The sequence below is a fragment of the Methylophaga thiooxydans DMS010 genome (assembly GCF_000156355.1).
Taxonomy (GTDB): Bacteria; Pseudomonadota; Gammaproteobacteria; order Nitrosococcales; family Methylophagaceae; genus Methylophaga; species Methylophaga thiooxydans.
This window is the reverse complement of the sequence record NZ_GG657899.1, coordinates 517,405-575,075: the sequence shown is the minus strand read 5'-3', so window position 1 is coordinate 575,075 and position 57,671 is coordinate 517,405. Positions and strand designations below refer to the sequence as shown.

The window sequence follows — 57,671 nt, the reverse complement described above, 5'->3', positions numbered from 1 at the left end:
ACAAAAAGTGACTGCGCCTGTTCACGTGTCACATAGCCAAATTCTAAGGCAACTTCACCAAACCGCCGACTGCGTTCGCCTTTATTAGCTTCCTGTTTCAGCTGTTTCTGCGCCTGATTAATCTCCAGTACCTGTTCTGGTGACAGCATGCCATGAGACTCCATCAACTGTCCCAGCGTCCACTGCAACTGATGTTGCATTAAAAGCGGTTCAACTTCCCAGCGAATCAACTCATGCATTTGATTGATAGGCTTGGGCTTTTTGGGAGATACAGGCAGTTCAACCAAGGCAGACATCACTGAAGGTGTCAGTACGATGACATGCTTTCCCTGCCAGCCTTGGGTTCTTAGAGAGCTCAGAATCTGGCTGAAAGCGACAGCCGGATCGATACTGTCTGAACTTGCTGTCGCCTGAACCTGGAGCTTTTTGCCCGCCTTGTTGAATACCGCAGCCTGCATCGACAGGCCTGACCATTCACAGATCATGACGTTATTCGGCCGTATTGCACTTAATTTATCGGTCAATTGCTTAAACTTCATCATGGTTCAATATTCCAGCGGATTGGTCCGAATTGCTGCCTGGGCAGGACCATTACCGTGTAAGGTGAGCTTGTCATTTCAGGGCAGCTTGCAGGCGATGTTGCCGTGCTGTCGTCACAGCGAGTACTGACGATGTAATAACCTGCAGGTAATTTATCTGAAAACGCAGTTGAGGATGAGACAGCGACAGTATATTCATATATACCCCGTGCAGGAATACTTGAACCCGGGGGGCTAAAAGTAAAATCACTCGTATAGGCATTGGGATCACCACTGCTTTTTGCCAACGTAACTGTCCAGTCAAGACTGTTATCAAGATTTGATATGGCACTTGCCGCTGAGGTATTAACAAATCGAATGTTGAAGCTACTGGGAGCGAGCCAATCATCTGCCACAATCAAATCATCATTTCCTAGGGACGGATAATCGTCGGCGGTGGTGCTGAGATCATAGCCTTCGCTGTAGAGATAAAATATTTCTGCAGGTGGGTTAATCGGAGCAGTAATGGGCGCCGAATATTCGGTACCTGATTCAGCTAGAGTGACGACCCAGCCATAATTGGGATCAGTCGGGTTGTTGCCATTCTGATAACCATCTCTGAAACGTCGAACACCATCTTGCTCTGGATTAATCTGAATATATGGACCATACCAGCCTGTGCGGACACCGCTTGCTGTGACAGTGGGCTTCAGTAATTCCAGCGATGCATCACAGGGCGACGTGTAAAAGCCGGGAGAGCTGGCACTCTGAGTGAGATCAAAGGGCGATGCTACAAGCTCTGCCAGACAATAGGGCAACCTGCCGTTATCGACAGCAAATCCGGCCAATTCGGGCTGTCCGTTAACGACCCGTTCAGTGCTTCGAATAATGGCATCACGGATTATTGTCTGCCGGCGTTGAGTCTCATTAAAGTAGGCTTCATCCTGCTGACCTTCGGTAAATAACAACCCCGCAGAGGCCAATAGGCCAATCAAAAACAGAACCAGAACCAGTTCAAGCAGGGTAAAACCATTTTGATGAACGTGATTGAAATGTCGCATGCGATTCCTTTCAATCAGCGCATCAGGCAAAGGATAAGGTCATCGCCTTCAGCAATGCAGGGGTCATTACCAGACACCGGGTTGGCATCGTAGTCAGGATCAATTTCACCATCAGGACCGGGGCTGATAATCCGGGCAGTATCGGCTGGCAGGATATGGTCAGCTGCAACAAACCCGACATCTGATGGCGTCAGGCATTCATACAAATCACCGGTAGCGTCATAGTCATCACCACCACTATTAATTAGACAACGATAACGGGCACCATAGATCAATTCCGGGTCCAGTAGGATATACGCATTACCCCAGCTGTCAGTCAGCCCTTCTTGGCTGATATATGCGCCATTCCAGCCTTGCTGCGTGCTACCGTTCCAAAGCAGAAAATCAAACTCGGCAATATCGTAGGGAAATTGATTAAGCATCACCAGCGCGTTGGAAGCAATGGTCTCACCAGCACTGTTGTTGTAGTTTTCTTGGCACCAGTCCTGCCACGCGATGGCATCTGCCGGGAGGGGGGTAAGATCAAACCCGACAGTAAAATCGTTGTAATTTTCATGAGCGTTAACGTCGTTAACGGTATTTGGACTGAAATCACCCTGACGATAAACCATGCAGGGCAGCTCACGATTGTCACGACGAAACTGTAATAAGGCCTTTTGCAGCTCTGCCATTTCCAATCGTGTGACATTCTGCCGCGCCTGATCTTCATTGCCACTAAAAGCATTGATGGCCGCAATACTGACGATACCCAGCAAAACGATAACTAGCAGAATTTCGACCAGCGTAAAACCGGCCTGACGATTATTTGAAAAATAAGCTTTGTTTGGTCGGTCAAACAATAAAAACCACATTTACTTGTTCCCGATTGATTTATCTCACGCTCAATTTAGCGGCCCTTTTACACGCTGCATGGCATCCTGTTCATACAAAACGTTCTGGCAATAAAAGTTATTGACGCAACGTTCTGAGATAAAGAAAGGGCGGGCAAAGCCCGCCCCTCTTATTAGCACTTATCTCAAGTGAGATTATTGCTGTGCTTCAGACACCAGTTGGTCGATGTTTTTACCGTCTGTAGATACGATAGCGATTAAACGAAGGGTATCATTCCATTCCATCGCGTCATCATCCAAGTTGTACTCACCCGCTTGGAACAAACCAATATAACGTGAGTAATGGATTTCTGGATTCACTTCAGTATCTTCATCACCAGTGTTACGAACGTAAGTCGGTGATTGAGCAATAGCAACATTACTGAAAGTGGTAGATGCTGCAGCATCGCCACCGAAACCCAAAGCAATCAGAACATGACATTCATCACCTTCTAAAGCATCACCATATTGGTTTTGTAGGTTATTACCTGACACTTGCACAGTCGTATCGAAAGCAGCGTTAGGATATGTGCCTATAGCAGCTGCTGCGTTTGTCCCTTGGCAGTTGTCGTTTGGGACAACCGCAAAAGCTGTTGGCAAATCACCATCCTCTATTTCGACCTCAGCAGCATCACCACTACTTTCATTATGGAAACGGTTTGGTGCTTGATCCCCAGTTGGTTCGCCACCAGCGTTCACAACTTGTAGCTCTTCAATACCTGACTCTTCCATCATATCTATGATTGCAGAACCAGCACTTGTAACAGTTGATGGGTTCCAGGCTGCCAAATAAGTGGTCATTGCTGAAGAATCAAAAGTCAATCGATCGCCATCGGCATCAAGTAGATTATCCCACTGATTTGGGTAAACGTTTTCTACCGCACGGTAAGTACGAATCGCACGGTCGATAGTGGCAGCCGTATTACCGGCAGATGCGGCTTCAGCAGACGCACCGACATCTTCATAGGCAATCAACGCACCGGTTGCCAGAATCGCAATCAGGGTGATAACAACCAGCAGTTCGAGCAGGGTGAAACCTTTTTCTTTACCTTGCAGCTTCTGGCCTTTAGCACGCAATTTTTCATCTTTGATCACAGACAAATCCGCTCTGCGGAATTTGCTGATTGTCGCTTTCATTTCTTGTATGTTCATTATATCTCTCTCAGGTTTGCGCCTCAGCCACCCCTTGCGGCCTGTTGGTCAACAGTTAATAAATCAAATTGAGATGTGACCCGCTCACACTCTTTGCCATCATTCAGGTTAAGTCTTCTCTTTAGGAAGTTGCTCCCTGCTCACCCGGACAGTCAATGACATAGCGGTACTGTTTACCGCAATGCAAAATGACTTCTTTTTGACGGCGTTTAAGAATACGAACCTCAACACGAATATCGCCATAACCATCATGCGCCAGGATGTCGTCAACTAGTTCCAGCAGTTTGGCTTTAGCAGGCTGTTGAGCTGTGTCGACTTTGGCATTCATGAACTGATAATCTCCGATTGAAATTCTTAGGCTTGATATTAGGCCAATCAGGAAAGCTTCCCTATAGGAATAATTCCTGAAGTTGTAAACACCACTTTTCCGGCAGCATATAGAGCTAATTCCCAATTAACATAGGGTGATATCCCTACTCTCCAGTTACAGTGATACCGAGTTAAACGTTGCATTTGTATCTACTTAGCTGGCTTGTGGGGATCCTGAAGAATAATCAGTATCGGCAAGAGCGCGTTCTGCTGCTTTTTTACGACCTGAGCCAAAACATAACGATGATAAGTCTCCCGGTACTCAGGGAACTGCTTGATCGCCATGCGGATCATCTGCTGCGCTTCCACAGGTTTATTATTCATTGCTAACAGATAAGCATGTGTGTAGGTCTCCACTTGACCCGGCCAGTTCTCAATCACTTGCTGACTGATGGTGAGCTTATCTTTAATTAAGCCAGGTTGATTTGGCAGGACCCGGACCAGAAAATTGTCCGCGATCGGAGTAAATACTGAGGTTTCCCTGAGCTGATAGAGCTTTTCAAGGTTTTTATCAATTTCCGACTGCGGCAAACCTTGCTCACGTAATGAGGTGAGCGTTGTTTCCAACTGATGGTAGCTGGTCTGCAAGCTCCCCAACGACCAGGCCGCAAAGATAAAGATCACCAGAAAGAAAGCTGGTGCCAAGTTAAACCTGACCTGAAGCGGTCGCTCGGAACCGAGACCCAACAGCAGACTGGTTATCGCCAGAAAGGTCATGTACCACAACGGGTACTCCAGCATGCTATGAATACCGATTACCGACAGCAGCGCCAGTAGCCACCAGCGTTCGGCATTCATTTGGCTCAGAAACTGCTCTCTGAACCAGTAGAGAATACCGGCAGTGAGAATCAATGCGCCTACAATCCCGGTTTCTGCCAGCAGTTGTAGAATCAGATTATGGGCATGGTGCCAGAGTCCTTTCAAGGAAGGATACGATTCGGTAATGGAAAAGTTATACCAGGAGAACTCTGCCCAGCCGGCGCCGAGCCACGGGTGTTGTTTGAATAAAAGCCAGGCTTGTTCAACTAGGATTAAACGGCTCGACTCGGTGCCCATGGTCTGCACCAACCGTTCTGCCGGCATTTTTGCTGGTTCCAGAAAGCCGAGCAGCGGAACGATGAACTGAGCTGCGATAAAAGCCGGAATCAACCAGAGCAGCATGATCGGTTTTATCGCTGTAGTCTGGTTTTGTGAAAAAGTTCTGGCCAGTAACCAACCGCCTATAGAGAGTAATACGACATAAAGGATAGCCATCCGCTGCCCACCCTGGGCAAAGCCTATCAGAATTAAGGCGCTGATCAGGAGAGTCATCACGGTGTTGATTCGGCCGGTAAGCCTAAGGTAAAGCAGTGAAGCCAGACCCAGAGCGAGGTAGTTGGAAAAATGATTAACCTGTCCGATATTGCCGGATTTTCCGGCCAGTATCCATTTGGCAAAAACACTTTCTTCCGGCAGGATTTTGCCGATCGGCAGCAGGATCATGATGGTCGTTGCACCAATCACAAATGCCCAGGCAATGGCCGGTACGATGCTTTCAAGTGACAGAGAATGCTTCAGGTTGGCGGCAAGAACTATCAGTAATGCTGCAAGCCCGAGATAAAGCATGGCGACAAATTGATTCTGCCAGTAGTCCGGCCCCCCCAGCGTAACTTGTAAACCCAGAACTACAATTAAGGCCAGTGGTACAAATGTCACTAAGGGTATTTGAAGCTTTTCTTGTCTGTAACCAATTAAAAACAGGCTGGCAAACACGGCCAGTAATGCAGCAAGCCACTCGTTGTAGAAACTGGCTATCGGTGGCATGTGATAAGGGGACAAAAACGGGAGAACACACATCAACGTCAGCATAAAGATGCTAAAACTGGCAAGAACTGAACGAGGTTTACCGGTATTGGATTCTGCTGCCGTCATGGACTGATTCCCGCTGGGTAGTTTGAAAATCAGTCAATATTAGTGAGACAGCAACAAACTGACACTAGGAAAAAATCCTATTCTGTCATTACCTACTGACATATAGCTTATTTAGGTAATGAACGATGGTTTACAAAGCGAGGTAATCTTCCAGAACAAAACTTAAGGAATTATTCCTATAGCGCTTAGGATTTTATAACCAAATAATAGCATTGAGATTTTTTAAATCTCGTTATTACTCGACTGTCATTGCGACAGCCCCTTAGAGGTCGAATTCTGGACTCTCACTGTGGGTGGTATTCACCCACAGTTATTTTTTTAGAACATCCCGAGCTGTAACTGCGCCGCTTCAGACATCATGTCTTTGGTCCACTGCGGATCCCAGACTAGCTCTACATGGGCTTTTTTAACGCCTTCAACAGACATCACCCGTGATTCCACATCACCGGGGAATGATTGGGCTACCGGACAACCAGGTGCTGTTAATGTCATATCGATACTGACATTACCTGAGTTGCTGACATCCACTTTATAGATAAGCCCAAGTTCGTAAATGTTGATCGGAATCTCAGGGTCATAGATGGTTTTTAATACCTCGATGACCTCTTCTTTGAGCTGCTCTGGGCTGATTGTGTATTGGTCATTCATATAGTCTTGCCCTGCTTACTCTGTTGTAATTGAAATATCATGATCATTATCGACTGCGGCATGCACTGTGTGCCATGACAAGGTGGCGCATTTTACCCGAGCTGGAAACTCTTTAACGCCACCTAATACTTCCAGTTTACCTGCTAATTCGCCGCCCTCTTCTTCGCCTGTCAAAGCCCGATGCACATTGTCATAAAGCGTTTGTGCTTCTTCTAATGTTTTCCCTTTCAGGGTTTCAGTCATCAATGAAGCTGAGGCAACAGAGATGGCGCAGCCACTACCCTGAAAGCTGACGTCTTCAATAATTTCACCGTTTAACTTGACGTAAACCACCAACGCATCACCACACAATGGGTTATTCCCATGAGCCATATGGTTAGCATCAGTAATTTCTCTAAAGTTACGCGGGTTCTTTTTGTGATCCATGATCACTTGTTGATAGAGATCTCTCAAATCACTCATCAGGCAAACAGCTCCTGGGTTGTTTTGATGGCATTCACTAAGGCATCAATTTCAGCTTCGGTGTTATAGAAAGCAAACGAAGCGCGTGCCGTTGCTGCAATACCAAAGAATTGCATCACAGGTTGCGCACAGTGGTGTCCGGCGCGAATCGCTACACCTTGCTGATCAAAAATAGTACCGACATCATGCGGGTGCACATCTTCAATCATAAATGACAACACACTGGCTTTTTGTTTTGCCGTACCGATAATGCGTACACCCTTTATTTGTTGCAGACGCTGCGTTGCGATGTCTAATAAGGCATGCTCATGGGCAGCAATATTATCGATGCCGAGATCCTGCATATAATCAATTGCTGCACCTAAACCAACAGCACCAGCAATATGAGGTGTGCCTGCCTCGAATTTGTACGGCAAGGCGTTATATTCGGTGTGGTCAAAGCTGACTGACAAAATCATATCGCCACCGCCCTGCCATGGTGGCATCGCTTCTAACAACGCTTGTTTGCCATAAAGAGCACCAATGCCGGTGGGAGCAAACATTTTGTGCCCGGAGAACACATAAAAGTCACAGTCGAGTTCTTGTACATCCACTTTCATATGCGGCACGGCTTGTGCGCCATCCACCAAAACCGGAATCGATTTTGCCCTCGCTTTGGCAATCATCTCTTTTAATGGGTTAATGGTGCCCAGAGCGTTTGAAACCTGACCGATCGCCAAAATTTTAGTGCGTGAATTAAGCAAGTCGTCTAAACCACTCAAGTCCAACTCACCTGTGACCGTCATCGGAATGACTTTCAGTTTGGCACCCGTTTGCTCACACAACATCTGCCAAGGAACGATATTGGCGTGATGTTCAATATGACTGATCAGAATTTCATCACCGGCTTCGATGTTAGGGCGAACAAAGCTCTGTGCGACCAAATTAATGGCTTCTGTTGCGCCACGTACAAAGATAATTTCTTTATCCGATTGTGCATTCAAAAAACCACGCACTTTGTTACGTGCACCTTCATAGGCATCTGTTGCACGTTGACTTAATTGATGCACACCACGGTGAACATTGGCATTATCATGGCGATAAAATTGGTTAACTGCTTCAATCACCTGAACGGGTTTCTGACTACTGGCGGCATTATCTAAATACGCTAAGGTATGGCCGTTCACTTTCTGATCCAAGATCGGAAAGTCACGTCTAACCGCTGCAATATCTAATGCAGATAAGCTATCTGTTGCCACTTTTAGTTCTGTTTGGCTCATAGATTACGCACCTCTTGGTAATCGATGTTCTATAACGTTAGACAGCGCTTGACGAACAGGTTCAGCTTTAATGCGTTGTAATACTTCCACCGCAAAGGCATAGGTCAATAAGCTACGAGCGCTGACTTCATCAAGACCACGCGCACGCAGGAAAAACAATTGCGTTTCATCAAGCTGACCAACTGTGCTGCCATGACCGCATTTCACGTCATCAGCATAGATTTCCATTTCTGGTTTGGTATCAATTTCACAGGTGCGAGATAACAGCAAATTACGGTTGCTTTGGTTGGCATCCGTTTTTTGTGCATCTTTGTGCACAATCACTTTGCCGTTAAAGACAGCGTGGCTTTCGCCATCCATCACACCTTTATAGACTTCTTCACTGGTTGTATGAGGGACAGCGTGATCGATCCGAGTGTGATTATCCACATGCTGATCACCATCCAGCAGGTATAAACCATCCAATGTGACGTGAGACTCTTCACCCAACAATTGGCTATGAATATCATTACGAGCCAGCTTGCCGCCAAGTGAAATATTGTTGGTATTCCACTCACTGTTTGCCGCTTGCTTCGATGCCAACGTCGCGATGTGATAATGCTTGAGCGACTCGTGTTGAAGCTTAAAGTGATGCAGTTTAGCTTTATCAGCCAAAGCCACCTCAGTGACAACATTCGTGAAACCGACATTGTCTTGCAGACTCACGTAGTGCTCGATCAGCGTGATTTCACTATTTTTTTCAAGCTGTACAAGGTGACGTAAATGCGTCGCTAAGTTGTCCGTTTCACCGCTATTAATAACCAATATTTCTACTGGTTTTTCAATTTTGCTATCGGCAGCGACATGCAGATACGCACCTTCTTGCATCAAGAAAGTATTGAGCGCATTCAAGCCAGGTTTTTCTACATCAATATGTGCATTCAGCAGGTTTTCAGCTTTATCCAGAGACGTTGACAGTGGTGACAGCGTCAAACCTGTTTCTAGATTATCTAACTGAGACAGCTCTGCACTGAATTGACCATCTACGATGACTAAGCGATGTGCCTGCTCGATAAGCGCAACATTTGCAGATTGTGCTTTAGTTACCGAACTGGGCTTCGCATCATGGGTAAAGCTTTCCTGACTTAATTGCCACAGCGATGTGTACTTCCAGTCTTCAACTTTTTTTGCTGGCAGACCCTGACGTTCAAACTGACCACGTGCTTGCTGTCGCAAAGATTGCAACCAGTCGAGCTGTGCGCCGGGCAAAGTGCTGTTGGCAGCGACCTCGCTGAATGGCGTTGTGATTTCAGTTAATTGTTTCATGCTGTTTGACCTTCCGGTGCATCGTGGATCCAGCTATAACCTGATTTTTCCAGTTCTTTCGCCAGTTCTTTATCACCAGACTTAACAATTTTGCCTTCTGACAGAACGTGTACAAAATCTGGCACGATATGATCCAGCAAACGCTGATAGTGGGTAATCATTACGATTGAGCGATCTTCAGCACGCAGTGCGTTAACGCCTTCCGCGACTGTTTTCAAAGCATCGATATCTAGACCGGAGTCAGTTTCATCTAAAATCGCCAATGCCGGCTCTAATACCGCCATTTGCAGGATTTCATTACGTTTCTTTTCACCGCCAGAAAAGCCTTCATTCACATTACGGTGTAAGAACTGCTCATCCATTTTGACCAGTTTCATGCGGTCACGTACCAAGGTCAGAAAGTCGATAGCATCCACTTCTTCTAGGCCTTGGTATTTACGCACTGCGTTCAAGGCGGCTTTGAGCAGATAAATGTTGCTCACACCCGGAATCTCGACAGGATATTGGAACGCAAGGAAAACACCGCGCTGAGCACGTTCTTCTGGCTCAAGTTCTAACAGGTTTTGACCTTTATAGATGACTTCGCCTTGTGTCACTTCATAGCCATCACGGCCGGCCAACACATTTGATAAAGTACTTTTGCCTGCACCGTTAGGTCCCATGATGGCATGCACTTCACCAGGATTAACTGTCATATTGATGCCGCGAAGAATTTCTTTGCCATCTACGCTGGCATGGAGGTTTTTAATTTCTAACATCTTCACTCTCTAAATTTCTGAATAATCTTTGGGGTTCTTATCAAATGGGCTTAACCCACAGAACCTTCTAATGACAAACCAAGCAGGTTTTGTGCTTCAACCGCGAATTCCATCGGTAGCTCACGAATAACCTGTTTACAGAAGCCGTTTACAATCATTGATACCGCATCTTCCGTATCCAGACCGCGCTGTTTGCAGTAGAACAATTGGTCTTCACTGATTTTCGATGTGGATGCCTCATGCTCGACTTTGGCTGTCGGATTTTTTACTTCGATGTACGGGAAGGTATGTGCACCGCAAGTATCGCCCATCAACAACGAATCACATTCTGTGTAGTTACGTGCATTGTCCGCATTAGGTCCAACACGTACCAAACCACGGTAGGCATTTTGTGAACGACCAGCAGAGATACCTTTAGAAATAATGGTCGAGCTGGTGTTTTTACCCAGATGAATCATCTTGGTACCGGTATCAGCCTGCTGCATATTATTAGTAACAGCCACTGAGTAGAACTCGCCGATTGAGTTATCACCCTGCAATACTACACTTGGGTATTTCCATGTAATGGCAGAACCCGTTTCAACTTGTGTCCATGACACTTTAGAAGACTCACCTCGGCATGCCGCACGTTTGGTCACGAAGTTATAAATACCGCCTTTACCGTTTTCGTCACCGGGGTACCAGTTCTGAACCGTTGAATATTTAATCTCAGCGCGATCCATAGCAACCAACTCGACTACCGCCGCATGCAATTGGTTTTCATCACGCATAGGGGCTGTACAGCCTTCCAGGTAGCTGACATAAGCATCATCATCAGCGATGATCAATGTCCGTTCGAACTGTCCCGTATTGGCCGCGTTGATACGGAAATAAGTCGACAATTCCATTGGGCAACGTACGCCTTTAGGAATGTAGACAAATGAACCGTCAGTAAACACAGCAGAGTTTAGTGCCGCATAAAAGTTGTCTTTGTGTGGCACCACACTGCCGATGTATTTTTTGACCAACTCAGGATGCTCTTGGATGGCTTCAGAAATCGGCATAAATAAAATGCCTTCTTCAGCCAACTTGTCCTTGAAGGTGTTTGATACTGAAACACTATCGAAGACCGCATCGACCGCAACCCCGGCTAAGCGAGCTCTTTCATCGAGCGGTACGCCGAGTTTTTCATACGTCTTCAGTAGTTCAGGGTCGACCTCATCAAGACTTTTCGGGCCATCTGTTTTTTTCTTTGGCGCTGAGTAGTAACTCACTTCTTGATAATCAATTTCTGGATAGTGAACATGGGCCCATTCAGGCGTATCCATCGTTAACCAGTGACGATACGCTTTGAGACGCCATTCCAGCATCCACTCAGGTTCATTTTTGATCATTGAGATTTGTCTGACTACATCTTCACTCAAACCAGGCGGTAAGCTGTCTACCTCAATATCAGTGACAAATCCGGCCTTGTATTCTTTTTGTGTAATCGACTCAAGTTGTTGACTTTGATCAGTCATGGAACTCACCATCCTGTATTGTTGCTGTACTCATCTTAGTAACCGATGAATAAAATTTTATCGGGCTAGTGCCCGCTTCATTTTGCGGTGCCAGCATATCTGCCAGCTTGACTTCATCCAGCGCATGGAAAACCGCATTGTTGATTCGTGTCCAGTTAGTTTGGACTGCGCAGTGCGTTTCTTGTTCACAGTGACTTTCGTCACTTACACACTCGGTTAAGGCAATTGGGCCTTCAATCGCAGTAATTATCTCAGCGACTGATATCTTGTCTGGCGAATTGTTGAGGCTGTAACCGCCCATCACACCACGTTCAGATTTCAGCAAACCACCATGCGAAAGCGATTTGAGTACCTTTCTTACCGTCGGTAATGGCACTTTGACTGCCTCAGCAATGGTATGTGCGCTGTGCTGTACATCACGATTGGCTGCGAGATAACTCATCAGCACAATCCCATAGTCAGTTAATTTTCCCATGCGCAGCATATCTGCCCTCCTAATTGGTACTATTATAGTATCAATTAAACGAATAACCAAGTGATTCGCTCAGTTATTGTGAAGGGCTCCGTGAAAAATCCTGTGAATTCGGGTATGGTGATGAACTTTAAACCCTATCTATTGTACTAAATTCAGCGAAACAACTTGAATATTAATCAAACTTTGAGAGCCTATTAATGAATTTAAAGACACTTATTTTTTTACCCTTTTTATTTGGAGCAAACGTAATGGCTGATGATCACGCCGCCACTTTAGACACAGAAAAACAAAAACTAAGTTACATCTTTGGCATTCAAGTCGGACAAAACATGATGCAAGAAGGTGTTGAACTTGACCTTGATGCATTCAAAGCCGGCGTGGCAGATATGATGGCGGGTAAACAGCCACAGTTAGATCAAGCATCAGCTGAAAAAGTGATTCAAGAATTCCAAGCCAAAAAAGCACAAGAAATGGCTAAAGACATGAATGAAAAGCAAACAGAAGCCAAAGCATTCATGACAGCTAACGCGGAAAAAGACGGTGTCGTAACCACAGATAGCGGTCTGCAGTACGAAATCATTGAAGCTGGTGATGGCGCAACGCCAACTGAAAGTGACAAAGTTATCGCCCACTACAAAGGTACACTGCTTGACGGTACTGTTTTTGATAGCTCATACGACCGTGGTGAACCAGCAACATTCCCTGTCAACGGTGTTATCCAAGGCTGGCAGGAAACCTTGCAAATGATGAAAGAAGGCGGCAAATGGCGCATTGTGGTTCCAGCTAACTTAGCTTATGGCCCACGTGGTGCTGGTCAGCTTATCGGTCCAAATGAAACATTGATTTTCGATATCGAATTGATTGCAATCACGCAGTAATTGCTGAGTACGCAATAACAAAAAAGCCGCCTAAGGGCGGCTTTTTTTATGCACGATTATCTAATAATTGCTTGAGATAGTCCCATTCAAAGAAGGGGCCGGGATCCGTTTTCCTACCAGGTGCAATATGTTCATGACCTGCAATGCGTTGAAAGTTTAATTCAGGATAAGTTTTACATAAGCTTTCAATGACTGTCGCTAATGTTTGATATTGCACATCTTCAAATGGCTTATCGTCACAGCCTTCAAGCTCAATGCCAACGGTAAAATCATTACAGCGTTCTCGTCCCTGCCACTGTGACTCACCAGCATGCCAGGCACGCCGATGGAAAGGCACAAACTGAACTAACTCGCCGTTACGTCGAATCAACAAGTGAGAAGACACCTTGAGTCCACTGAGCTGTTCAAAATAGGGGTGTAAACCACAATTCAATTGGTTTAGAAATAAATCATCAATGAACGTTGCCCCGAACTCACTAGGCGGCAAGCTGATATTGTGAACAACAATACCACTGATATCCTCAGCATCAGGTCGTTCATCATGATTTGGCGATATCTTGATCTCGGCAGCGTCAATCAAGCCTGTATCTTTGTTTATATTCACTGTTTAGCCCATTCAAATAGCATTAAATGAAAACACACGTTACCCTATAGCGTTTTAGCAATAAGTTTAAGCCGATGGCCATCGAAAATCCCATACCCACTGCCTTTATCGAGTCTCAAGTCAAGCTTGCCTTGCTTGAAGATATTGGTCAACAAGACCTGACCGCTGATTTGATCCCCGTTGATGCGATGGTAACGGCTACGTTAATAACACGGGAGAATGCCACGCTTTGTGGTAAAAATTGGTTTGCCTCAGTCTTTGCACAGCTTGATAAAAATATTGTCATTGAATGGCATGCTGAAGACGGTGACAAACTCGCTGCCAACAGCACCATCTGTACGTTAAAAGGTCCAGCGCGGGCTATATTGACTGGTGAGCGTACTGCAATGAACTTTCTACAGACCCTATCAGCTACCGCGACTCGTGCCAGCCAATACGCCAGTGCTGTCTCAGGCTTGCCCGTGAGAGTACTCGATACACGCAAAACCCTACCCGGTTGGCGCATAGCACAAAAATATGCCGTGCGTTGTGGGGGCTGCTTTAATCATCGCTTTGGCTTATACGACGGTGTTCTTATAAAAGAAAATCATATCAATGCTGCCGGCTCAATTGCTGCTGCCGTTAGTCAGGCAAAAGCATTGCATCCGAACATCAGCGTTGAAGTAGAAGTTGAAAATAACAAGGAATTAGAACAGGCGCTATCTGCCAAAGCAGACATCATCTTATTAGATAATTTTGATATCGAACAACTCCACCAAGCGGTAAGCATCAATAACGGTCAAGCCCTTTTGGAAGCGTCGGGTAACGTCAATCTGAAGACGATTCGAGACATCGCCGAGACAGGTGTAGATCGTATCTCTGTGGGTGCATTAACAAAAGACATTAACGCTATCGATTTATCTCTTCGCTTTAAATAAAAAAAAGACACGGGGGTCAGTCATCCTGACAACCACCGTGTCTGAGAGTAAAACGTTACTCGAGACCGATTTGCCAGATCTCGCTATTGATCTCCACTACCTCACCCGTCGTGGCATCGATTTCAATCTTAATTTCGCCATCATTGTTCGTATCAATATCGAACTCGTATGATACGCGTCCATCAGACTCCAGTTCGTATTCGACCTCTACGATTTCACCAGGAAATTTAGCTAAGGCAATCTCGCGCGCTTCATTTTCGCTCAATTTAACTTTTGCTTTAAACTCAGGATCGTTTGCATAGGCGACTTCCCTTTCAATTTCAACAATATCGCCGGTATTTTTCAGGCATTCAACATCCCAGTTAAAACCATCTCGACCGCGAATATCAAACTCATAAACATGGCGTTTATCTTCAATCTTATATTCGACTTTTACGATCTGACCAGGTCGTTTATCCAAGGCTGCGGTGAGACAGCGATCAAAATCTTGTATTGTTGTTTCTGCTAAAACAGTGCCAGAAGCTGCCAGCAAAGTCGCGAATAAAAATAGGCTTCTCATTCATATTCCTAAAACAAAATGGGCCACATCAAGTGATGCAGCCCATTATGGTTTTTAATCGTTCAACACAAATTACAAGGTCAGTTTGAAACCAACCCACCCTGCACGTGGTGCGCCTGCACCGACAAAGCGAGGATCTTCAAAATCAAACCCAGGCGCTTCATCTGGTTCACCATAAAGTCCAAACGTTTCATACTCACTGTCGAACAAGTTATCGACCTTAGCAAAAAACTGGAAATTGTCAGTGACTTTGTAACGACCATGTAAGTTAACCACTTTGTAGTGACTAATTTTCTTATCAACATTTGCTTCATCGCCGCGGAAGTATTGACTAGAGTGATACGAAGCTGTGAAACCCAGCGCCAGTTTCTGCGTGAACGCATAGTCTGCACCTATCTTGATATTATGTGCCGGTATACCCGGTAGGCGATCGCCTTTATCAACATTGAAAGTGACAACTTCATCATCAACTTCACGTGCATAGCTGAACTCATCTTCAAACGCGGCACGCACGTAGGAGTAGTTTGCAAACCAGTTGAGTTTATCCACTTTACCATCAGCGCCTAATTCAATACCCGCACGTGACGTTTTATCGATGTTATCGAAAATACCCACATTCAAACGTGGATCAGACGGATCTTCTTCTGTTGCTGGAAAGAAAAATAAGTCATCTTCCAACTCAGTGTAGAAAACGCCAGCATTCCAATTCACATTCCCACTCTGTCCACGGAAACCAGCTTCAATCGTTCTAGCAACAATGTCATCTAAAGGCGGATCGGCTAAGAATGAATTTGGTAATGCACAAGGGTTATCTGGATCGGCACAAGTTAACTCAGAAGGCGTCGGCGCACGATTAGATTCACTGTAGTTCGCATACCCAGTCAAATTATCTCTAAAGGCATAGGTAGCACCAACAGATGGGTTAAAGCGACTAAAGACATTATCGCCACCACCTTCTGCTAAATCAGTCTCACCACCTTCACTAGTACCTGAAATATCAATATCGATTCGGTTGTATCGCCCTGCAAGCGTTACAGCAAGGCGGTCTGTTAATGAGTGCGTATTACTGAAGAACAGACTAAAGGTTTCAGTATCAATATCACCATCTACAACCGTTTCATCAATAATAAAACCAGTTCCATCCGTTCCGCGTGAAGAAGTGAAACGTGCAATTTCTGATTGAGAGCTATAGTCGACTTTTGATTTGTCATAACTCGCCCCAACAATCAATTGATTCTGGCGGCCAAACAGATCATCAAGGAAAGTGGTCTGCAAACCAAAACCAAAACTATCTTGTTCTGTCTCACTGGTGTTATTTAAAGCGACATCATCTCCATCAGAAAAACCTAATGCTGCAGCATCGTTAGTAATAATTTCATCATCACCATCAAAGACACCATCAACACCATCTTCGTCTTCACCGAGGTCATTACCAATCACTGATAACTCAGAACCATCGCCATTAAAGGTAGTACGGTCACTGCGTCGATAATAGGTGTTGGCTGACAACATGGTAGTGTCATCCAACCAATGCGAGCCATTCAGCGTGAACATACGCAATTCGTTTTGCGTGTTATCCGGGTGCGTGAATACAGCTTCACGATCCATTGCGACGAGTTCAACTGGCGATGCACCATTACCATTCAGATCACTATCAACTGCAGTGATACCGAAATCAAGCGTAGAGTCTTCGTTGGCATAGCTCAATTTAGAGAAGAACTGCTCAACACGCGAGGGTGAAAAGTCGCGCCAGCCATCTTCTTTAGTGATCGAACCTGTTACATAATAAGCAAGATTACCATCGCTACCACCACTTTCGATGGTGCCGGAATCACGCCCAAACGATCCCGTATACGCTTCCAGACTGTGGCCTGCATGCGTGAAACCATTTTTGGTTTGAATCGATAGCGCGCCACCCAAGGTATTAAGACCAAACATCGGGTTTGAGCCGGGAATCAGGTTCATGCCGGCAATGGCTGATTCAGGAATTAATTCGAAGTTAATCGCATCACCAAACGGTTCATTGATGCGGATTCCATCCATATAAACTGATAAACCTTGTGAGTTACCCACTAAAGGTGAAGCAGTAAAGCCGCGGAATTTCAAATCCGGCTGGAATGGGTTGTTTTGCGCCTGGTTCAAACTCACGCTACCAAGCGTTTTATTCATGAAGTCTGAGATATCCAAACCTTGAACACGTTCGATATCTTCATCATTTGCTGACTGAACGTTAGCCGGAATTTCGTCTTCCGGCAGACCAACACCATGTATGGGTGTGGTGCCGATAACTTCAATATTATCTAGCTCTAAATCGTCAGCAGCGAAAGCTGTGCCAGACAGCAACGCCGAAGCTAGCATCAGGCTCAGCGCCCTTTTTTTGTGAGGTACTTGCATTACTTATTACTCTCCCGAAAGTACTTTTTATAATTATGGTTGAAAACCATTAAAATACTATGCACAGAGAGTGCCAATGAAGGATTTTATTTAAATACAATCAACTATAAGAATATCAAACCAAACACTGCTACAGGATGGTTAATATCAACCATCATGACTGGCTGTTATAAACCAGGCTTAAACCACGCAAGGTTGTTATGTAGCTTCGTCACTTCACCAATAATCACTAAGGTTGGTGCTGCCGGTTGTTCTTTCTCAGCTAAAGCCGGTAACGCTGAAATAGTGCTAACCCAGACTTTTTGATTTTCTGTAGTGCCTTGCTGTACTAGCGCTGCTGGCATATCGGCCGACATCCCATGAGCCAATAATTGTTTACTCAGTTGCGGTAAACCTGCAAGACCCATATAGACAACCACGGTTTGTCTGGGCTGAACAAGACTTGCCCAGTTTAACTCCAACTCACCTTCTTTCAGTTGACCCGTCACGAAAACACAGCTTTGAGCATAATCTCGATGTGTTAACGGTATACCTGCATAGCTTGCACAACCTGATGCAGCAGTTATACCCGGCACAACTTGAAACGGAATTTTTTCATCGGCCAAGGTATCAATTTCTTCACCACCGCGACCGAAGATAAAGGGATCGCCACCTTTGAGCCGCAAAACACGCTTGCCCTGTTGCGCATGCTCTAACAGCAGTTGGTTGATTTCTTCCTGCCGGACCGCATGCCATGCACGTTGCTTACCCACATAGATCAATTCAGCTTCTTTACGAACCAAAGACAAGATTTCTTTGCTTACCAATCGGTCGTAAAACACCACATCTGCCTGCTGCATTAAACGCAGGGCTTTAAACGTTAATAATTCAGGATCGCCCGGGCCGGCGCCGACTAGGTAGACTTCCCCGCGCTCTAAAGACTCATTACTGGGATCGGCAAGCTTGTTTAATAAGGTTTTCTCGGCAAGTTCATCACGCCCAGCCAACATGTGATCAGCTACAGGGCCTTCCAAAACAGATTCCCAAAAGCGGCGACGCTGACTCAACTTGCTGAATTTTTGCTTGACCGCATCACGGTAGCGTCCTACCAGTTGCCCTAAATGGCTATAACTGGGAGGAATCAATGTTTCAAGTCTGGCTCTGAGGTTTCTTGCCAGAATGGGTGAATCACCACCACTTGATACCGCGACAATAATGGGTGAACGATCAAGAATTGAAGCAAGAATAAAATCACATGTATCTGGATTATCTGCGACATTCACCAGAATATTTTTGGCTTGTGCAGCCAAATGAACTTCAGCGTTGACAGCTTCATCATCTGTTGCCGCTAGAATTAAACGCTGCTGAGTCACCTGTGACTTGTCAAAGCGTGCTTCGACCCACGTCAAATCGCCATTATCAACTAGCTTCCGGGTTGTTGCAGAGAGTGCTGGGGCAACAACAGTCACCTTTGCCTGAGCTTTAAGTAATAAACCTGCTTTACGGGCCGCAATATCGCCGCCGCCAACAACAAGACAGTCTTGCTGCTTTAAATCTATAAATATCGGTAGGTATTCCATGCTTTCTTATTTTGTTAGTGGCAATGCCAAGCCTTGTAGGGTATAGCCGTCATTGAGATTTTGAACAAACGCAACAACAGTGAGATCTTGCTGCTTCCAGTCTTCTGCCAACGCAATATCTGTCTCAATGTGTGTACGTCCATTGGCATCAAGATCAAACGGCCCTAACCAGCGTCGCACCAGATTTTGGTGGTTAAACGTAGCGCCTATATTATCACCGCCCTTAATTTCGCTGATGATATTGTTTTCTGTCAGAGCAAGATAGAATTTGGCATATTGGCGATTATCATCACCCGTTACATCAACATTCGCAGTAATTCTGAGTTGTTCGTGTTTTTTCTCAGCGTGTAGTTTTATCTCTGCCTCTGCATCGAAGTCGTTAATAAACTCGATGGCCTCAATACCATGATCACGCCAGTTATAAACGACTTCACCACTGATAAAAAATTCAGGCGTAAACACTGTCTGGTATAAATTGAGTCGTGCCAACTGTTTTTGCCGTTCTGAAAATACAGGTTTGGCAAATTTGTCCACCCAGTTTTTTTTATCATCCAGATAATCAACATGAAACCCCAACACAATCATGTGTTCATCAGTTATGTCTTGCTCGGGTAATTGATGTAGCCAACGCTCTGCTGCAGGACATAAACCACAGCCTTCTGCGGTGAATAATTCAATAACCGCTTTTTGTTTTTCACCACTTTCCGCCTGCCACTGTTGTGCATATGCCGTGATTGGCAGCATTATCAACAGGCACATGAACGCTAGACTTTTTTTCAACATCATTCAGCTCTCTTTTTCAGCTTTCTCTATTGAGAGAGCTGACATTGATCCAGAGTTCCGCTCACTTGCATCAGTGATAATGGCTAACTCACGCAGTACTGCGGTGGCATAGGAACCTGCAGGCAGGAAAAATGAAAGGTGGAGATTAGTGTCTTCAAACGCCCACTCAAGCTGTTCAGGATGAAGGCGCAGGGCGCGACGTTCTTGTTTCAACCCTACCCGCTCCAACCCCTGCTGCCAATCTGTCCAGTCATTAAGCACAGCCGTTTCCAGATCTAGGCTTGCTGAATGCGTCAAAGCTTGTCCCCTGCCCCACAAAGGTCCGGTTGGATGAATATCAAATTGTTCTAAACGTGATTGAATTGAGTCATCATTATCATCCGCCTCAAAATAGCTAGCACGGGTACCAGCCAGTTGCATCACATCGCCCGAAAGTTGCTTTGTCCAGTTATTTTGCATAATCCTCTCGGAAAGCACTAAATTGAATAACCAGGAACGTGCTGCGGACAACACAATACTTCGCTGCTGACGCTGCTTCGGTTTTTTACCTTCAACCATCCAGCGCTGAGCTTTGTCTAAATTACCGTAATGATGACCAAAACGTTGTTCAGCAAAATAGTTAGGCACACCGGCACGTTTGACTGTATCGAGGCTTTGTTCCCAAATTGCTCTATCGCCCTCAATATCACGAAGTGTCAGGTGAAAATAATTACCCGTTAATACACCGCGTTTAAGCTTTTTATTATGGCGTGTCACACGTTTGATACGGCAGTTATCAGCATCAAACAAAGTCCAGTCAGGTTCGTCATAGCCTTCAAGGTTAATACTGAACCATTGCGTTGTGACAGCATGCCGATCTTTCATACCAGCATAACCAATTGCAACATCTGCTACACCTGCAAATCGCGCGAGTTGTTTTGCTAACCAATCAGAATTACTACCCACTTTTTCTATCAGCAACATTACGTGTCCGCCCTGACCTTGCGGCTCGAACGGGATACACTCATCTACTTGAAAATCAGCGGCTTGCTGACGTATTTTTGCACGACATAGCAGCGCATCAGGGTTAGCATGTGCCAGTATTGAAAAATCAAACTGACGCATATTAATCAGCCTGAAAAATTAAGGTGACAGCATGCGCAGCAATACCTTCTTTTCGTCCTGCAAACCCTAACTTTTCGGTTGTGGTTGCCTTGATATTGATAGCCGTGTCAGCGATAGCGAGGTCTTCAGCAAGTACACTTCGCATTGCTGGAATGTAAGGCGCAAGTTTTGGAGCCTGAGCAATCACAGTGGCATCTATATTGCCGACTTTCCAACCAAGATCAGTGAGATCGGATATGACGCGTCTTAATAACACTCGACTATCGATATTTTTGAAGGCTGCATCTGTGTCAGGAAAGTGATGGCCAATATCCCATAAGCCAGCCGCACCCAATAAAGCATCACAGACCGCATGAATCAGCACATCACCGTCAGAGTGTGCCTCAAGACCATGACTATGCGGTATCGTCATGCCACCAATAATTAATGGGCGATTTTCAATAAAGCGATGCACATCATAGCCATGTCCAATACGCATCATTTATCTCCAGCCTGCTGTTGCAAATATAATTGAGCCAACGCTAAATCTTGTGGCATCGTAATTTTAATATTATCGCTATGACCTTCAACTATCATCGGTTCCCATCCTGCCTGCTCCATAGCACTGGCCTCATCCGTCACCGTCAAACCGTCTTTAGCTGCCGTGAATAATGCTGTTTTGAGTTTATTCAACCTGAACATCTGCGGTGTCACCGCGCGCCACAAACCCTTTCTGCAGACGGTTTCTTGAATAAGGTGATTGGCGTCAACGCGTTTCACTGTATCGGTGACAGGTATACCTAAAATACCGCCGACATGATGCGTCAACAAGCTCTGCAACATACGATCAATATCTTCATGACGAAGACAAGGCCTCGCCGCATCATGGACTAATACCCATGGATCACTATCATGCTGCTCGGCCAATAAGGTCAGCGCATTTAAAACGGAATCCGAACGCGCTTTGCCGCCCTCTGCAATGAGCAATTGGCAAGGTAAGTCGATGTTTAGTGTTGTCCACCAAGGATCATCTTTCGCCAACGCCACAACGATTCCTTCAATATCAGGATGATAGGCTAGACGTTCTAAGGTGTGTTGAAGTACTGGTTTGTTAGCTAAGGGAAGGTACTGCTTTGGAATATCAGCCTGCATACGACTGCCGATGCCAGCCGCTGGCACCACAGCCCAGACTTTTTCAGTCTTGCTCATCAGTCTCTTCAATGACGTGGAAAAAGGTTTCACCGGGTTTAACCATACCCAGTTCACTTCGGGCGCGTTCTTCTAGGGCATCTAAACCGCTTTTCAGATCTTGCACTTCTGCGGCTAAAACCTGATTGCGTTCAATGAGTTTTTCATTATCGATTTTTTGCTTCTCTACTTGATGATGTAAACGAAGCAAAGAAGGTAGCCCGTCATGACTCAACCATAGTCGGTATTGCAACAATATCAGCAACACGGTTAACACAATCATGACGGGTTTAATCATAAAGCAGTAATTACTTCAGATTGAATGCCTTCATACCCGGATAGCTAGCCGCATTGCCCAGCTCAGCTTCAATACGCAGCAACTGGTTATATTTTGCAACACGGTCAGAACGAGATAATGAACCGGTTTTAATCTGCCCTGCGTTAGTCGCAACCGCCAAATCAGCAATTGTAGTGTCTTCGGTTTCACCACTACGGTGAGACACAACAGCTGTGTAGCCGTTTGCTTTAGCAAGGTTGATTGCATCCAAGGTTTCAGACAGCGTTCCAATTTGGTTGACTTTGATCAGGATAGAATTACCGACACCCTTATCAATACCTTGTTGTAAGATTTTCGGGTTGGTGACAAACAAGTCATCACCGACCAGCTGTACTTTGTCACCGATCTTATCGGTCAACAATTTCCAGCCATCCCAATCGTTTTCGTCCATACCGTCTTCAATACTGATAATGGGGAAACGTTCAACCCAATCTGCCAATAAATCAGCAAATTCTGCCGAACTTAAAGAACGGTTTTCTGAAGCCAAAACGTACTGACCATCTTTGTAGAATTCAGAACTTGCCGCATCTAAAGCCAGCATAATATCTTTACCAGGCTCATAGCCGGCATTTTTAATCGCTTCAAGAATGACGTCAATCGCCGCTTCATTAGAGGGTAAATCTGGTGCAAAGCCACCTTCATCACCGACAGCGGTATTCAAACCACGACTGTTTAATACTTTTTTCAGTTCATGAAAGACTTCAGCACCATAACGAACGGCTTCACTAATATTTGCTGCACCTACGGGCATAATCATGAATTCTTGCAAGTCGACACTGTTATCGGCGTGTGAACCACCATTAATGATGTTCATCATTGGCACAGGCATGACTGTATCGCCATCTGTTGCTAAAAATTTGTATAGTGGTTTTTTAGCATCGGCGGCGGCCGCACGTGCCGTTGCCATAGAAATAGCCAGTAAAGCATTGGCTCCAAGGCGACTTTTGTTCTCTGTGCCGTCTGTTGCAATTAATTTATTGTCGAGAGCGCGTTGGTCAGTTGCTTCCATCCCTAATACTGCTTCACGCAATTCGCCATTTACTGCCGCGACAGCATTCAATACGCCTTTACCTAAATAACGCTGTTTATCACCATCACGCAATTCAACGGCTTCACGCTCGCCAGTTGACGCACCTGATGGTACGGCTGCACGGCCAATTGCACCACTTTCAAGCACCACATCTGCTTCAACAGTAGGATTACCGCGTGAATCCAAAATTTCTCGTGCTCTTACATCAATGATTTTGCTCAATGCTCTGCTCCCGTATAAATATCTAAACTGTTACTACAGACTCAACGACCGGCTAACAGCTCGTCTTCGATAAAGTCTTGTTGTTTTACTGTTGTGTCGATTGCCTGCAAGGTTTCAAGCAAGGCTGACATTTTGTGTAATGGCCAGGAATTTGGGCCATCACTTAATGCTTTTTCTGGCTCAGGGTGGGTTTCCATAAACACACCTGCAACGCCTGTTGCTACCGCTGCACGAGCAAGTACCGGTACAAACTCACGTTGACCGCCTGATGCACCGCCCTGACCACCGGGTTGTTGGACTGAGTGCGTTGCATCAAATACCACCGGGCAATCCATGTGCCGCATCTGTGGCAGGCCACGCATATCTGAAATCAATGTGTTGTAACCAAATGACGTGCCGCGTTCACACAACATAATTTGTTGATTACCCGTTGATTTCGCTTTATCCGCGACGTGCTGCATGTCCCAAGGTGCCAAAAACTGACCCTTTTTGATGTTGACCGGTAAGCCCTGGCTTGCCACATTGACGATGAAATTTGTTTGACGACACAAAAAAGCCGGGGTTTGCAAAACATCGACCACGCTGGCTACTTCTGCTAAAGGCGTATCTTCGTGTACGTCAGTAAGCACAGGCAAGTTGAACTCTTTTTTCACTTTTTCAAGAATCGCTAAACCGGCTTCAACGCCAGGGCCACGATAACTTTTAGTTGACGTCCGGTTTGCCTTGTCAAAAGATGATTTATAGATCAGAGAAATACCGAGCTTATCGGTAATTTCTTTTAACTGACCAGCCACATCCATCGTCATCTGTTCGCTTTCGATCACACAGGTACCGGCAATCAGAAACAGTGGTTGCTTGCCGCCCACTTCATGTCCACAAAGGTTCATTAGGCTTTGCCTCCTTGATCACGATTGTTTTTGGCTGCAGTAATAAAGCCTTCAAACAAGGGATGACCATGGCGTGGCGTTGAAGTAAATTCAGGATGGAACTGACATGCAACAAACCACTGGTGTTCTGGAATTTCGATCATCTCTGCCAAGCTCTGATCTTGTGACATACCTGAAAAAACCAGCCCGGCCTGTTCCAGTTTTTCCATGTAGTTATTATTGAATTCATAGCGGTGACGATGACGCTCAATAATTTCATCCGCGCCATAGATTTTTTGCGCCAGGCTGCCCGGTTTTAATTGGCAAGGGTAACCGCCCAAACGCATCGTTCCACCTAAGTCAGAGTCATGGTCACGCTGTTCGACGCTGCCATCTTCTTTTTGCCACTCGGTAATCAAGCCAATCACCGGATCTGGTGTATTAAGATCAAACTCGGTGCTGTATGCCTCAGGCATGTTCGCTTTGTGGCGAGCGTACTCGATTACAGCGACCTGCATACCCAAACAGATACCCAGGTAAGGAATATTGTTTTCGCGGGCAAAGCGGGCAGTGGCAATCATGCCTTCAACACCTCGCTCACCAAAACCACCCGGCACCAGAATCGCATCCATATTATTTATGCAGTCAGTGCCCTGCTGTTCTACCTGCTCAGAATCGACATAGTGCACATTCACTTTGGTACGAGTGTGAATACCGGCATGGATCAACGACTCAGAAAGCGACTTATAGGCTTCTGTCAGATCCATATACTTACCCACCATAGCAATATTTACTTCGCCCAGTGGATTACTCAGATTTTCATATACCTGCTGCCATTGACTCAGATCCGCTGGTTTAGCATCAAGTCCCAGTTGTTTAACAACGATGTCGTCCAGACCTTGGCGATGCAATTCCATCGGAATTTTGTAGATACTATCGACATCAACACAAGAGACGACAGATTTTTCAGGCACATTGGTAAACAAGGCGATCTTGCGACGCTCAGACTCAGGTAAAGGTCTATCCATACGACAGACCAACACATCAGGTTGAATACCAATCGTCCGTAGCTCTTTCACTGAGTGCTGCGTCGGTTTGGTTTTGATTTCCCCCGCTGAAGCGATATAAGGAACCAGCGTCAGATGGAGGAATAAAGCACGTTCACGCCCCAGTTCTGTTGCCATTTGACGAATGGTCTCCAGAAACGGCAATGACTCGATATCACCTACGGTGCCACCGATTTCGATCAATGCGACATCGGCGTCATCCGCACCTTCAAAAATACAGCGTTTAATTTCATCGGTGATATGCGGAATTACCTGAACCGTATTACCCAAATATTCACCGCGACGCTCTTTGCGAATGACATTCTCGTAAATCTGGCCGGTAGTGTGATTGTTGCGGCTCGTCATATCCGCATCAATAAAACGCTCGTAGTGACCCAAGTCGAGATCGGTTTCAGCACCGTCTTCAGTCACAAATACCTCACCATGCTGAAGTGGGCTCATGGTGCCCGGATCAACATTGATGTATGGATCTAGCTTGACCAGTGTGACTTTCAGGCCTCGAGCTTCAAGAATAGCAGCCAGTGATGCCGCTGCGATTCCCTTACCAAGAGACGAAACAACACCACCAGTGACAAAAATAAATTTAGTCATATTATGGAGAAATCATTAAAAACGACGCGGCCAGAATAGCTGCGCTCAAAATACGGTATAAATTATCAGAATTGACCTTTTCGCTCAATGAAAATATGGTTTATTCGACCGGTTCGAGATACGGTAACCAGCCTTTCTCACCTATATCAGCGGCGTAGTGCTCAGCATAGCCATAGCCCACCACAGCAACCAACTCCTGCTCCACGAAAAGTAGCGGGATAAATTGTCGTTGCCAAGGAGGTACACCCCACTCCTGAAAAAGTTGTTTTAGCGCTTTATGCTGAGAATGTCCCTGCAACCTGATCTTCTCACCACCCTGGCGAAATTTAAGCTGTAACGGCCCTTTGGCAACATGACTTTTCAACCCCTGCCCTGACACAACTTGCCATTTCAGCCAACGTCCATCCGTCAACTCAAGTTCGCTAGCCCCCTCGATGTGTTGCTCGGTCAACTCAGTGTTGGTCGTTTTCACAGCTTGAATAATCAGTTGATCTCGATAACGCCTGATTTCAGCGCCAGGCCAGTGAACATGGGGTGACTTATCTTCAGCAGCTGAACACACTTCATCGATGACACGTTGCAACACAACAGTTGACGGTAGGTTCAGGTCACATTGCTCAATCGAAAATCGCAGTAAATTACGTTGTCTGGGCTCAGATAGCCCAGTTAAAGCAGATATAGACAGAATGTTAGGCGGTTCAATACAAACGCGTTGTGCGTCCAACTGAGCAAGTTCTTGCAGTAACACGGTTGCTTCCCGACAGTGATCGGCAGTTCGGCTCATTGTTTTAGCGACAGCTGGCCAGCGGCTTTCTAAGTTGGGAAACACCTGATGGCGTAGGTAATTGCGATTTAGCGTTAAATCTGCATTGCTAGGGTCTTCAATCCAGCTCAACTGGTGAAGCTGAGCATAATCTAGAATATCGGCTTTACTAAGCCCTAACAGCGGACGAAGAATCGTCATTCCTTTCATCGTAGATTCACGGCCCATAGCACTCAAACCACTGGGGCCAGAACCGCGGAGCAATTGCAACATCAGGGTTTCAGCCTGATCCTGTTGATGTTGAGCTGTGACTAAGACTTCATTTTCGAATAACGCTGACGAAAAGGCTTGATAACGTGCCTGCCGTGCAGCAGCCTCCAGCCCTAAATTATCGATATTTTCAACTGTGACTGTCAGAGATTCAAATTTGATATCTATGGATTTCGAAACAGAGGCACAGTGATCACGCCATTTGTCTGATTCTGCGTGTAAGCCATGATCAACGTAAATAGCGCGTATCGATGTAAGCTGAGGATGCTGTGTATTCGCCAACAGATGCAATAACACATGTGAATCAACGCCGCCGCTGTAAGCAATGCAAACAGGGCGGCCCGCGACCAGTTTGATCAGATCGACAATGATTTGCTGGGGGTTAAAAGCCACCCCCAGGATTATCCCTCAAATTCGCCGTAGCTCAGCAGGCGTTGCTGACGGCGTTTAATCAGGTTATCGCTGGAAACGGCTTCCAACTCTTTAATTTTTGCTTCAATCGCTTTTTTGACATTTTCTGCCATAACATCAACATCACGATGCGCCCCACCCAGCGGTTCCGGCACAATTTCATCGATAAGTTTGAGTTCTTTCAAACGACCTGAAGTGACCCCTAAGGTCGCCGCAGCATCAGAGGCTTTCTCAGCACTTTTCCACAAAATAGATGCACAGCCTTCCGGTGAAATCACAGAGTAGATACTGTATTCCAGCATCATTAAATGATCTGCAACGCCCACAGCTAAGGCACCACCGGAGCCACCTTCACCGATAACGGTACTGATGATTGGTGTTTTCAGCTGTGCCATTTCAAACAGATTGCGAGCAATCGCTTCACTCTGACCACGCTCTTCAGCACCAATACCCGGATAGGCACCCGGTGTATCGATAAAGGTAATCACTGGCAAACCAAATCGTTCTGCCATTTTCATAATTCGCAATGCTTTGCGATAGCCTTCCGGGCGCGGCATGCCAAAATTACGTGCTACTTTTTCTTTAGTATCACGTCCTTTCTGATGGCCAATAACAGCAACCGGACGTCCATTTAGTCGACCCAAGCCTGTTACCAAAGCGGCATCGTCACCATAAGTACGGTCGCCATGCAGCTCTTCAAAGTCAGTAATAATAAGATTGATGTAATCCAGCGTATAAGGTCGCTGAGGGTGACGAGCCATTTGCGTAACCTGCCACGGTGTTAACGACGAAAAAATGGACTTGGTCAGCGAGGCGCTTTTTTCCTTTAACTTTTGAATTTCCTCAGTGATGTTGAGATCACTATCGTTGCTCATATAACGCAACTCATCAATCTTGGCTTCCAGCTCGGCGATAGGCTGTTCGTAGTCAAGGAAATTTAACTGCATCAGGTTTACCTTAAATTCAAATTTGTCGGATTATACACGTTGCCGCTTGGCAAAACTCAATTGAGGATTAATTCATCGTCAGTATCGTTGTCCATCGCCCCTTCACCAAGACGAATAGCGAGACTCAAATCATTACGTGAATCAGCATTGCGTAATGCTTCTTCTTCACTGATTTTACCGGCTTTTAACAGCGTCAGTAAGGCTTGATCAAACGTAATCGTACCGGGGTCATTGGTTTCTTTCATGGCATCTTTGATGCCGCCAATTTCACCTTTGTTGATGAGTTCTGCGATATAGGGTGAATTCAACATAATCTCCACCGCCGGGACTCGAGCAGTGCCATCTACCGTAGGGAGCAGTCGCTGTGAAACAATGGCTCGTAAATTCAGAGACAAATCCATCAATAATTGGCGGTGTAAGGTTTCAGGGAAAAAGTTAACGATACGGTCTAGAGCTTGGTTAGCATTGTTGGAGTGTAAAGTGGCCAAACACAAGTGACCAGTCTCAGCGTAATTGATGGCATGTTTCATCGTTTCCATATCGCGCACCTCACCGATAAGAATCACATCGGGCGCTTCACGCAAAGCGTTTTTGAGCGCATTCTCGTATGAGAGCGTATCAATGCCAACCTCACGCTGCTGAACAATAGAGCGCTCATGTTGATGGACAAATTCCAATGGGTCTTCAATCGTCAAAATATGTGAACTGGAGTGACGGTTACGATGGCCTATCATGGAAGCCAATGTGGTTGATTTACCAGAACCTGTGGCTCCCACAACCAGAATCAATCCACGTTTTTCTTCAATGACATCACCTAAGACAGGTGGCAGATTCATTTCTTCAAAGCGCGGTATGACAGTTTTGATATAACGAATGACAATCGAGCATTCGCCTCGCTGACGAAAGATATTAACCCGGAAACGGCCAACACCTTTCAAAGGCACGGCAAAGTTCATCTCCATGGTGTGTTCAAACTCAGCGATCTGTTCGTCATTCATCAACGAATATGCCATTTCTTTGACATCGCCCGGTGCTAACTTCTGACTACCAACGGGACGGATCACCCCTTGAATCTTGATATGAGGTTCTGTCCCTGTACAAAAGAACATGTCTGAAGCTTCTTTATCAGCCATCAGCCTGAGATAAGGTGTCATGTCCACGTGGTGATCCTCTCCATGTTGTACTTAAACCATTAAACTAATCGTACACGATACCGGTAAACCAATGAAATAACTTTAGGTATTCGCTCGGATAATCTAAGTTTTCGTGTTATTCCATCTTCATTCTTAATTAAGATTTATAACGTATTGTGACCGAAGCGCTGGCAGGAATTGAAAGCAATTGATTAATTAAGGTATCGCTAGGCGTTACCTGCCACTCATCACCAAGATTGATCCGGGCTTTTGCCGTCTGGTTTTGATAGTTTAACTCCAGCCCCAATGCGCCACCTCGAAACGGACTTAAGGTTGTTTTGAGTTGCTCAACCCACTGCTGTGCCTGCTCGCTGTTTTCAAGATTAATCTGTAACGCTTGTCCAAAGGCTTCGCGAGCCCCAGTGATGTCAAAGACTTTTTCTGCTGTACCCGCCAAGCCACCGGTAAAGTTATCCTGACCAATTTTTCCCTGAATAACGACCAATTTATCAGGCTGAATAAAGCTCTGATACTGGTCATACACATCGGCAAATACACGCACTTCCAACCTGGCACTTTGATCATCAAGCGTAATAAACGCCATACGACCACCATTTTTTGATTTCATTGTGCGAATAGCCACAATTAAACCGGCCGTCAGCATCGGTTTTTCATTTCGCTGATAACCTTTCGACTCTGGGGCGTCCAGCTCATTGATTTTCTTTGGAATAAACTCAGCAAGTTCAGCTTCATAACGATCAATCGGGTGACCACTCAAATATAGACCAAGGGTTTCTTTTTCCGACTGTAATAACTGTTGTTCTGCCCACTCAGCTGCTATCTCCAGCGGCTCATCATCGGCAGAGTCAGAGTCTGGTGTTAGTCCAAACAGATCATTTTGACCGCTATCTTTATCACGTCGATGTTGATCAGCAATTTGCATTGCTTTGCTCAGACTTGCTTCCAGGCTAGCGCGATGTCCACCTAATGAGTCCAATGCACCGGCTTTAACCAAAGACTCCATCACACGACGGTTGATTTTGCGCATATCAACACGACGACAAAAATCATATAACGATTCGAATGCTTCGCCTTGCTCGCGTTCTGACACGATGCCGGCCAAGGCTGATTCACCGACACCTTTTATCGCGCCCAGACCATAGCGAATCGTGGTGCCATCTTCGACAGTAAATTTAATTTTGCTGTGATTCACATCAGGTGGCTGTACGGTCAGCTTCATGTCGCGACATTCATCAATCAAGCCAACGACTTTATCGGTATTATCCATATCAGCTGACAACACCGCTGCCATGAAAGCAGAAGGATAATGCGCTTTAAGCCATGCCGTTTGATAGGCCACTAAAGCATAGGCAGCGGAGTGAGATTTATTAAAGCCGTATTCCGCAAACTTCTCCATCAAGTCGAAAATGGGGCCCGCTTCTTTTTCCCCAATATCTCTACCGGCAGCCCCCTCCAAGAAGATTTGACGTTGTTTAGCCATTTCTTCGGGCTTTTTCTTACCCATCGCACGACGCAACATATCCGCGCCACCCAGACTGTAACCAGCCAGAATCTGGGCAATCTGCATGACCTGTTCCTGATAAACAATAACCCCGTAGGTTGGGCTTAACACAGGCTCTAGGTCTTGGTGTGGGTAATCCACTTTGGCGCGACCATGCTTACGGTTAACAAAGTCATCAACCATGCCTGACTGCAAAGGGCCGGGCCGGAACAAAGCCACCAAGGCGATGATATCTTCAAAATTATCCGGTTGAAGACGTTTCACCAACTCTTTCATGCCGCGTGATTCAAGCTGGAAAACGGCTGTTGTCTCGCAGCGCTTTAACAAGTCAAAGGTCGGCTTATCATCTAAAGGAAGATTAGTGATATCAATCTTGTCCGCCTCTTCGGCGGGTAATAAGGTTCTGACGTTATTCATCGCCCAATCAATGACCGTCAGTGTTTTTAGACCTAAAAAGTCAAATTTAACCAGGCCAACACTTTCAACATCATCTTTATCAAATTGTGACACCAGCCCAGCGCCATTATGTTCACAATATAGCGGCGTATATTCGGTTAATACCTTGGGCGCGATAACCACACCACCGGCGTGTTTACCAACATTTCGGGTCAAGCCTTCCAGTTGCAACGCCAAGTCAATCAGCGTTTTGACCTCTTCTTCCTTGTTATAACGCTCTTTCAATAAGGGCTCTTGTTCCAAGGCCTTAGTCAAAGTCATTTTGAGTTCAAACGGTACGAGCTTAGCTAGTTGATCGACAAAGCCGTATGGATGCCCTAACACCCGCCCCACATCTCGCAGCACGGCCTTTGCCGCCATGGTACCGAAGGTAATGATCTGGGATACATGATCACGGCCATAATGTTGTGATACATAATCGATAACGCGATCACGACCATCCATACAAAAGTCGACGTCGAAGTCAGGCAACGATACCCGTTCTGGATTCAGAAAACGTTCAAACAGCAGATCATATTCAAGCGGATCCAAATCCGTAATTTTGAGGGCATAAGCCACTAATGACCCGGCACCAGAACCCCGCCCTGGGCCAACTGGCACGGCATTATTTTTTGCCCATTGAATAAAGTCAGCAACAATCAAAAAGTAGCCAGGAAAGCCCATCGAATTAATGACATCTAACTCGATTTGTAGGCGCTCTTCATAACGATCTTTATTGGCCTCACGCTGAGTGGAATCAGGAAACAAGACCTCTAAACGCTCTGCCAAACCTTTGAATGATTCTTCGGAAAAAAACTCATCAATGGTCATGCCTTCCGGCACAGGAAAATCAGGCAAATAATGCTCACCCAGTGAGAGTTGCAAATTACAGCGTTTGGCGATTTCGACCGTATTTTCAATCGCTTCAGGAATATCATCGAACAAGGCGATCATATCCTCAGCGCTTCGCAGATACTGATGTTCAGAATAGTGTCTGGGCCTACGCGGATCATCCAACTGACGACCATCATGGATGCAGACTTTTGCTTCATGGGCTTCAAAATGTTGCGGTTGCAAAAAACGTACGTCATTTGATGCCACAACGGGGATTTGTCTATCACCTGCCAAGGCCACCGCTAATCTCAAAAAGCGTTCTTCATCCTCACGCCCTGTTCGAATCAACTCCAGATAGAAGCGGTCTGGAAATAATTGTTGCCAAAAGTTTAATTGCTGATCGATTTCATCCTTTTGATGATTCAACAAGGCCTTGCCTAACACGCCTTCACGACCACCTGATAAGCAAATCAGACCATCACTTTGACCTTCCAACCAGTCAGCTTCAATCATTGGCACGCCGAGCTGCTGGCCTTCCATATAGGCTCTGGACAACAGTCGCGACAGATTATGAAACCCTTCCAGATTCATACATAACAACACAAAACGTGTGCTGCTTTTAGCATCAGACGGATCTTTTAAACGCAGATCAGCACCCAAAATGGGTTTCACCCCGGCTTGCATGGCCGCGTTAAACAACTTCACAGCTGCAAATAAATTATGCTGATCGGTAATCGCAACCGCGGGCATTCCCGCTTCTGCCACAGCTTTGACAAGGGGTTTGACCCTGACTAAGCCATCTATCAGCGAATAGTCAGTGTGAAGATGTAAGTGAACAAACTGCTTGGACATGAATTAGGATTGACCTGTTTAACAACGATAGCTTATCGGGGAAACTCAACGGGACCGGGAATCTCATCGCCCAGTGTCTGACTGACTATTGCCTCAGCCTCTTGCTGTCCGCGTGAAAACGCATCTTGTTGTGACATACCGGGCTTAAACGCCTGTGCTGAAGGTGATGAAACATCACCACGCTTGAGATAGAGGGTTTGTGTTGGGTAAGCAAACTCAATCTCTAATTGGCGTGCTAAACGCAATATATCCAATAAGAACCGATGTCTCTCCCGCAGCTCCGTATTCCAGTCTGGCGTTGCCCAAAAGACATACACCAGAATATCTAACGATGCAGCCCCATATTCATTGAAATACACCTGATACATATCTTTACGCATGTACGGATGCATTTGAATAATCTTACGGATACCCTCACAAAAAGCTTCAATTCGTTCAGGCGGCGTATCGTAGGTGACCGCCAACATGCTTTTCATTCTGCGGTAACGACGTGCACCCATATTATCAATTTTGGTCGTCGTTAGAATCGAGTTTGGCATGGTCACTAATGAATTATAAAACGTCCGAACCCGAGTACTACGAAAACCTACTTCTTCGACCATGCCCTCAATGTCGCCGATAACAACCCAATCACCAATACTAAACGGGCGATCCAACAACACAGTGACGGAACCAAAAAAGTTACCTAACAGATCTTTAGCCGCTAAGGCGAATGCCAGACCACCGAGACCTAGCCCAGCCAATAAGCTTGTCACATCAATATTCAGATTATCTGCTGCAAATACAATCCCGATGACGACCACAAACACTTTCAGGCTCTTACTAATCATGGGAACCAGTAGATCATCAAATTTATTGCTGGTTCGCAGCGCTTTATTGGTCCATAACGCGTCAAAAATATCGACGACGCGAAACGCACTCCATATGCCGGATAGTGATACAAGCAACTTCACCGCCACCAGCAGGATTAATAAGGCGGTATCAGGCAAACCCAGCATGTTCAAGCCAGACCACCAAATCAACGCCATCGCCATCAAACCTAATGGTCTTAATACCGTACTATCAAGCGTTTCGAATGAGGGATGATTTTTTTGCCAGCGGCCCACATTAAACTTTAAAACCCAGGCTAAAACTTTATCCGCAATCGACCCCAGCACAATAATGAAAAACAGGCCCAACCATTGCCAATACTCAAGGATAAAGCCATGTTTCAAAAAAGCAGGCATCTGCGAACGCAACTGCACACTCGCTGGCAGAGATACCGCGGAGTCACCATTGGTATCAATGGTGTGGTTGTCCGTTAACGCCTGAAAAATATCTGGCACGTTATCGACCGTTTTACTGCTAAACAACCAGTTCTTCTGTTCATTCGCCTTGAGGACAATATTGCCTTCATCGCTGCGTAATAAAACATAGCTGGTCTTGAGCGTTTCAGCTGGAATATCGTCGATGTTAGGTATATCGGACAGTTGAAGAATGGTGAACAGTAAACGGGCTGTTTCTTCGCCACGTTCATCACGAATTAATTGACTGACAGCAGACAAATCCAAGGTTTCAACAGCCAATGATAATGAATCACGTTCTCCGGTAGTAACCTTGCTCATGGCATTGATAAATTGTTTTACAGTCGCTTGTGGACTTCGCAATTTCCCACTTTGACTGCTGCTTTCAACCGACTGTGACGGCTCTGCCGTGTTTTTACTATCCGCTGCAACGGTAGAGTAAACTCCCGCATGCGTTACGCTGGTCAGTAATAAGCTAAAGAGCAAAACACCTAGTCTCATCATGCCAAATTTAACTCCATTTCAGGATCTGGCGCATAGGCGGCAATCGTCTCGCTGGCCTGTTTCCATTCAGCTGTTGCCAGTAAGTCATCACGACTCATGCTGTGGCGACCGTGTAAGCGAACTAAGCGTGCATGACGCAGAGGATCAGGCTTGATCTGCAAACCGTCGATGACATTTTCAACGCTACCCGGATTGTTACACACCAGCACCATGTCACAGCCAGCCTCTAATGCGGCTTCGGCGCGTTCCAGTGGTCCGCCGATAAAGGCTGCCCCTTCCATACTCAAATCATCACTGAGTATTGCTCCTTGGAAGCCAAACCGTTCTCGCAAAATATCTTGCAGCCAAAAACGTGAAAAACCGGCTGGCATTGCATCATTTTTTTCGTACACGATGTGCGCTGGCATAATGCCTGCCAATTCTTTCTGACACAGTTGTCTGAATGGCAACATATCAGCCTGTAACATGTCTTCCAGATATCGATTATCTACTGGTAAACCGATGTGTGAGTCGACTTCGACAGCACCATGACCAGGAAAATGTTTACCCACGGCAGACATCCACGCTTTTTTCATACCATGAATATAGGCACGAGCGATGTCTGTTACCGCTTTAGGGTCACGGTGAAACGCCCTATCACCGATGACTTGGCTGACGCCGTAATTGAGGTCCAAAACGGGAGCAAAGCTAAAGTCAATGCCGACAGCACGCAGTTCAGCAGCCATCAGCCAGCCTGTTTGTTCCGCTTTTTGCAGCGCCGCCTGGGGGTGTTGCATATAGTCTTTACCAATCGCTGCAACAGGAGGAAGTCGGGTAAAGTCTTGACGGAAACGCTGGACTCGTCCCCCTTCGTGATCAACAGAAATCAGTAAATGGGGGTCGCGTAATTGATGAATCTCACTACATAAACGCGTGATTTGTTCCGCGGAGTCAAAATTGCGGCTGAACAGAATTACCCCGCCCACCAATGGGTGCTGCAGAATTTCCCGCTCTTCGGGGCTCAGTGTCGTACCGAGTAAGTCGACCATTAACGGGCCTAACGTCATAGCTTTGAAACCTATTCATGGATCCAGACTTTCAGGCCAGGTTTTACCTGTTCAAATAAAGTCAGTAGATCCCTGTTATGCATTCGGATACAACCATGTGACAAGGCTTGCCCCATCGGCAGGGCATCCGGACAGCCATGGATGTATATGTAACGACGCATTGTATCAACATTTCCTAATCGGTTTTTACCGAGTTCGAGACCGCTTAGCCAGAGAATACGCGTTAGAATCCAGTCTCTATCGGGAAATGTCTTACCTAAATCAGGTGTATAGCGCTCTCCAGTAGGTCGTCTGCCAACAAAAACCGTATTTACGGGTTGGCCTTGACCAATACAGGCGCGGATCTGATGCCAACCGCGCGGCGTGCCACCACTGCCCTCTTTTTCGCCAGGCCCGTTCAGTGCGGTAGATACCGCTGCACTGAACACTAGCTTATCGTGATGCCAGAGTTGGCAGTGTTGCGCTGAGATAGAAATATCTAACCACGTGGTCGGCATGGTTTTCGCCATAACGTTTTTTTACCTTTTGTATTGGTTAGCACATTAACAAAGCTGACTCTTCGATGTGACGCTTCCGTTACTTGTGTCTAATTTGATAAGCCAGCCTGACACCCCACCAAGTATAAAGGTAAGACAGTGTCAGTAAAAAAAGGGCGACTAAGGCGAGCCATAAAAACCAGTCAGTTCGATACTGGTGAGGTAGTGTCTCCTCTACAAGCAAGGTTTGATATTGCTGCTCGTCGATTTCATTAATGGCGGCAGAAAACTCTTCTAATGAGCCGGCCTCAAAGGCTTGGTAAGGCACGTTCAAGGTTTTAAAAAAAGCATGAATCTTACGCTCGGGCATATCCAGCCACAACAAACTATCGTTGTCTGAGCTATCTAAAGTCATTCCTCGCATGGACCGTAAATATATCCAATACAAACTGAGCTTCATGTCTGGATAAGTTCGCGCTAAATAACGCTTCTGCTCATCCGTAAAAACCTGTCCACCATCCGAAATCAGCAATATATTGCGCGAGCCGCGGTAGTCTTCCCGCTGATACATATCAGCCGCTAATTTTAATGCAGAAAAAATATTCGTTTTAGATAAGCCTTTTCCCAAGCCCCCCGCTTCCACCGTTGCCAACACGGCTGCCTTGTTATAGGTCAAGCGTAAAATTTCAGTGGGTTTATCACTAAACAAAACATAACCAAACCGATCATCAGGTCGCCGCTTCACAAACTCGACCAGATAATCACGTGAGACTTTTCGTTTACTGCGTATGAGTTCTTTCTCGACGGGAAGGCTATTTAACGGACGACGCGCAAATATATCGTCCATACTGCGGCTTCGATCCAAAAGCACAATAAACTCTGCACCCTGACGGTAACGTTCAACCGTCTTTTCTGGTGTAAACGGTCCCGCCAAGGTCATCAGAAGTGCCATGATGACGCAGCTGGCGAGACCTTTATGAGTAATACTGAGTAGCGTAGAAAAGCGGTCGACGGGTAAGAGTTTATCCCACACCACTTTCTTTTCAGTGTTGTGGCTCAACCACGGGAGTATTGCCAAAGGCAACAGCAAAAGCAGGTAAGGTGAGGCCCAGCTCAGCCCCAACATAAAACTAATATCGGGCTATCATTCAGCCACAATGAACAAGGCTTGGCGGCCGCCTTAATCATCCGTCTTTGCAATCCAACCGTAAGGCAGGTAGACAAGTAAGATAAGAATCAATGCCAACCCCGACAACCAGGCATATAAATCATAATCGACGGTTAACTCTCGGGTTTGCGATGCTTCACGAATTTGATCGACTAATTGTGCCGGCTTCGTGGGTGAAGCCACATAATCAAAACCGACCCGATTCGCTAATGTTTCCAAATGTGCTTTTTTCTGCGATGACAAATGCTCTGTGCGAGGACTATTGGTATTAATTGTAGTATCAGCTTGCATCGACGCATAGACATCCTGATGCATCACATCATTGACAGCCCAGACCCCTTCAACCTCACCGGCTTCATTGGTTTTCGGGATCGGTAATAAATCATCGCCCCCCACCCCAACTAATAAACCACGAATCTCACCGGGTGTCCCGGCAAACTTGGGAAATAATGACTCATGAATAGGCGGTGACTCATGACCATCGGTGAGCATCACAATAGTCGGCTGTGGATCGATCTCTTTCGCCTGACGGATGGCAGTATAGGCTGCTTTTGATACCTCACTGGAACGTGCCCATGCCATGTGTGGCTCGAACTGCTCAAGCATTTGTCTTAAATCATGGTAGCTGGAACAGACCTCGACCGGATTCATCAAAATCAAACTTCTAGCTTCACTGAAGATTGCCAGCCCAGCGTGTGCACCACACGGCATTTCCAACATGGCTCTACGAGTGAAATCTTTCGCCCAAGTCAGGCGGCTTACTTTTTCACCATCGTGCTCCACATCCTGCACATTCATACTGTCCGTAATATCGAGCACAAACAGTGTGTCCATGATTTTAACATCGCGCGGTACCTGCGGCAGCCATAATGCCGCCATAATAAGTATCAGTGCTGATGCCATGATGACTGCTGTCAGCAAAATACGTTTCTGATAGCTCAAAATCATGGTAAATCTACCTTAAAGCCCTTACTTTCAATCGAGCGTCGGCTACTGATGACATTTTTTTCGAAATCATCATTATTAGCCGGATCCTCAGAAACAACACGTAACGCTATTTCAAGGTTATATCGTGCATCCCACATATCAGGTCGAAGCGAGAGAGCACTGCGATAATCTTGCTTGGCCAGCTCCACTAATGGTATCTGCCGACCATCAGAAGCGGTCATGGATAAGGCTTCACGTAAGTTGATATTACCACGGTTGTAATAAGCTGCTGGCAATAGAGAGGCATCATGCGTGCCCAACACCTGGGTCCACTTATCTAAAGCCAAATCATGCTCACCGAGCCGTTCAAGTTGAATGGCATTTGCAAACTGGGCTCTCGAATCGCTTGGAACCTCATCAAAAGCGGTGGGATCTTCGATATAGGCATCTACCTGATGTTTTTGCCACAGCATCACAGCTGTTACGATAACCAAAACCGCACTACCCACAATTGTCAGGTTAAGCAACCAGTGCGCACTTACTAAAAATTTATTCATGGGCTTTTTTCACTCCCCAGAAGGTATAAAGGTGGGATGTGGCCAATAACAGCATCGCCAACATCGCAATCCATAACAACAGATCTGATTTAGGTTCATGTGGCAGCGTTTCTTCAACAATTAAAGTTTGATACTGCTGCCTGTCAATTTCAGCCATCGCTTCGGCAAATGCTTCTAATGAGCCGGCTTCGAAGGCACGGTAAGGCACACCTATCGTCTGGAAAAACTTATGTAATTTTCGTTCAGGTATATCAGCCCACAATAAGTTGTCATCTTCCCCCTCATCCAGACTCATTTCCTGGTTGGACTTTAAGTAAATCCAGTAAATACTCAGGTTCATTTCTTTATAGAGTCGGCTGATTTGTTCTTTGGCTTCAGCACTTAATTGCTGACCACCATCAGACACCAACAACACGATTCTTGAGCCACGATAGGTTTGTCCTTCAAACATACCGGCACTACTGACTAAAGCTTCTGCCATATTGGTATCAGACAAGCCTTTGCCTAAGGCATTGGCATTAATCGTTGCCAGAATCGATTCTTTATCATAGGTCAGTGGTAGTAAATTGATGGCTTTAGTACTGAAAAATACAAACCCAAACCGGTCATCCGGGCGGTTTTTCACAAACTCAGTGAGGTAATCACGCGCCACACTTCGTTTAGAGTTATCACCACCGACACTGACGGCAGCAGCCTGTGTTTTTACTGCAAAAGGCGCGTCCATACTGCGACTGCGATCAAGTAGCAATACAATCTCAGCCCCCTCTCCTAGCCGCTCTACTTTTTGCTCAGGCACATTCGGCCCAGCTAAGGCTAAAAGGAGCATCATAATCACTAAAGAAGACAACAGTTTCAGCGCAAGACTAATCACATTAGACAGTGGATCAGCAGGTACTAAATTAACCCAAGCTACCGTTTTATCGAGATTATGGTTAAACCATGGCAGCAACGCTAAAGGCAATAATGCCAACACCCATGGCTGAAACCATTCGAGACCGAATATCGTCATGCGACTCGCTCCTGAGCACGACAGTTTTTAGCAAGCTCTAGAATCTGATAAAAGTCTTTTTGCTCACCACCTTTAGCACTAAAGAAATGTGCAGCAGATTGTTGATAAAAACTTTCAATATCCTTTTGCATCGGCATCAACCAAGGACAGCATTCCCACAGTTGGTCTAAATGACTATTAATGACCACTCTACCCGCACTGCGGTTAAATGCATGGTGCAGACTACGACTCGCTTTATCCGCATCTTTACGGCCAAGCAGACGCATTTTATTCAACTCAAACATGGCCTCAGCAAATGGCAATCGCTGACGCGGGCGCAGACCAAAATGCCAAATCAGCCAAATCAATGTGGCGAATAACAAAACCGCTAACGCAACCCATAAACGAACTTGCAGAAAGTTATCGCTCTGAGTTTTCAGATTAATATCACCGCGCGGCACCAGATTACCCTGGGTGTCCTGCTGTTCAAGAAAAGAACCGATTTGCATCGGCACTGACGGCACGGTGATAAATTCGCCATCTTGAGTACGTAATTGAATTTCAGGTGTGGCAACTTGCCGGTTTTCAGCAGGCACATTCACCAATTGAAAATGGAGCTTCATTTGACGCTCTGATAACTCACTGTCGTGTAAAAACAACCAGTGCCCATAGCGTTTATCGTGCGAAGGCAGGCTATGAGTATCGAGCTCAGATACGGCAACAGGTAACTCTACCGTGGCAGTAATGTGATCACCAATTAATAAACCCCAACTGCGATCCAAAGTAACTTTGGTATCTGCAGCAGTAGCCGACATCGTATATAAAAAAGTTAAGAACAGGGCTATAAAGCGCATCGTTGCATCCCTATGATTTTTTCATGGCATAAAAGTATTCAGTCAACTGCTGTGGGGTAATATCACCCTCAACAAACAATGGCCTGATGCGATATCGCATAAAACACTCAGTCAGCTGTGCAAAATGGTCATCCATTCGCTGCTGCCAGCGCTTCTTCATACCCGGCCGCATCCACACACTGTGGCGTTGACCTGTTTCGGCATCACGCGTTTCTGCCCAACCAGCATGGGATGGGAAGTGATCGACATCATCATGACGCCAGACTATCGGTATCACGGTGTAGTGCGACAGCTTTCGCAAACTGCGTTCTACCAGACTCAGGTCATAACAAAAGTCGGATGCCAGAAACACCATCGCCCGTTTGTTACTGATTAAGTCTGCAGCCTGAAATAAGCCATCAGCCCCTGGTGCTTCAGGCGCTTTCGCATTCATTATCTTTTCTGCAGCAAACGCCGGCATACTGCGCTGGGTGGTAGGCATAATGCTGACATCCTGACGCCAGACAGAATCAAATGCCGCCATCGCAAACCTATCACCTCGACCAATCCCACTATGCGCAATCATATGTGCCAGCTTGGCCAGTCTTTCATGGTTAACACTGGCAACTGACATCGATTTACTGATATCGGCAAGTAACCATAAGGTAATCGACGCACGCTGCTGATAACGCTTAACCAGCCAACGCTGGCTTTCCTGCTGACTGATATCTGCCGCCTGACTTCTCAAACTGGCACGAATATCCAAACGTCTCGGATCGGGGTAATCAAACAAGTCGGCAAAACCGGCAAAGCGATCTCCACTCCCTAACGCCGTGCCACTATGCGCGCCAGGTACATGTCCGAACACTTTCTCCGGGAAACGATAATTAAACTCCTGCGGTTGCAGGTTTTTGATTGCCATAATAATTAAGGTGTTGCGATATGATCGCGAAGTGCACGCACGAACAAAGGCATGATTTGTTCACGACGACCTTCGTAGACCGGAGACAAAAATACACGGTGTGTCATTGTCGGTAACAGCACGGTATGGACATCATCTGGCAAAACATGGTCACGACCCTCTAACCACGCCGCTACTTTGGCAGCTCTGACCATAGATGACATGCCACGGACGCTGGCGCCAGCGACCACCAGATCTTCCACGTAAATGTCTTCCAACTCGATGCCAAGCTTATGTGGCTCCCAACTGGCATCCCATAAGCGCACCACATAATTTTCTATCTCAGGAGAAACAAAGATAGATTGCTGAATTTCACGATCTAATTGATTCAGATCACGGTAATCCAATAAGGGTTCACTAATTGTTGATAACAAGGCATCAACATCATGGAAAGCAGGATCAAAAATCAGTTTACGACGGTTTTCATCATCGGTCGGACGGCTGATATTAATCTCAAACAAAAACCGGTCGCGTGCTGCGGCACTTAATTCGAACGTTTCTTCTTTTTCAACCGCGTTTCTATCGGCAAACACCACCATATGAGGAAAGCGATATTCCTCACCAAAGGCATCGACACTTCTTTCTGCCATCGCTCTTAACAGCAGTGATTGAACCTGAGGACGGGCACGGTTAATCTCATTAAAGAAGAACACCGCCGTTTCTTCGCCCTGAGCAATCAGTGGCCCCGGATCGATGACCGGTTTGCCTTCAGCATTAACCCATGCACTGTAAAGTAAGTCATTGGGCATCAAGTCAACACTACCTTCGATACGACCGAATACCCCGCCTAATGCTTTAGAAAATGCTCTAAGCAAGGTGGTTTTACCGACACCGACACCACCTTCCAACAGTACATGTCCGCGAGCATGCAAGGCAATCAAAATCAGACGTACTGCCTGTTGCTGACCGACAACGACTTTATTCACTACATTTTCTAACTCCAACGCATGGTCACGCGCCGTCTGTAAAAGCTGAGATTCAGCCATATTCTCTCTCCTCGTTATATTTTTTTTGCTGGACTACTCTACCAAGCATACTTAAAAAAAGTCATCCCAATCCAGACAAACCCGACTGTGGTTATAGCAAAACTCACCGCAGAAAAAATTTTCCAGATAGTTTTATCCCAAAATTCCATATCAAACGCACCGATAATAAAAATCGTGGGATTGGTGAAACCACCAATTGCCATACACCAGCATGCTGCCGTCGGTAACGCTAAACTAGCCCCCTTGGCTGCCCCATAGAATGCCAAGCTGAACAGTGCCATCAGGGCATAATCAACGTGGCCTCGGATCATCGTTTTATAATCAATAATAAAATCATCCACGCCCGGCACTGGAAACCATTTAGCAAAGGTCATCAACCACGCAGATAGAATTAATGCAGCGATCATCGCAACAGCGCCTAGTAATAATACGTCCATCTTTGCTCCTCGTTCTGTGTTTTTAGCCGGTGTTAATTAAACCCTGCTTCAAGCTGAACCACATCAGATATCTACCCCAGAACAACGGGCAAATTGCCCGAGCATGGTTATTCGCTTTCAACACACTGTCTAAATGCCTAAACTAGATTTAACTTTCACCCAGTGACATACCAATGAACCTGCAAGCACAACTATTAGCCAGAATTTTATTGATTGCTGTTATCTGCCTCAGCACCAGTGCCTGGTATGTGCTGTACCAGACCAACCAGCAATCGATACTTGAGGCAGAGCAAACCGCAAAACGTATTGAGCGCCAGACACGTCAACAACTGCTGGATATGTTTCAACGTTATGACTTTTCCAGTCCATTCCCTGATGTCAATTTGTGGCGAGGTATCGGCGGCGTGCCGGGGTCTTGTACTCAGTTTCTGTCTCGAACTCAAAGCCGCCAGCGTAGCTTGTGTAATGATGTCACAGAACCAGAAAAAAAATACCCATCCTGGTTTGCCAGCTTTTATAAGCAGTTCTTCACCCCGGATCAGGAAGTAAGAAAAACAGTCAATTTCAATGCGATTAAATACGGCACGATACTGGTCAGCCTAAACACCCATATAGAAACAGCCCGTGCCTGGAGCAATCTGCGTGCAGTGATCGGCGTGATGACTGTGACGATTCTAGCTTTATGTACATTGGTGTTTTTTACTATTGGCCGCATGTTGAAACCTGCCCACCATATCGTTAAAGGGCTGGAAAGAATGCGTGAAGGCGAATTAAGTCTGCGCTTACCAGCCTTTGATATCGTTGAGTGGAAACGCACCAGTGAAGCCATCAATGCCCTTGTCAGCTCACAAGAAGCGACACTGGCAGAAAATCAACGGCTAGCGCTTAAATTAATGAATGCCCAAGAAGAAGAACATCGCTATATCTCGCGTGAACTGCATGATGAGTTTGGTCAATGTCTGGCTGGGATTAATGCAGTTACAACTTCTATCGCTCAAACCGCTAAAAAGGAATGCCCTGCACTGTTAGATGAGGTCAACTCTATCAGTCATATCACCGCGCATATGATGACGGCTTTACGTAATCTACTGACACGTCTGCGTCCGGCAGACGTCGATGATTTAGGGCTAAGCAGCAGCTTGCAGCAATTGATAAGAAGCTGGAATAAGCGCAGTGGTGACCAGACCCAATATCAGATTCATATAGATAACCGCGTCGATAATTTGCCGGAACCATTACCGGTTAACCTTTACCGTATTGTGCAGGAATGTCTGACGAATATTGCTAAACATGCCAGAGCAAGCAAAGCGGATATTAAACTGACATATGCTAAGGCCGATGAGATCACCTTAATTATCCGCGACGATGGTATTGCCGAAGCTGACTCCTTTACAAATACGATGGGCATTGGCCTGCTGGGTATTCATGAGCGCGTCACCGCCTTAGGGGGCCAGTTCACTCTGCACACCGAACAAACAGGCGGACTGGTTGTTGCCATTCGTTTGCCTGTCTCTAACACCCCATTTGAGAACAGCAATAATGACTAATGTAATCACTATCATGCTGGTTGATGACCATGCCATTGTCAGGGAAGGTTACCGTTCCTTACTACAAAAACAGGATAACCTTGAAGTGATAGCCGAAGCTTGTGATGGTACTGAGGCCTACAGCCAATATAAAAAATATCAACCCGATATAGTAGTAATGGATATTTCATTGCCGGGACAAAGTGGTTTGAAAGCCATTGAGCGTATTCGTCAGTTTGATGCTAAAGCCAAAATCTTGGTTTTCAGCATGCACCAGAACCCCAGTTTTGCATTGCAGGCAACACGTGCTGGTGCCTTAGGCTACATCACAAAAAGCAGCGATCCCGAGGATCTTATTCGCGCTATCGCTGAAGTGGCCAAAAACAAACACACATTGAGCGCGGATATTGCCCAAGCTTTAGCAATGGAGAAGTTAGGTCAGGAACAGTCCGCCCTCGATGAACTGACTGTCAGGGAATTTGAAATATTACGTTTATTGGTTGATGCTAAATCGAATCAGGACATTGCTGAATTGCTCAATATCAGCCCTAAAACAGTGTCTAACTCACACTACATCATTAAAAAGAAATTAGGCGTCAGCAGTGATATTGAACTTACCCGCCTTGCCATAAAAATGAACCTCGTCAACCTGTTGGATCTGGTCGACGAGGCACATGAAGACAATTCTCAATAAACCGGCTTATGCCGCTTTCGTGTCTTTCTCATCAAACTCATTTCGAATGATGTAATCAAAGGCACCTAATGCAGCACGCGCACCATCCCCCATCGCCATAATGATTTGCTTGTATGGGATGGTTGTCACGTCACCAGCCGCAAACACACCGGGTAGTGAAGTTTGGCCGTGGTTATCAATTTCAATTTCACCAAACTTGCTCAAATCAATAGTATCTTGCAACCAATCAGTGTTGGGCAATAAACCGATCTGAACAAATACGGCATTCAATGAAACAGTGTGTTTCTGCTCGGTGGCACGGTCAACATAAATCAAGCCATTAACTTTACCATCAGCGCCGGTAATCTCTGTGGTTTGAGCTCCTGTGATCACTTCAACATTATCAAGCGAGAACAGTTTCTTCTGTAACACCGCATCGGCACGCAACTCACCGTTGAACTCAATCAAGGTAACGTGACCGACGATCCCCGCCAAATCAATTGCTGCCTCAACCCCCGAGTTACCACCACCGATAACCGCTACCGGTTTACCTTTAAATAACGGTCCATCACAGTGTGGGCAGTAAGCGACGCCATGACCGCGGTACTCTCGTTCACCGGGTACACCCAGCTCACGCCAGCGCGCACCAGTCGCCAGGATTACTGTTTTACTGCTTAAAATCGCACCACTTTCAAGTTCGACTTCGACCATCTTGTCTTTCTTGCTCAGGGCTTTAGCTCGCTGCAAATTCATCACGTCAACCTCGTACTCTTTGACGTGTTCTTCCAGAGCGGCGACCAGTTTCGGTCCTTCTGTCTCTTTAACAGAGATAAAGTTTTCAATCGCCATCGTGTCCATCACCTGACCACCAAAACGTTCTGCCACGATACCGGTTCGAATACCTTTGCGTGACGCATAGATAGAAGCTGACGCACCGGCAGGACCACCACCAATGATTAAGACATCAAAGTCATCTTTTTGATTGATCTTTTCTGCTTCTCGTTTTACTGCTCCGGTGTCGAGTTTGGCAATAATTTCTGGCAAAGTCATACGCCCCTGACCGAAGTTTTCACCATTGAGGTAAACCGTTGGCACCGCCATGATCTGACGTTTATCCACTTCCTCCTGATACAGGGCACCATCAATCATGGTGTGACTGATATTAGGGTTGTGCACAGCCATTACATTCAGTGATTGCACTACTTCCGGACAGTTTTGGCATGACAATGAAATATACGTTTCGAAGTGATATTCACCTTCCAGACTTTTTATCTGCTCAATCACTTCTTCATCTAATCGTGTTGGATGCCCGCCTGTGTGAAGCAAAGCCAAAACCAGTGAAGTAAATTCATGCCCCATTGGAATACCTGCGAAACGAATTTTCTCGTCGCCTTGTGGCTGCTTGATTTGGAAAGACGGTTTACGCGGATCGCTGTCGGCATCTTCAATAAAGTTGATTTGAGATGACATGTCAGCAATTTCCTGCAATAAGTCGCGCATTTCTTTGGCTTTGGCACTGTCATCCAACGCAGCAATCAGCTCGATTGGGCGTTTGATGTTGTCCAGATAGCCTTTTAATTGAGTGCCGATGTTTGCATCCAACATAATAAATACCTGTTATTAATTAACTATGGTTAATGCTGTCCGGGCATGATTGCCCGGACAGACTTGTGGCAATTTAGATTTTGCCAACCAGATCCAATGAAGGAGACAGAGTCTCTTCACCTGGCTGCCATGAAGCAGGACATACTTCACCGTCGTGAGTCGCGACGTATTGTGCTGCTTGTACTCTACGTACCAGATCTTTCGCACTACGACCGATACCCAGATCGTTGATTTCTGCTGCTTTGATAACACCTTCTGGGTTAACAATAAATGTACCGCGCAGAGCCAGACCTTCTTCTTCGATCATCACTTCAAAGTTACGGCTGATTCGGCCTGTCGCATCACCCAGCATAGGGAATTTGATTTTCTTGATGGTGTCAGACGCATCATGCCAAGCTTTGTGTGTGAAGTGCGTGTCTGTAGAAACAGAGTAAACTTCAACACCCATTTCTTGCAGTTGTTCGTAATGATCTGCCACATCACCCAGTTCTGTTGGGCAAACAAACGTAAAGTCTGCTGGGTAGAATACGAACACAGCCCATTTACCTTTCAAATCTTCGCTTGAAACATCGACGAATTCGCCGTTGTGGTATGCCGTTGTTTTGAATGGTTTGATTTCTGTATTAATCAGTGTAGACATTATTAGCTCCTTTAATTGGGATACGTGTCGTAATTGACAGTGTGCATTGTAGTCGAGCCTTATGGATAGGTACAACGACTTAATTCTATTGTTATGATTGGTAAAAGCGATTGGGTAAATACAGCTATAAAAAAAGCCCTTGAAGTCAAAGCTTCAAGGGCTTTTTTTTTGAAGTAATGTAATCTTAACGGTTGCAGATATACATAGTTACTTCAAAACCGAAACGCATATCTGAATATTCTGGTTTAGTCCACATGATAAAAATCCTCGTAATTTTGTTTACGTCATCTGAACAATTTCCGATGACGTAACGACATCCTAATCAATTCAAGCAAACAAAAGAATCAGTCCTTTCCGCTAATACACTCAGGATTTTTCTGACTACTTAGTTCAAGAGCGCCGTTTAATTTCAACTAACATACGGCCAATTGCAGAGGTCAATAAACGCAGATCGGTCTCGTTGATTATATATGGCGGCATAATGTAGATCATGGTTCTGAACGGTCTAATCCAGACCCCTTGCTCCACAATGAACTCTGGCAACCAATCCATACAATCATCCAAAGGTTGATTGAGCTCAACCACGCCAATTGCCCCCTTGACTCTGACCTCTTTCACTATCTCATGCTGCTCATACGGTCTCAGCTCAGCTTCTAACTGTTGTGCAATATTGGCAACATTGTTCTGCCAATCAGATTCCATTAATAAATCGATACTTTCGACTGCAACCCGGCAGGCTAATGGGTTCGCCATAAAGGTAGGCCCGTGCATCAATACACCATTTCCATCCGCGGCAATGCCATCCGCAACCTTTTGATTACAGAGAGTGGCAGCCAAGGTCATGTAACCACCCGTTAATGCTTTTCCAAGACATAAAATATCCGGTACGATGCCTGCCTGTTGGTAAGCAAACAAACTACCGGTACGACCAAAGCCTGTGGCAATCTCATCAAAGATGAGTAATACGCCATACTGATCACACAATGCACGCACCTGTCGTAAATACTCAGGGCAATACATTCGCATACCACCTGCACCCTGTACCAACGGTTCAAGAATGACAGCAGCCAGCTCGTGATGGTGTTCATCTATTAATGACCTGAACTCAGCAATATCAGTATCTTGCCAATCTTCATCACGCTGGCACTCAGGTGCTGGGGCAAATAGGTGTTTCGGCAACACGTTGTCAAACATGGAGTGCATACCATTAACCGGATCACAGGCCGACATGGCGCCAAAGGTATCGCCATGGTAACCATTACGAACCGTCAGCAAACGTTGTTTGTGTGTGTTTCCTTGAGCAAACCAGTGTTGAATCGCCATCTTGATGGCTACTTCCACTGACACTGAGCCCGAATCAGCCAAAAACACATACTGCAAACTGTCATCGGTAATTTCAATCAGCCTTTTCGCCAGATTAATAGCTGGTTCGTGGGTTAGGCCACCAAACATCACGTGAGACATTTTATCGAGTTGCTCTCGGGCAGCCTGGTTCAATCTGGGATGGTTGTAGCCATGAATCGTGGACCACCAAGATGACATACCATCTACTATTTGGCGGCCATCGGCTAATGTAAGGCGAACCCCGCTAGCAGAATCGACCTCATGTAAAACCGGCGGATGAGCAACACTGGTGTAGGGATGCCAGATATGGGCAGCATCAAATTCTAAATTGGTAGATTTTTTCATGCGCCGATCATAGCAGTAGTCGCTGATTTACCCAATCAGATGAAAGCTGGCAACAATATCTAGCCTGCTATAAGCTAACAGATAAGCAAGCAAGGAAAGGCATCATAAATGGGCCAAGAAATTGCAGGTGCAAACTTTGTCAGCAAGGACTTTGCTCGGTTTCGCAAGCATTTAGCTGATGAAACACAGCGACTTGAACAACGCTTTGCCAATACGCTTCAGCAGCAGGATATTCGCTACGCGGGCTTGGAATTAGAAGCTTGGTTGATCGACCAAACCATGTACCCTGCCCCCATCAACGATGCATTCCTGTCTATTCTGCATGACCCGATGGCCAATGCCGAGCTTGCAAAATTCAATATTGAGTTCAATACCGAACCACTGCCACTGACCCATGATTGTTTGAGTCGTCTCCACAGGCAATTACAAAATGCATGGTCCAACGCAAGTCAGCAGGCTCAGAAACTCGATAGCGAACTACTCATGACGGGGATCTTAGCTACCCTGGAGCAACATGATCTGAATCCACTTAATATGTCGGATATGAATCGCTACCGCGCTTTGAATGAACAAATTCTGGCATCACGCGGCCAACCCGTAAGATTAGACATCACTGGCGAAGACCACTTAAAACTCTCGCACAATGACGTCATGCTGGAGTCCGCCGCCACATCATTACAGTTACACACCCAAATTCCACTCACGATTGCACACCATTTTTATAATGCCTCGATCATGGCTTCAGCCGCTGTGGTTGCAGTTTCAGCGAATTCACCGTTCTTATTTGGTCATAGTTTATGGCAGGAAACACGGATCCCGTTGTTTGAGCAGGCTATCGAATCGGGTGGCTTTGATGGTGCGTCTCACGGGCCTGTCAAACGTGTCAGTTTCGGCAGCGATTACGCACGGCATTCCATTTTTGAATGTTTTCAGGAAAATCTGGATCATTTTCCCGTTTTACTTCCCGTTGATCTGGGTGAAGCGACTGATGCACTCGAATACCTCAGGTTACACAATGGCACCATTTGGCGCTGGAACCGTCCGATCGTCGGTTTTAGTGGTGATAAGCCGCACGTCAGAGTAGAACATCGCACTCCGGCGGCCGGCCCCACTGTGAGCGATATGATGGCCAACGCGGCCTTTTATTACGGTCTGAGTCACGCTTTTTGTGATCGCTTGATCGCTCGTGGTGTTGAGCTATCATTTGCAGATGCACGCGATAACTTTTATAAAGCCGCTCGCTATGGCCTCGACGCACATATTGTCGATTTAAATGGTCAGCATCAACGCATACAAAAATATATCTTAGATGAATTACTGCCTCTGGCTGCACAGGGGTTGGATAAGTTGAATATCGAAGACGCAGAGAAACAACATTATCTCAGTATCATCGAAACCAGAGTAGAAAAGCACCAAACGGGGAGTGATTGGCAGCGAGCCTTTATCAACAAGCATGGTAAAGATTTCCAAAAACTGACACGGCAGTATTTGTTTCATCAACAACAAGGTGAGGTGGTGAGCGAATGGCCCATTTAAAGACTGAACTCTTACAACAACGTGATCAATTACCTGAAAGGTTGCTTGATATATCTGCTCAAGATCTACACCAGGTACTGCCTCAACCCACCTTGTTGCACCTTAAAGGCAAGCAAAGCAACACCTTGTTTATATCCGTCATGCTGCATGGTAACGAAACTACCGGCCTCTATGCAGTGCAGACCTTATTGAAAAAATATCAATCCAAGTTATTGCCTCGTAACGTATCAATCTTTTTTGGCAATGTGCAGGCTGCGCGTGAAGGCCAACGCCGCCTTGATGGTCAGGCAGACTACAACCGCATCTGGCCTGGCACAGAGTTCGACGCCTGCGATGAAACGAGAATGGCACAAAAAGTGGTTGATGTGATGGCACAACGCAATTTATTCGCCAGTGTCGATATTCACAATAACACTGGCCTCAACCCTCATTATGGCTGTATCAATCGCCTCGATCCGGCCTACCAGCAACTGGCTACTTTATTTGCCCGTTTTGTGGTCTACTTCACGCGACCTAAGGGTGTGCAATCAGCCGCATTTGCCGAGTTATGTCCTGCTGTTACCTTGGAGTGTGGCCGCCCCGATCAAACCTATGGCGTGAAGCATGCAGCCGACTTTATTGATAGTTGTTTAAATCTGGCGGAGTTACCCCAAACACCTGTTCACCCACAGGATATTGATCTGTTTCATACAGTGGCGCAGGTAAAAATCAAGAAACACGTTGCTTTCAGCTTTGAAGATGTCAACGTGCCGTTGTTACTGGATCGCGATCTGGAAAAAATGAATTTCTTTGAAGTCCCGGCTGGTACTGCCATCGGCAAATTCGATCAGACAACACCTTTTCCACTGGAAGCTCGTGATGAGCATGGTGATGATGTCAGTGAGCGTTTTTTTGAACTACGTAATCAAGAACTGTTATTTAAACGTCCTACCATGCCGTCAATGATGACACTGAACGAGCGCGTGATTAAACAAGATTGTTTGTGCTATCTGATGGAAAGACTGCAGGGCTGAGCAGCCCTGCAGGATCGACTTATTTGGTCACGCTAAAACTTTCGCCACAGCCACACTCCGAAGTGACATTCGGGTTTCTAAATTTAAAACTCTGGTTCAAGCCTTCTTTAACAAAGTCCAATTCCATGCCTTCCAGCAGTGGCATTGCTTCTTCATTAACAACAACCTTCACATCACTCTGTTCCAGTATCACATCGCCATTACCCAACTCATCGGCGTAGTCCAAGGCATAGCTGTAACCAGAACAGCCACTTTTGACCACACCAATACGCAGACCAATGCCTGACTCGCGTTTAGTCATCATATCGCGTACGCGATTAATTGCTGATTCAGTTAATGTAATCATGTTTCACCTATTCATTAAATGGTTAAAGCGTTCTGCCTCTTTGGCTAACGCCGTGGCCAGTTGTTCTACTTGTTCGACAGTATTTTGCAGCGAAAAGCTCACGCGTACAGCACCTAATGCCGTCAAATCATCAATTTCCATTGCTTTTAAAACGTGGCTAGGCGTTTGTCTGCCGGTGCCACACGCCGAGCCACTCGACACGGCAAAACCTTGTTTATCTAACGCCATCAACATCGTATCGGAATCAAAGCCCTGCAAAGCAAAAAATACGGTATTCGGTAAACGTTGGCTTTGTTCTGCAAAGATGGTGACACCCGGAATGTCATGTAAACGCTTTTCCAACGCCTCGCGCAACTGCTGGCAATGTTGCTGATACTCAGCGAGATGCGATGTGACATACTCAGCGGCAGCACCGAACCCGACTATCGCCGCGACATTTTCGGTCCCACTACGTTTATCATCTTCTTGCCCGCCACCTAAAATGTAGCTGGGCCACTCCAAATCAGGCGAGACAATCAAAGCACCGATGCCCTTGGGGCCACCAAACTTATGCGCCGACAAAGTCATCATATCGACTCCTGAGGCGTTAAAGTCGAGCTCTAACTTTCCTGCAGCCTGCACCGCATCGCATAAAAAAGGAACGCCTTTTTGCTTACATATTGATGCGAGCGTGGGAATATCCTGTATCACACCGGTTTCGTTATTCGCCCACATCACCGACACCAGACGCGTCGTATCATCGATCATGTCAGTAAGCGTGTCAGCTTCGACAATGCCTGCTGGGTTCACTGGAATCAGTTCAAATTCAAAACCATGACGTGTTAAACGCTGAGCAGGTTCAAGCATGGCTGGATGTTCAATGGCGCTAACCAGCACTTTGCCATCGTGAAATAGCTCTGCAACGCCTGCTATTGCCTGGTTATTAGCCTCTGTACCACCACTGGTAAATATCACCTGTGAAGGATCAGCATTGACTAAATTGGCTACCTGTTGGCGTGCTTTGTCTAAGGCCGAATGAGCAAAACGGCCAAACCGGTGACTGCTGGATGGATTGCCCTGCTGTTGTTGCAAGTAAGGCAACATCGCATCAAGCACGCCTTCTGCAAGGCCTGCCCCGGCATTATTGTCGAGATAGGTAAAAGCCAATTGAAACCCCGCCTAAACGACGTCGAACTGAATAACGTGCTCGCCGCTATTTTTGTGTTCGTAGCTACTCACGACTTCTGCCAAGGTGATGCCATCCAGATAAACGCGAATTTGATCACTTAGGCTTTGCCATAACTCATGACTCAGACACTTTTCGTCACCATGGCAGTTTTTGCGCCCTTCACACTGCGTACTGTCTACTTTTTCGTCAACCGCAGAAATCACATCAAGGACCGTAATATCCTCCGCTGAACGACTCAGTCGATAACCGCCACCGGGACCACGTGAGCTACTCACCAGCCCTTGTTTACGCAGCCGAGCAAATAATTGCTCAAGATAAGATAAGGAAATACCCTGCCTTTCTGAGATGTCCGCTAAGGTAATCGCACCTAAACCGTAATTCAGGCTGAGATCAAGCATCGCGGTGACCGCGTAGCGCCCTTTCGTGGTTAAACGCATGAGTTAATCCAGATAAAATTCAACCTGAATAAGTTTACATGCCTGACTATTTTAGTCAACTTTTTGACTCGTCATTTTCCTCGGACAATTCACAGTCTTTAAGCTCAGGCATTTCAACGCCTTCAGGCAGTTCACCGCCTAAGCGCTGTATGGTCTGACACATCACATCAACGCGTTTATCCATAGCGTGAATGTGCTCGATCAAACCATGAATCGCATTCGCTACCGGATCCACCGATTTACTCGACGTACCGTAGGCATCAAATCCGACTGACTGCGCCAGTTTTTGCTGCTGCTTTTGATCTTCAGTCAAATTCGTTTTCACTACGCGTCCCGGCACGCCAACAACGGTATCACCCGCCACGACATCTTTCACCACAACGGCATTGGAACCGACACGTGCACCATCGTGCAATACGATAGGACCCAGCACTTTTGCTCCCGCGCCGACGACAATATTGTTGCCTAAGGTAGGATGACGTTTACCTTCTTTCCAAGACGTCCCCCCCAGCGTGACACCGTGATACAGCGTGCAGTCATCGCCTATTTCAGCGGTTTCCCCTATTACCACGCCCATGCCATGGTCTATAAAGAACCGACGGCCAATTTTGGCACCGGGATGAATTTCAATGCCGGTAATCCAACGTGCAACGGTAGAAATGAACTTAGCCAGCCATTTCCAGTTACAACGCCACAACCAATGATTAAAACGATGAAGCTGCACCGCATGAACGCCAGGATAGGTGGTGACAATTTCAAACACGTTTCGTGCAGCCGGGTCTCTATCAAAGACGCAATTGATATCTTCCTTGAATCGTGCCCAGCGGCTAATATTTTCAGTCATTACTACTCCTTCGCTTTAGTCTCAGCGGCGCGCAAAATGCCATGCATAATGTGCAGTTCATTCTTATCTAGATCCGCCCGATTAAACAAACGCTTGATGCGGCGCATGAGATGACGCGGGTTTTCAGGATCCAGAAAACCGATGGTGGTAAGAGATCGCTCAAAATGGTCGTATAAATGAGCAAGATCATCGTTGGTAATGGCTTCTCGCTGTTCGCCAATTCTGCCGAAATCAATCTGTGGTTGAAAGCTCATCTTCAACTCATAGGCCAAAACCTGCACCGCAGCGGCCAGATTTAATGAACTATAATCTGGATTGGCTGGAATGTTTATCAAATATTGGCAGCGATCCAATTCTTCGTTCGACAACCCTGAGTGTTCTCTTCCGAATACAATAGCTATGTGGGTATTGTCATCGAACTTTTCAAGTTGCTCGACAGCCTGTCGCGGGTTCACAACTGGAACTGGCAAGTGACGCAAGCGTGCACTCATAGCAAAAGCATGGTGGCAACCAACTAAAGCCTCGTCGAGACTATCATGAACCTGCGCGGTGTGAAGGATATCGTCAGCACCGGAAGCACGTGCTGTGGCTTCTGCACTTGGATAGAGCTTTGGCGATACCAGATGCAGATTTGATAAGCCCATCGTTTTCATGGCTCGCGCCGCCGCGCCAATATTTCCCGGGTGCGTGGTGCCCACTAAAACAAAACGGATGTTATCCATTGATGTCATCGGTATTCCTTGTAATAAACATGGCATCGCCATAGCTGAAAAAACGGTAACGTTGTTCTACGGCATGCTGATAAGCATTCAATATATGAGAACGACTAGCAAATGCTGACACCAACATTAATAACGTCGACTCAGATAGATGAAAATTTGTCACCATCGCATCAACACTTTTGAATTGATAGCCCGGATAAATAAAAATGTCCGTTTCGCCTTCAAATGGTGAAATTTCACCCGATTGTGAAGCGCTTTCTAAGGCCCTGACACTGGTCGTTCCGACGGCAATCACTCGACCACCACGGGCTCGGGCAGCTTTAACCTGCTGACAAACTTGCTCACTCACCTCAATGACTTCGCTGTGCATTTGATGGGAACGAATATCATCGACACGAACGGGTTGAAATGTTCCAGCGCCTACATGCAAAGTGAGCTCAGCGGTTTCAATGCCCATTTCTTTAATTTGCGCCAATAAGGCTTGATCAAAGTGTAAGCCAGCCGTTGGCGCAGCAACAGCGCCCACATGTTGTGCATAAACCGTCTGATAACGTTCCAGATCCGCTTTATCAACATCACGTTCAATATAAGGTGGCAATGGCATGCGGCCATAAGATTCCAACGCATCCACCACCGAGTCAGTATTCAAAAATCGTAGTTCAAACAAGGCATCATGGCGAGCAAGTACTTCAACCTCAAGCGAGCCTTCTAGCTGTAGACGCCTCCCCTGACTAGGTGATTTACTGCTTCGAACATGAGCTAAAACACGCTCGTGATCTAAAACACGCTCCACTAATACCTCTACTTTACCACCAGTCTCTTTGTGGCCAAGTAATCTGGCTGGAATGACTTTCGTGTTGTTAAAGACAAGCAAGTCTTTCGAATCTAACTGATTTAAAAGATCGGTAAAGTTTAAATCCTGCACTTGACCTGTATTGCCATCCAGCGCCAATAAGCGGCTGGCAGTACGATCAGTTGAGGGATATTGGGCGATCAGCTCTTCAGGCAGATCAAATCGGAAATCGCTGGTTTTCATGAGCGCGATAATAGCAAAAACTCTGTCTATAAAGCAGATGTTTTCGTTGAATCGGCACAATAAGAAAATGAATTTATCAACGAATTTAACAAAGAATCAGTCGCTTAGAGACAAATCCCGCTGAATAATAAAATTCAGGCTTCCAATCAGTCTTAACGGGCGTTATAATCTCGCTCTTAAGGTTGCCGGGGTGGCGGAACTGGTAGACGCGCCGGATTCAAAATCCGGTTTCTTCGGAAGTGCGAGTTCGATTCTCGCCCTCGGTACCAACCTTAACTTTCCTCAGAAAAAATTCACCACACTTAATTAATGTTGTCTCGCTCATTCGCGTTGTTTGCAATATACCTTACAGCGAATGACGTTAACGACAATTTTGTGTGAATTGAATTGCTTCCAGCAAACTCGTTGGGCTGAATGGCTTGATAAAATAGGCATCGGCACCGGCATCATCGCCTGCTTGAATATCCTTTTTTTGACCTTTTGCACTTAACAGAATCACTTTAGTAGCCGCTGTCGCGGGATTACTTTTTATTTGGCGGCAAACCTCAATGCCATCTATTTTACCGGGCATCATAATATCCAGAATAATCACATCTGGCTGAGTTTCAGCGACGAGTTGCAAGGCACCTTCACCGCTGTCCGTTTCAAACAGTTGGTAATCACTGTGTTCAAGCGTCATCTTTATTAAGGTACGTAATTCAGCATGATCATCAACAATCAATAGTTTTTGCCTTTTAGC

58 protein-coding genes and 1 tRNA gene (3 of these 59 cut by a window edge) are annotated in these 57,671 nt (G+C 46.0%); 7 read left to right on the top strand and 52 right to left on the bottom strand.

The features are described 5' to 3' along the window. From MDMS009_RS11630 to MDMS009_RS11570, 13 genes are all read right to left on the bottom strand, one after another. Positions 1-542 carry the beginning of a hypothetical protein gene (locus MDMS009_RS11630; RefSeq protein WP_008291773.1) on the bottom strand. 1,216 nt of this gene lie to the left of the window's left edge, so 542 of the gene's 1,758 nt are visible here — the first part of the coding sequence; the start codon lies at positions 540-542; its stop codon lies off the left edge, out of view. After that, the gene (locus tag MDMS009_RS11625; RefSeq protein ID WP_008291630.1) at positions 539-1,579 is read right to left on the bottom strand and encodes a prepilin-type N-terminal cleavage/methylation domain-containing protein; all 1,041 of its coding nucleotides are present in this window, start codon (positions 1,577-1,579) and stop codon (positions 539-541) included. Before MDMS009_RS11625 ends, MDMS009_RS11630 begins: the two co-directional genes overlap by 4 nt. Positions 1,580-1,593: 14 nt before the next feature. Beyond that, the gene (locus MDMS009_RS15880; protein ID WP_008291522.1) at positions 1,594-2,430 is read right to left on the bottom strand and encodes a prepilin-type N-terminal cleavage/methylation domain-containing protein; all 837 of its coding nucleotides are present in this window, start codon (positions 2,428-2,430) and stop codon (positions 1,594-1,596) included. A gap of 174 nt (positions 2,431-2,604) precedes the next feature. After that, entirely contained in the window at positions 2,605-3,600 is a 996-nt protein-coding gene (locus MDMS009_RS11615; protein ID WP_008291655.1) for a type II secretion system protein, read from the bottom strand. 121 nt (positions 3,601-3,721) lie between these two features. Next, on the bottom strand, positions 3,722-3,928 hold the full coding sequence (locus tag MDMS009_RS11610; protein ID WP_008291242.1) for a hypothetical protein: 207 nt from the start codon (positions 3,926-3,928) through the stop codon (positions 3,722-3,724). 191 nt (positions 3,929-4,119) lie between these two features. Further along, positions 4,120-5,880 carry a PglL family O-oligosaccharyltransferase gene (locus MDMS009_RS11605; RefSeq protein ID WP_008291499.1) on the bottom strand — a complete coding sequence of 587 codons (1,761 nt, stop codon included), beginning with the start codon at positions 5,878-5,880 and terminating at the stop codon, positions 4,120-4,122. A 318-nt stretch (positions 5,881-6,198) separates the two neighbouring features. After that, complete coding sequence (locus MDMS009_RS11600) at positions 6,199-6,528, bottom strand: SUF system Fe-S cluster assembly protein (protein ID WP_008291320.1); 330 nt, start codon at positions 6,526-6,528, stop codon at positions 6,199-6,201. Between the two features lie 15 nt (positions 6,529-6,543). Then, positions 6,544-6,990 (bottom strand): Fe-S cluster assembly sulfur transfer protein SufU, encoded by a 447-nt coding sequence (gene sufU / locus MDMS009_RS11595; RefSeq protein WP_008291229.1) that lies wholly within the window; start codon positions 6,988-6,990, stop codon positions 6,544-6,546. Beyond that, positions 6,990-8,249, bottom strand: coding sequence for a cysteine desulfurase (locus tag MDMS009_RS11590; RefSeq protein WP_008291528.1), 1,260 nt, complete (start codon positions 8,247-8,249; stop codon positions 6,990-6,992). Before MDMS009_RS11590 ends, sufU begins: the two co-directional genes overlap by 1 nt. A gap of 3 nt (positions 8,250-8,252) precedes the next feature. Continuing rightward, entirely contained in the window at positions 8,253-9,554 is a 1,302-nt protein-coding gene (sufD, locus tag MDMS009_RS11585; RefSeq protein ID WP_008291736.1) for a Fe-S cluster assembly protein SufD, read from the bottom strand. Next, positions 9,551-10,312 carry a Fe-S cluster assembly ATPase SufC gene (gene sufC / locus MDMS009_RS11580; RefSeq protein WP_008291480.1) on the bottom strand — a complete coding sequence of 254 codons (762 nt, stop codon included), beginning with the start codon at positions 10,310-10,312 and terminating at the stop codon, positions 9,551-9,553. Before sufC ends, sufD begins: the two co-directional genes overlap by 4 nt. Before the next feature lie 50 nt (positions 10,313-10,362). Beyond that, positions 10,363-11,811, bottom strand: a complete 1,449-nt coding sequence (sufB, locus tag MDMS009_RS11575) for a Fe-S cluster assembly protein SufB (protein ID WP_008291349.1) — start codon at positions 11,809-11,811, stop codon at positions 10,363-10,365. Continuing rightward, a complete protein-coding gene (locus MDMS009_RS11570) occupies positions 11,804-12,295 on the bottom strand; it encodes an SUF system Fe-S cluster assembly regulator (RefSeq protein WP_008291514.1) in 492 nt (163 codons plus the stop codon). The genes sufB and MDMS009_RS11570 overlap by 8 nt, the downstream gene beginning before the upstream one ends. A 239-nt stretch (positions 12,296-12,534) precedes the next feature. Here MDMS009_RS11570 and MDMS009_RS11565 point away from each other — a divergent pair, with 239 nt between their 5' ends. Further along, complete coding sequence (locus MDMS009_RS11565; protein WP_036313861.1) at positions 12,535-13,164, top strand: FKBP-type peptidyl-prolyl cis-trans isomerase; 630 nt, start codon at positions 12,535-12,537, stop codon at positions 13,162-13,164. 46 nt (positions 13,165-13,210) lie between these two features. On the opposite strand, the gene ampD is transcribed toward MDMS009_RS11565, so the two are convergent. Then, entirely contained in the window at positions 13,211-13,768 is a 558-nt protein-coding gene (gene ampD, locus MDMS009_RS11560; RefSeq protein ID WP_008291777.1) for a 1,6-anhydro-N-acetylmuramyl-L-alanine amidase AmpD, read from the bottom strand. Between the two features lie 74 nt (positions 13,769-13,842). Between ampD and nadC the strand changes: the two genes are divergently transcribed. Continuing rightward, the gene (gene nadC, locus MDMS009_RS11555; RefSeq protein WP_008291284.1) at positions 13,843-14,685 is read left to right on the top strand and encodes a carboxylating nicotinate-nucleotide diphosphorylase; all 843 of its coding nucleotides are present in this window, start codon (positions 13,843-13,845) and stop codon (positions 14,683-14,685) included. A 55-nt stretch (positions 14,686-14,740) separates the two neighbouring features. Here the strand turns inward: nadC and MDMS009_RS11550 are convergent, their stop codons facing one another. The 26 genes from MDMS009_RS11550 to MDMS009_RS11425 all read right to left on the bottom strand — a co-directional run bounded on the left by MDMS009_RS11550 (position 14,741) and on the right by MDMS009_RS11425 (position 43,667). After that, positions 14,741-15,244: a PepSY domain-containing protein gene (locus tag MDMS009_RS11550; protein ID WP_008291421.1), complete on the bottom strand. Its 504-nt coding sequence runs from the start codon at positions 15,242-15,244 to the stop codon at positions 14,741-14,743. A 72-nt stretch (positions 15,245-15,316) separates the two neighbouring features. Beyond that, positions 15,317-17,638 (bottom strand): TonB-dependent receptor, encoded by a 2,322-nt coding sequence (locus tag MDMS009_RS11545; RefSeq protein ID WP_043888236.1) that lies wholly within the window; start codon positions 17,636-17,638, stop codon positions 15,317-15,319. Between the two features lie 167 nt (positions 17,639-17,805). Continuing rightward, complete coding sequence (cysG, locus tag MDMS009_RS11540) at positions 17,806-19,197, bottom strand: siroheme synthase CysG (protein WP_008291281.1); 1,392 nt, start codon at positions 19,195-19,197, stop codon at positions 17,806-17,808. A 6-nt stretch (positions 19,198-19,203) separates the two neighbouring features. Then, a complete protein-coding gene (locus MDMS009_RS11535; protein WP_043888234.1) occupies positions 19,204-19,983 on the bottom strand; it encodes a DUF1223 domain-containing protein in 780 nt (259 codons plus the stop codon). Further along, complete coding sequence (truD, locus tag MDMS009_RS11530; protein WP_008291213.1) at positions 19,984-21,084, bottom strand: tRNA pseudouridine(13) synthase TruD; 1,101 nt, start codon at positions 21,082-21,084, stop codon at positions 19,984-19,986. It lies immediately after the preceding gene. Between the two features lies 1 nt (position 21,085). Beyond that, positions 21,086-21,562: a 2-C-methyl-D-erythritol 2,4-cyclodiphosphate synthase gene (ispF, locus tag MDMS009_RS11525; RefSeq protein ID WP_043888233.1), complete on the bottom strand. Its 477-nt coding sequence runs from the start codon at positions 21,560-21,562 to the stop codon at positions 21,086-21,088. After that, on the bottom strand, positions 21,562-22,272 hold the full coding sequence (gene ispD / locus MDMS009_RS11520) for a 2-C-methyl-D-erythritol 4-phosphate cytidylyltransferase (RefSeq protein ID WP_008291658.1): 711 nt from the start codon (positions 22,270-22,272) through the stop codon (positions 21,562-21,564). The genes ispF and ispD overlap by 1 nt, the downstream gene beginning before the upstream one ends. Next, a complete protein-coding gene (gene ftsB / locus MDMS009_RS11515) occupies positions 22,259-22,549 on the bottom strand; it encodes a cell division protein FtsB (protein WP_202811616.1) in 291 nt (96 codons plus the stop codon). The genes ispD and ftsB overlap by 14 nt, the downstream gene beginning before the upstream one ends. 10 nt (positions 22,550-22,559) lie before the next feature. Beyond that, positions 22,560-23,840, bottom strand: coding sequence for a phosphopyruvate hydratase (gene eno, locus MDMS009_RS11510; protein ID WP_008291525.1), 1,281 nt, complete (start codon positions 23,838-23,840; stop codon positions 22,560-22,562). Positions 23,841-23,881: 41 nt separating this feature from the next. Then, positions 23,882-24,727: a 3-deoxy-8-phosphooctulonate synthase gene (gene kdsA / locus MDMS009_RS11505; RefSeq protein ID WP_008291413.1), complete on the bottom strand. Its 846-nt coding sequence runs from the start codon at positions 24,725-24,727 to the stop codon at positions 23,882-23,884. Then, positions 24,727-26,364 carry a CTP synthase gene (locus MDMS009_RS11500; protein WP_008291627.1) on the bottom strand — a complete coding sequence of 546 codons (1,638 nt, stop codon included), beginning with the start codon at positions 26,362-26,364 and terminating at the stop codon, positions 24,727-24,729. The genes kdsA and MDMS009_RS11500 overlap by 1 nt, the downstream gene beginning before the upstream one ends. Before the next feature lie 100 nt (positions 26,365-26,464). Then, positions 26,465-27,790 carry a tRNA lysidine(34) synthetase TilS gene (gene tilS / locus MDMS009_RS11495; RefSeq protein WP_008291498.1) on the bottom strand — a complete coding sequence of 442 codons (1,326 nt, stop codon included), beginning with the start codon at positions 27,788-27,790 and terminating at the stop codon, positions 26,465-26,467. A gap of 8 nt (positions 27,791-27,798) precedes the next feature. Next, the gene (locus MDMS009_RS11490) at positions 27,799-28,755 is read right to left on the bottom strand and encodes an acetyl-CoA carboxylase carboxyltransferase subunit alpha (protein ID WP_008291216.1); all 957 of its coding nucleotides are present in this window, start codon (positions 28,753-28,755) and stop codon (positions 27,799-27,801) included. Positions 28,756-28,811: 56 nt separating this feature from the next. Continuing rightward, on the bottom strand, positions 28,812-29,915 hold the full coding sequence (locus tag MDMS009_RS11485; RefSeq protein WP_008291632.1) for a PilT/PilU family type 4a pilus ATPase: 1,104 nt from the start codon (positions 29,913-29,915) through the stop codon (positions 28,812-28,814). A 130-nt stretch (positions 29,916-30,045) separates the two neighbouring features. Continuing rightward, the gene (gene dnaE / locus MDMS009_RS11480; RefSeq protein WP_008291703.1) at positions 30,046-33,531 is read right to left on the bottom strand and encodes a DNA polymerase III subunit alpha; all 3,486 of its coding nucleotides are present in this window, start codon (positions 33,529-33,531) and stop codon (positions 30,046-30,048) included. A gap of 32 nt (positions 33,532-33,563) precedes the next feature. Next, the gene (locus tag MDMS009_RS11475) at positions 33,564-35,318 is read right to left on the bottom strand and encodes a mechanosensitive ion channel family protein (protein ID WP_008291494.1); all 1,755 of its coding nucleotides are present in this window, start codon (positions 35,316-35,318) and stop codon (positions 33,564-33,566) included. After that, positions 35,315-36,364, bottom strand: coding sequence for a beta-N-acetylhexosaminidase (gene nagZ / locus MDMS009_RS11470; RefSeq protein ID WP_008291587.1), 1,050 nt, complete (start codon positions 36,362-36,364; stop codon positions 35,315-35,317). Before nagZ ends, MDMS009_RS11475 begins: the two co-directional genes overlap by 4 nt. 11 nt (positions 36,365-36,375) lie before the next feature. Further along, positions 36,376-36,873 (bottom strand): L,D-transpeptidase, encoded by a 498-nt coding sequence (locus tag MDMS009_RS11465; RefSeq protein WP_008291606.1) that lies wholly within the window; start codon positions 36,871-36,873, stop codon positions 36,376-36,378. 67 nt (positions 36,874-36,940) lie between these two features. Further along, on the bottom strand, positions 36,941-37,966 hold the full coding sequence (locus MDMS009_RS11460) for a vWA domain-containing protein (RefSeq protein WP_008291300.1): 1,026 nt from the start codon (positions 37,964-37,966) through the stop codon (positions 36,941-36,943). A 54-nt stretch (positions 37,967-38,020) separates the two neighbouring features. Then, positions 38,021-38,956, bottom strand: a complete 936-nt coding sequence (locus tag MDMS009_RS11455) for a VWA domain-containing protein (RefSeq protein ID WP_008291597.1) — start codon at positions 38,954-38,956, stop codon at positions 38,021-38,023. Further along, positions 38,953-39,492, bottom strand: coding sequence for a tetratricopeptide repeat protein (locus MDMS009_RS11450; protein ID WP_008291742.1), 540 nt, complete (start codon positions 39,490-39,492; stop codon positions 38,953-38,955). Before MDMS009_RS11450 ends, MDMS009_RS11455 begins: the two co-directional genes overlap by 4 nt. After that, the gene (locus MDMS009_RS11445; RefSeq protein ID WP_008291435.1) at positions 39,485-40,501 is read right to left on the bottom strand and encodes a vWA domain-containing protein; all 1,017 of its coding nucleotides are present in this window, start codon (positions 40,499-40,501) and stop codon (positions 39,485-39,487) included. The genes MDMS009_RS11450 and MDMS009_RS11445 overlap by 8 nt, the downstream gene beginning before the upstream one ends. Beyond that, positions 40,498-41,334, bottom strand: a complete 837-nt coding sequence (locus MDMS009_RS11440; RefSeq protein WP_008291346.1) for a hypothetical protein — start codon at positions 41,332-41,334, stop codon at positions 40,498-40,500. Before MDMS009_RS11440 ends, MDMS009_RS11445 begins: the two co-directional genes overlap by 4 nt. Before the next feature lie 10 nt (positions 41,335-41,344). Next, entirely contained in the window at positions 41,345-42,235 is an 891-nt protein-coding gene (locus MDMS009_RS11435) for a DUF58 domain-containing protein (protein ID WP_008291674.1), read from the bottom strand. Positions 42,236-42,240: 5 nt separating this feature from the next. Continuing rightward, positions 42,241-43,260: an AAA family ATPase gene (locus tag MDMS009_RS11430; RefSeq protein WP_008291257.1), complete on the bottom strand. Its 1,020-nt coding sequence runs from the start codon at positions 43,258-43,260 to the stop codon at positions 42,241-42,243. A 38-nt stretch (positions 43,261-43,298) separates the two neighbouring features. Continuing rightward, positions 43,299-43,667 (bottom strand): hypothetical protein, encoded by a 369-nt coding sequence (locus MDMS009_RS11425; RefSeq protein ID WP_008291568.1) that lies wholly within the window; start codon positions 43,665-43,667, stop codon positions 43,299-43,301. A 203-nt stretch (positions 43,668-43,870) separates the two neighbouring features. Here MDMS009_RS11425 and MDMS009_RS11420 point away from each other — a divergent pair, with 203 nt between their 5' ends. Continuing rightward, positions 43,871-45,244 (top strand): sensor histidine kinase, encoded by a 1,374-nt coding sequence (locus MDMS009_RS11420; RefSeq protein WP_008291372.1) that lies wholly within the window; start codon positions 43,871-43,873, stop codon positions 45,242-45,244. Beyond that, on the top strand, positions 45,237-45,917 hold the full coding sequence (locus MDMS009_RS11415; protein WP_008291238.1) for a response regulator: 681 nt from the start codon (positions 45,237-45,239) through the stop codon (positions 45,915-45,917). The genes MDMS009_RS11420 and MDMS009_RS11415 overlap by 8 nt, the downstream gene beginning before the upstream one ends. 6 nt (positions 45,918-45,923) lie before the next feature. Here the strand turns inward: MDMS009_RS11415 and ahpF are convergent, their stop codons facing one another. From ahpF to bioA, 4 genes are all read right to left on the bottom strand, one after another. Continuing rightward, positions 45,924-47,501: an alkyl hydroperoxide reductase subunit F gene (gene ahpF, locus MDMS009_RS11410; RefSeq protein ID WP_008291728.1), complete on the bottom strand. Its 1,578-nt coding sequence runs from the start codon at positions 47,499-47,501 to the stop codon at positions 45,924-45,926. Between the two features lie 73 nt (positions 47,502-47,574). Further along, a complete protein-coding gene (gene ahpC / locus MDMS009_RS11405; RefSeq protein WP_008291548.1) occupies positions 47,575-48,141 on the bottom strand; it encodes an alkyl hydroperoxide reductase subunit C in 567 nt (188 codons plus the stop codon). A 184-nt stretch (positions 48,142-48,325) separates the two neighbouring features. After that, positions 48,326-48,397 (bottom strand): pyrroloquinoline quinone precursor peptide PqqA, encoded by a 72-nt coding sequence (gene pqqA, locus MDMS009_RS16110; RefSeq protein WP_081443609.1) that lies wholly within the window; start codon positions 48,395-48,397, stop codon positions 48,326-48,328. A gap of 134 nt (positions 48,398-48,531) precedes the next feature. Further along, positions 48,532-49,830 (bottom strand): adenosylmethionine--8-amino-7-oxononanoate transaminase, encoded by a 1,299-nt coding sequence (bioA, locus tag MDMS009_RS11400; protein WP_008291640.1) that lies wholly within the window; start codon positions 49,828-49,830, stop codon positions 48,532-48,534. A gap of 108 nt (positions 49,831-49,938) precedes the next feature. Between bioA and MDMS009_RS11395 the strand changes: the two genes are divergently transcribed. Continuing rightward, positions 49,939-51,366 (top strand): glutamate--cysteine ligase family protein, encoded by a 1,428-nt coding sequence (locus MDMS009_RS11395; RefSeq protein ID WP_008291615.1) that lies wholly within the window; start codon positions 49,939-49,941, stop codon positions 51,364-51,366. Beyond that, positions 51,354-52,379: a M14 family metallopeptidase gene (locus MDMS009_RS11390; RefSeq protein ID WP_008291512.1), complete on the top strand. Its 1,026-nt coding sequence runs from the start codon at positions 51,354-51,356 to the stop codon at positions 52,377-52,379. Before MDMS009_RS11395 ends, MDMS009_RS11390 begins: the two co-directional genes overlap by 13 nt. 19 nt (positions 52,380-52,398) lie before the next feature. Here MDMS009_RS11390 and MDMS009_RS11385 read toward each other — a convergent pair whose 3' ends face one another. The 6 genes from MDMS009_RS11385 to queA are packed head-to-tail and all read right to left on the bottom strand — an operon-like array spanning position 52,399 to position 56,932. Further along, on the bottom strand, positions 52,399-52,725 hold the full coding sequence (locus MDMS009_RS11385) for a HesB/IscA family protein (protein WP_008291470.1): 327 nt from the start codon (positions 52,723-52,725) through the stop codon (positions 52,399-52,401). Positions 52,726-52,728: 3 nt separating this feature from the next. Next, on the bottom strand, positions 52,729-53,871 hold the full coding sequence (locus tag MDMS009_RS11380) for a cysteine desulfurase family protein (protein WP_008291402.1): 1,143 nt from the start codon (positions 53,869-53,871) through the stop codon (positions 52,729-52,731). A 12-nt stretch (positions 53,872-53,883) separates the two neighbouring features. Then, positions 53,884-54,330 carry an Rrf2 family transcriptional regulator gene (locus MDMS009_RS11375; RefSeq protein WP_043888231.1) on the bottom strand — a complete coding sequence of 149 codons (447 nt, stop codon included), beginning with the start codon at positions 54,328-54,330 and terminating at the stop codon, positions 53,884-53,886. Positions 54,331-54,385: 55 nt separating this feature from the next. After that, on the bottom strand, positions 54,386-55,174 hold the full coding sequence (gene cysE, locus MDMS009_RS11370; protein WP_008291454.1) for a serine O-acetyltransferase: 789 nt from the start codon (positions 55,172-55,174) through the stop codon (positions 54,386-54,388). Positions 55,175-55,176: 2 nt separating this feature from the next. Continuing rightward, on the bottom strand, positions 55,177-55,905 hold the full coding sequence (locus MDMS009_RS11365; RefSeq protein WP_052298170.1) for an RNA methyltransferase: 729 nt from the start codon (positions 55,903-55,905) through the stop codon (positions 55,177-55,179). Then, the gene (gene queA / locus MDMS009_RS11360) at positions 55,889-56,932 is read right to left on the bottom strand and encodes a tRNA preQ1(34) S-adenosylmethionine ribosyltransferase-isomerase QueA (RefSeq protein ID WP_008291318.1); all 1,044 of its coding nucleotides are present in this window, start codon (positions 56,930-56,932) and stop codon (positions 55,889-55,891) included. Before queA ends, MDMS009_RS11365 begins: the two co-directional genes overlap by 17 nt. A 184-nt stretch (positions 56,933-57,116) precedes the next feature. On the opposite strand from queA, the gene MDMS009_RS11355 reads away from it, so the two are divergent. Next, positions 57,117-57,201, top strand: a tRNA-Leu gene (locus tag MDMS009_RS11355). A 92-nt stretch (positions 57,202-57,293) separates the two neighbouring features. Here the strand turns inward: MDMS009_RS11355 and MDMS009_RS11350 are convergent. Continuing rightward, positions 57,294-57,671, bottom strand: partial view of a response regulator transcription factor gene (locus MDMS009_RS11350; RefSeq protein WP_008291232.1) — the 3' portion only. The gene runs 3 nt beyond the window's last position; 378 of the gene's 381 nt are visible here — the last part of the coding sequence; the start codon falls outside the window, past its right edge; the stop codon is at positions 57,294-57,296. Then, on the bottom strand, positions 57,667-57,671 hold the final stretch of the coding sequence (locus tag MDMS009_RS15875; protein ID WP_008291782.1) for a sensor histidine kinase. 1,756 nt of this gene lie beyond the right edge of the window; the window shows 5 of its 1,761 coding nt (coding positions 1,757-1,761); its start codon lies beyond the right edge, outside the window; its stop codon occupies positions 57,667-57,669. The genes MDMS009_RS11350 and MDMS009_RS15875 overlap by 8 nt, the downstream gene beginning before the upstream one ends.

Coding starts and splice junctions, on each gene's coding strand:
- MDMS009_RS11625 (WP_008291630.1), bottom strand. CDS start 1,579: ATGCGACATTTCAATCACGTTCATCAAAATGGTTTTACCCTGCTTGAA.
- MDMS009_RS15880 (WP_008291522.1), bottom strand. CDS start 2,430: ATGTGGTTTTTATTGTTTGACCGACCAAACAAAGCTTATTTTTCAAAT.
- MDMS009_RS11615 (WP_008291655.1), bottom strand. CDS start 3,600: ATGAACATACAAGAAATGAAAGCGACAATCAGCAAATTCCGCAGAGCG.
- MDMS009_RS11610 (WP_008291242.1), bottom strand. CDS start 3,928: ATGAATGCCAAAGTCGACACAGCTCAACAGCCTGCTAAAGCCAAACTG.
- MDMS009_RS11605 (WP_008291499.1), bottom strand. CDS start 5,880: ATGACGGCAGCAGAATCCAATACCGGTAAACCTCGTTCAGTTCTTGCC.
- MDMS009_RS11600 (WP_008291320.1), bottom strand. CDS start 6,528: ATGAATGACCAATACACAATCAGCCCAGAGCAGCTCAAAGAAGAGGTC.
- sufU (WP_008291229.1), bottom strand. CDS start 6,990: ATGAGTGATTTGAGAGATCTCTATCAACAAGTGATCATGGATCACAAA.
- MDMS009_RS11590 (WP_008291528.1), bottom strand. CDS start 8,249: ATGAGCCAAACAGAACTAAAAGTGGCAACAGATAGCTTATCTGCATTA.
- sufD (WP_008291736.1), bottom strand. CDS start 9,554: ATGAAACAATTAACTGAAATCACAACGCCATTCAGCGAGGTCGCTGCC.
- sufC (WP_008291480.1), bottom strand. CDS start 10,312: ATGTTAGAAATTAAAAACCTCCATGCCAGCGTAGATGGCAAAGAAATT.
- sufB (WP_008291349.1), bottom strand. CDS start 11,811: ATGACTGATCAAAGTCAACAACTTGAGTCGATTACACAAAAAGAATAC.
- MDMS009_RS11570 (WP_008291514.1), bottom strand. CDS start 12,295: ATGCTGCGCATGGGAAAATTAACTGACTATGGGATTGTGCTGATGAGT.
- MDMS009_RS11565 (WP_036313861.1), top strand. CDS start 12,535: ATGGCTGATGATCACGCCGCCACTTTAGACACAGAAAAACAAAAACTA.
- nadC (WP_008291284.1), top strand. CDS start 13,843: ATGGCCATCGAAAATCCCATACCCACTGCCTTTATCGAGTCTCAAGTC.
- MDMS009_RS11550 (WP_008291421.1), bottom strand. CDS start 15,244: ATGAGAAGCCTATTTTTATTCGCGACTTTGCTGGCAGCTTCTGGCACT.
- MDMS009_RS11545 (WP_043888236.1), bottom strand. CDS start 17,638: ATGCAAGTACCTCACAAAAAAAGGGCGCTGAGCCTGATGCTAGCTTCG.
- cysG (WP_008291281.1), bottom strand. CDS start 19,197: ATGGAATACCTACCGATATTTATAGATTTAAAGCAGCAAGACTGTCTT.
- MDMS009_RS11535 (WP_043888234.1), bottom strand. CDS start 19,983: ATGATGTTGAAAAAAAGTCTAGCGTTCATGTGCCTGTTGATAATGCTG.
- truD (WP_008291213.1), bottom strand. CDS start 21,084: ATGCGTCAGTTTGATTTTTCAATACTGGCACATGCTAACCCTGATGCG.
- ispF (WP_043888233.1), bottom strand. CDS start 21,562: ATGCGTATTGGACATGGCTATGATGTGCATCGCTTTATTGAAAATCGC.
- ispD (WP_008291658.1), bottom strand. CDS start 22,272: ATGAGCAAGACTGAAAAAGTCTGGGCTGTGGTGCCAGCGGCTGGCATC.
- ftsB (WP_202811616.1), bottom strand. CDS start 22,549: ATGATTAAACCCGTCATGATTGTGTTAACCGTGTTGCTGATATTGTTG.
- kdsA (WP_008291413.1), bottom strand. CDS start 24,727: ATGAACCTTTGTGGACATGAAGTGGGCGGCAAGCAACCACTGTTTCTG.
- MDMS009_RS11500 (WP_008291627.1), bottom strand. CDS start 26,364: ATGACTAAATTTATTTTTGTCACTGGTGGTGTTGTTTCGTCTCTTGGT.
- MDMS009_RS11490 (WP_008291216.1), bottom strand. CDS start 28,755: ATGCAGTTAAATTTCCTTGACTACGAACAGCCTATCGCCGAGCTGGAA.
- dnaE (WP_008291703.1), bottom strand. CDS start 33,531: ATGTCCAAGCAGTTTGTTCACTTACATCTTCACACTGACTATTCGCTG.
- MDMS009_RS11475 (WP_008291494.1), bottom strand. CDS start 35,318: ATGATGAGACTAGGTGTTTTGCTCTTTAGCTTATTACTGACCAGCGTA.
- nagZ (WP_008291587.1), bottom strand. CDS start 36,364: ATGACGTTAGGCCCGTTAATGGTCGACTTACTCGGTACGACACTGAGC.
- MDMS009_RS11465 (WP_008291606.1), bottom strand. CDS start 36,873: ATGGCGAAAACCATGCCGACCACGTGGTTAGATATTTCTATCTCAGCG.
- MDMS009_RS11460 (WP_008291300.1), bottom strand. CDS start 37,966: ATGTTGGGGCTGAGCTGGGCCTCACCTTACCTGCTTTTGCTGTTGCCT.
- MDMS009_RS11455 (WP_008291597.1), bottom strand. CDS start 38,956: ATGATTTTGAGCTATCAGAAACGTATTTTGCTGACAGCAGTCATCATG.
- MDMS009_RS11450 (WP_008291742.1), bottom strand. CDS start 39,492: ATGAATAAATTTTTAGTAAGTGCGCACTGGTTGCTTAACCTGACAATT.
- MDMS009_RS11445 (WP_008291435.1), bottom strand. CDS start 40,501: ATGACGATATTCGGTCTCGAATGGTTTCAGCCATGGGTGTTGGCATTA.
- MDMS009_RS11440 (WP_008291346.1), bottom strand. CDS start 41,334: ATGCGCTTTATAGCCCTGTTCTTAACTTTTTTATATACGATGTCGGCT.
- MDMS009_RS11435 (WP_008291674.1), bottom strand. CDS start 42,235: ATGGCAATCAAAAACCTGCAACCGCAGGAGTTTAATTATCGTTTCCCG.
- MDMS009_RS11430 (WP_008291257.1), bottom strand. CDS start 43,260: ATGGCTGAATCTCAGCTTTTACAGACGGCGCGTGACCATGCGTTGGAG.
- MDMS009_RS11425 (WP_008291568.1), bottom strand. CDS start 43,667: ATGATCGCTGCATTAATTCTATCTGCGTGGTTGATGACCTTTGCTAAA.
- MDMS009_RS11420 (WP_008291372.1), top strand. CDS start 43,871: ATGAACCTGCAAGCACAACTATTAGCCAGAATTTTATTGATTGCTGTT.
- MDMS009_RS11415 (WP_008291238.1), top strand. CDS start 45,237: ATGACTAATGTAATCACTATCATGCTGGTTGATGACCATGCCATTGTC.
- ahpF (WP_008291728.1), bottom strand. CDS start 47,501: ATGTTGGATGCAAACATCGGCACTCAATTAAAAGGCTATCTGGACAAC.
- ahpC (WP_008291548.1), bottom strand. CDS start 48,141: ATGTCTACACTGATTAATACAGAAATCAAACCATTCAAAACAACGGCA.
- bioA (WP_008291640.1), bottom strand. CDS start 49,830: ATGAAAAAATCTACCAATTTAGAATTTGATGCTGCCCATATCTGGCAT.
- MDMS009_RS11395 (WP_008291615.1), top strand. CDS start 49,939: ATGGGCCAAGAAATTGCAGGTGCAAACTTTGTCAGCAAGGACTTTGCT.
- MDMS009_RS11390 (WP_008291512.1), top strand. CDS start 51,354: ATGGCCCATTTAAAGACTGAACTCTTACAACAACGTGATCAATTACCT.
- MDMS009_RS11385 (WP_008291470.1), bottom strand. CDS start 52,725: ATGATTACATTAACTGAATCAGCAATTAATCGCGTACGCGATATGATG.
- MDMS009_RS11375 (WP_043888231.1), bottom strand. CDS start 54,330: ATGCGTTTAACCACGAAAGGGCGCTACGCGGTCACCGCGATGCTTGAT.
- cysE (WP_008291454.1), bottom strand. CDS start 55,174: ATGACTGAAAATATTAGCCGCTGGGCACGATTCAAGGAAGATATCAAT.
- MDMS009_RS11365 (WP_052298170.1), bottom strand. CDS start 55,905: ATGACATCAATGGATAACATCCGTTTTGTTTTAGTGGGCACCACGCAC.
- queA (WP_008291318.1), bottom strand. CDS start 56,932: ATGAAAACCAGCGATTTCCGATTTGATCTGCCTGAAGAGCTGATCGCC.